The 57,671-nt window shown below is 46.3% G+C and carries 61 protein-coding genes (1 of these 61 only partly in view); 17 read left to right on the top strand and 44 right to left on the bottom strand.

All coding sequences use genetic code 11. From position 1 onward, the window contains the following. The 11 genes from DIJ65_RS03040 to DIJ65_RS03090 form a co-directional block, all read right to left on the bottom strand. A protein-coding gene (locus DIJ65_RS03040; protein WP_071151933.1) for an MIP/aquaporin family protein crosses the window boundary here: on the bottom strand, window positions 1–148 show its 5' portion. The gene continues 686 nt to the left of window position 1, outside the view; the window shows 148 of its 834 coding nt (coding positions 1–148); the start codon lies at window positions 146–148; the stop codon falls past the left edge of the window. 182 nt (window positions 149–330) lie between these two features. Beyond that, complete coding sequence (locus tag DIJ65_RS03045) at window positions 331–876, bottom strand: glycerol-3-phosphate responsive antiterminator (protein WP_117299357.1); 546 nt, start codon at window positions 874–876, stop codon at window positions 331–333. 75 nt (window positions 877–951) lie between these two features. Beyond that, on the bottom strand, window positions 952–1,239 hold the full coding sequence (locus DIJ65_RS03050) for a hypothetical protein (RefSeq protein WP_117299355.1): 288 nt from the start codon (window positions 1,237–1,239) through the stop codon (window positions 952–954). 198 nt (window positions 1,240–1,437) lie between these two features. Then, window positions 1,438–1,875, bottom strand: a complete 438-nt coding sequence (locus tag DIJ65_RS03055; RefSeq protein ID WP_117299353.1) for a DUF4357 domain-containing protein — start codon at window positions 1,873–1,875, stop codon at window positions 1,438–1,440. 174 nt (window positions 1,876–2,049) lie between these two features. After that, window positions 2,050–3,318 carry a hypothetical protein gene (locus DIJ65_RS03060; RefSeq protein ID WP_117299351.1) on the bottom strand — a complete coding sequence of 423 codons (1,269 nt, stop codon included), beginning with the start codon at window positions 3,316–3,318 and terminating at the stop codon, window positions 2,050–2,052. Next, complete coding sequence (locus DIJ65_RS03065) at window positions 3,308–5,116, bottom strand: AAA family ATPase (protein ID WP_117299350.1); 1,809 nt, start codon at window positions 5,114–5,116, stop codon at window positions 3,308–3,310. The genes DIJ65_RS03060 and DIJ65_RS03065 overlap by 11 nt, the downstream gene beginning before the upstream one ends. A gap of 81 nt (window positions 5,117–5,197) precedes the next feature. Beyond that, window positions 5,198–7,621: a DEAD/DEAH box helicase family protein gene (locus DIJ65_RS03070; protein ID WP_117299348.1), complete on the bottom strand. Its 2,424-nt coding sequence runs from the start codon at window positions 7,619–7,621 to the stop codon at window positions 5,198–5,200. Continuing rightward, window positions 7,614–7,940: a nucleoside triphosphate pyrophosphohydrolase gene (locus tag DIJ65_RS03075; protein ID WP_117299346.1), complete on the bottom strand. Its 327-nt coding sequence runs from the start codon at window positions 7,938–7,940 to the stop codon at window positions 7,614–7,616. Before DIJ65_RS03075 ends, DIJ65_RS03070 begins: the two co-directional genes overlap by 8 nt. A gap of 107 nt (window positions 7,941–8,047) precedes the next feature. Beyond that, window positions 8,048–8,689, bottom strand: coding sequence for a DUF4357 domain-containing protein (locus tag DIJ65_RS03080; RefSeq protein ID WP_142836457.1), 642 nt, complete (start codon window positions 8,687–8,689; stop codon window positions 8,048–8,050). Between the two features lie 337 nt (window positions 8,690–9,026). After that, window positions 9,027–11,924 carry a DEAD/DEAH box helicase gene (locus DIJ65_RS03085; RefSeq protein ID WP_117299343.1) on the bottom strand — a complete coding sequence of 966 codons (2,898 nt, stop codon included), beginning with the start codon at window positions 11,922–11,924 and terminating at the stop codon, window positions 9,027–9,029. 21 nt (window positions 11,925–11,945) lie between these two features. Continuing rightward, window positions 11,946–12,353, bottom strand: a complete 408-nt coding sequence (locus DIJ65_RS03090; RefSeq protein WP_117299341.1) for a (deoxy)nucleoside triphosphate pyrophosphohydrolase — start codon at window positions 12,351–12,353, stop codon at window positions 11,946–11,948. A gap of 255 nt (window positions 12,354–12,608) precedes the next feature. Here DIJ65_RS03090 and DIJ65_RS03095 point away from each other — a divergent pair, with 255 nt between their 5' ends. The 5 genes from DIJ65_RS03095 (at window position 12,609) to DIJ65_RS03115 (ending at window position 16,307) form a co-directional block, all read left to right on the top strand. Then, window positions 12,609–13,652 carry a DNA/RNA non-specific endonuclease gene (locus tag DIJ65_RS03095; protein WP_117299340.1) on the top strand — a complete coding sequence of 348 codons (1,044 nt, stop codon included), beginning with the start codon at window positions 12,609–12,611 and terminating at the stop codon, window positions 13,650–13,652. 113 nt (window positions 13,653–13,765) lie between these two features. Further along, entirely contained in the window at window positions 13,766–13,954 is a 189-nt protein-coding gene (locus DIJ65_RS03100; protein ID WP_117299338.1) for a hypothetical protein, read from the top strand. A 6-nt stretch (window positions 13,955–13,960) separates the two neighbouring features. After that, window positions 13,961–14,221: a hypothetical protein gene (locus tag DIJ65_RS03105; RefSeq protein ID WP_117299336.1), complete on the top strand. Its 261-nt coding sequence runs from the start codon at window positions 13,961–13,963 to the stop codon at window positions 14,219–14,221. A gap of 119 nt (window positions 14,222–14,340) precedes the next feature. Next, window positions 14,341–15,162: an alpha/beta fold hydrolase gene (locus DIJ65_RS03110; RefSeq protein WP_117299334.1), complete on the top strand. Its 822-nt coding sequence runs from the start codon at window positions 14,341–14,343 to the stop codon at window positions 15,160–15,162. Between the two features lie 272 nt (window positions 15,163–15,434). Further along, a complete protein-coding gene (locus tag DIJ65_RS03115; RefSeq protein WP_185959477.1) occupies window positions 15,435–16,307 on the top strand; it encodes a GGDEF domain-containing protein in 873 nt (290 codons plus the stop codon). Between the two features lie 82 nt (window positions 16,308–16,389). Here the strand turns inward: DIJ65_RS03115 and DIJ65_RS03120 are convergent, their stop codons facing one another. The 8 genes from DIJ65_RS03120 to DIJ65_RS03150 form a co-directional block, all read right to left on the bottom strand. Then, the gene (locus DIJ65_RS03120; protein WP_117299331.1) at window positions 16,390–17,316 is read right to left on the bottom strand and encodes a glycine betaine ABC transporter substrate-binding protein; all 927 of its coding nucleotides are present in this window, start codon (window positions 17,314–17,316) and stop codon (window positions 16,390–16,392) included. Window positions 17,317–17,623: 307 nt separating this feature from the next. Then, a complete protein-coding gene (locus DIJ65_RS03125) occupies window positions 17,624–18,475 on the bottom strand; it encodes an ABC transporter permease (protein ID WP_117299329.1) in 852 nt (283 codons plus the stop codon). Next, on the bottom strand, window positions 18,468–19,667 hold the full coding sequence (locus tag DIJ65_RS03130; RefSeq protein WP_117299328.1) for a quaternary amine ABC transporter ATP-binding protein: 1,200 nt from the start codon (window positions 19,665–19,667) through the stop codon (window positions 18,468–18,470). Before DIJ65_RS03130 ends, DIJ65_RS03125 begins: the two co-directional genes overlap by 8 nt. A gap of 551 nt (window positions 19,668–20,218) precedes the next feature. After that, window positions 20,219–21,016, bottom strand: a complete 798-nt coding sequence (locus DIJ65_RS03135) for a carbon-nitrogen family hydrolase (protein WP_117299326.1) — start codon at window positions 21,014–21,016, stop codon at window positions 20,219–20,221. Between the two features lie 260 nt (window positions 21,017–21,276). Next, complete coding sequence (locus DIJ65_RS16220) at window positions 21,277–21,417, bottom strand: hypothetical protein (protein ID WP_154718710.1); 141 nt, start codon at window positions 21,415–21,417, stop codon at window positions 21,277–21,279. Between the two features lie 108 nt (window positions 21,418–21,525). Then, a complete protein-coding gene (locus DIJ65_RS03140; RefSeq protein ID WP_117299324.1) occupies window positions 21,526–22,056 on the bottom strand; it encodes a chromate transporter in 531 nt (176 codons plus the stop codon). Further along, window positions 22,053–22,580: a chromate transporter gene (locus DIJ65_RS03145; protein ID WP_117299627.1), complete on the bottom strand. Its 528-nt coding sequence runs from the start codon at window positions 22,578–22,580 to the stop codon at window positions 22,053–22,055. Before DIJ65_RS03145 ends, DIJ65_RS03140 begins: the two co-directional genes overlap by 4 nt. A 32-nt stretch (window positions 22,581–22,612) precedes the next feature. Beyond that, window positions 22,613–24,217, bottom strand: coding sequence for a gamma-glutamyltransferase family protein (locus DIJ65_RS03150; protein WP_117299626.1), 1,605 nt, complete (start codon window positions 24,215–24,217; stop codon window positions 22,613–22,615). 161 nt (window positions 24,218–24,378) lie between these two features. On the opposite strand from DIJ65_RS03150, the gene DIJ65_RS03155 reads away from it, so the two are divergent. Beyond that, window positions 24,379–25,311 carry a LysR family transcriptional regulator gene (locus tag DIJ65_RS03155; RefSeq protein WP_117299322.1) on the top strand — a complete coding sequence of 311 codons (933 nt, stop codon included), beginning with the start codon at window positions 24,379–24,381 and terminating at the stop codon, window positions 25,309–25,311. Between the two features lie 132 nt (window positions 25,312–25,443). Here the strand turns inward: DIJ65_RS03155 and DIJ65_RS03160 are convergent, their stop codons facing one another. Then, the gene (locus tag DIJ65_RS03160) at window positions 25,444–26,184 is read right to left on the bottom strand and encodes an SDR family NAD(P)-dependent oxidoreductase (protein ID WP_117299320.1); all 741 of its coding nucleotides are present in this window, start codon (window positions 26,182–26,184) and stop codon (window positions 25,444–25,446) included. A gap of 203 nt (window positions 26,185–26,387) precedes the next feature. Here DIJ65_RS03160 and DIJ65_RS03165 point away from each other — a divergent pair, with 203 nt between their 5' ends. Further along, window positions 26,388–27,170 carry an ion channel gene (locus tag DIJ65_RS03165; RefSeq protein ID WP_185959478.1) on the top strand — a complete coding sequence of 261 codons (783 nt, stop codon included), beginning with the start codon at window positions 26,388–26,390 and terminating at the stop codon, window positions 27,168–27,170. 90 nt (window positions 27,171–27,260) lie between these two features. Here the strand turns inward: DIJ65_RS03165 and DIJ65_RS03170 are convergent, their stop codons facing one another. Continuing rightward, complete coding sequence (locus DIJ65_RS03170) at window positions 27,261–28,130, bottom strand: GAF domain-containing protein (protein ID WP_185959479.1); 870 nt, start codon at window positions 28,128–28,130, stop codon at window positions 27,261–27,263. 364 nt (window positions 28,131–28,494) lie between these two features. On the opposite strand from DIJ65_RS03170, the gene DIJ65_RS03175 reads away from it, so the two are divergent. The 7 genes from DIJ65_RS03175 (at window position 28,495) to DIJ65_RS03205 (ending at window position 35,336) form a co-directional block, all read left to right on the top strand. Beyond that, on the top strand, window positions 28,495–28,911 hold the full coding sequence (locus DIJ65_RS03175) for a hypothetical protein (protein WP_117299314.1): 417 nt from the start codon (window positions 28,495–28,497) through the stop codon (window positions 28,909–28,911). Window positions 28,912–28,999: 88 nt separating this feature from the next. Then, a complete protein-coding gene (locus tag DIJ65_RS03180) occupies window positions 29,000–31,138 on the top strand; it encodes a sensor domain-containing protein (RefSeq protein WP_117299313.1) in 2,139 nt (712 codons plus the stop codon). A 120-nt stretch (window positions 31,139–31,258) separates the two neighbouring features. Next, on the top strand, window positions 31,259–31,558 hold the full coding sequence (locus DIJ65_RS03185) for a hypothetical protein (RefSeq protein WP_117299311.1): 300 nt from the start codon (window positions 31,259–31,261) through the stop codon (window positions 31,556–31,558). 296 nt (window positions 31,559–31,854) lie between these two features. Beyond that, window positions 31,855–32,229, top strand: coding sequence for a Na-translocating system protein MpsC family protein (locus DIJ65_RS03190; RefSeq protein WP_117299309.1), 375 nt, complete (start codon window positions 31,855–31,857; stop codon window positions 32,227–32,229). 166 nt (window positions 32,230–32,395) lie between these two features. Beyond that, window positions 32,396–33,418, top strand: coding sequence for a sodium-dependent bicarbonate transport family permease (locus DIJ65_RS03195; protein ID WP_117299307.1), 1,023 nt, complete (start codon window positions 32,396–32,398; stop codon window positions 33,416–33,418). A gap of 279 nt (window positions 33,419–33,697) precedes the next feature. Then, a complete protein-coding gene (locus DIJ65_RS03200) occupies window positions 33,698–34,567 on the top strand; it encodes a DMT family transporter (protein WP_117299305.1) in 870 nt (289 codons plus the stop codon). Between the two features lie 148 nt (window positions 34,568–34,715). Next, on the top strand, window positions 34,716–35,336 hold the full coding sequence (locus tag DIJ65_RS03205) for an FMN-binding negative transcriptional regulator (RefSeq protein WP_117299624.1): 621 nt from the start codon (window positions 34,716–34,718) through the stop codon (window positions 35,334–35,336). 182 nt (window positions 35,337–35,518) lie between these two features. Here DIJ65_RS03205 and DIJ65_RS03210 read toward each other — a convergent pair whose 3' ends face one another. After that, window positions 35,519–35,959, bottom strand: coding sequence for an OsmC family protein (locus tag DIJ65_RS03210; protein ID WP_117299303.1), 441 nt, complete (start codon window positions 35,957–35,959; stop codon window positions 35,519–35,521). 193 nt (window positions 35,960–36,152) lie between these two features. Further along, window positions 36,153–36,470, bottom strand: a complete 318-nt coding sequence (locus DIJ65_RS16680; protein WP_391527593.1) for a glutaredoxin domain-containing protein — start codon at window positions 36,468–36,470, stop codon at window positions 36,153–36,155. Between DIJ65_RS16680 and DIJ65_RS03220 the strand changes: the two genes are divergently transcribed. Continuing rightward, complete coding sequence (locus DIJ65_RS03220) at window positions 36,409–37,089, top strand: Crp/Fnr family transcriptional regulator (RefSeq protein ID WP_117299299.1); 681 nt, start codon at window positions 36,409–36,411, stop codon at window positions 37,087–37,089. The genes DIJ65_RS16680 and DIJ65_RS03220 overlap by 62 nt on opposite strands. Before the next feature lie 137 nt (window positions 37,090–37,226). On the opposite strand, the gene DIJ65_RS03225 is transcribed toward DIJ65_RS03220, so the two are convergent. The 8 genes from DIJ65_RS03225 to DIJ65_RS16225 all read right to left on the bottom strand — a co-directional run bounded on the left by DIJ65_RS03225 (window position 37,227) and on the right by DIJ65_RS16225 (window position 43,447). After that, window positions 37,227–37,658: a hypothetical protein gene (locus tag DIJ65_RS03225; protein WP_117299297.1), complete on the bottom strand. Its 432-nt coding sequence runs from the start codon at window positions 37,656–37,658 to the stop codon at window positions 37,227–37,229. 249 nt (window positions 37,659–37,907) lie between these two features. Then, a complete protein-coding gene (locus DIJ65_RS03230) occupies window positions 37,908–38,522 on the bottom strand; it encodes an HAD family hydrolase (protein WP_117299295.1) in 615 nt (204 codons plus the stop codon). A 129-nt stretch (window positions 38,523–38,651) separates the two neighbouring features. Continuing rightward, window positions 38,652–39,566, bottom strand: a complete 915-nt coding sequence (locus DIJ65_RS03235) for a metallophosphoesterase (protein WP_230321257.1) — start codon at window positions 39,564–39,566, stop codon at window positions 38,652–38,654. A 30-nt stretch (window positions 39,567–39,596) separates the two neighbouring features. Continuing rightward, entirely contained in the window at window positions 39,597–40,337 is a 741-nt protein-coding gene (locus tag DIJ65_RS03240; RefSeq protein ID WP_117299291.1) for a phosphatase PAP2 family protein, read from the bottom strand. A 121-nt stretch (window positions 40,338–40,458) separates the two neighbouring features. Beyond that, window positions 40,459–41,109, bottom strand: coding sequence for a class D sortase (locus DIJ65_RS03245; protein ID WP_071152021.1), 651 nt, complete (start codon window positions 41,107–41,109; stop codon window positions 40,459–40,461). After that, a complete protein-coding gene (locus tag DIJ65_RS03250) occupies window positions 41,109–42,131 on the bottom strand; it encodes a processed acidic surface protein (RefSeq protein ID WP_071152020.1) in 1,023 nt (340 codons plus the stop codon). The genes DIJ65_RS03245 and DIJ65_RS03250 overlap by 1 nt, the downstream gene beginning before the upstream one ends. 118 nt (window positions 42,132–42,249) lie before the next feature. Next, window positions 42,250–42,798: a general stress protein gene (locus DIJ65_RS03255; protein ID WP_071152019.1), complete on the bottom strand. Its 549-nt coding sequence runs from the start codon at window positions 42,796–42,798 to the stop codon at window positions 42,250–42,252. A gap of 409 nt (window positions 42,799–43,207) precedes the next feature. After that, window positions 43,208–43,447 (bottom strand): hypothetical protein, encoded by a 240-nt coding sequence (locus DIJ65_RS16225; protein WP_071152018.1) that lies wholly within the window; start codon window positions 43,445–43,447, stop codon window positions 43,208–43,210. Between the two features lie 307 nt (window positions 43,448–43,754). Here DIJ65_RS16225 and DIJ65_RS03265 point away from each other — a divergent pair, with 307 nt between their 5' ends. After that, entirely contained in the window at window positions 43,755–44,258 is a 504-nt protein-coding gene (locus DIJ65_RS03265) for a YusW family protein (RefSeq protein WP_230321256.1), read from the top strand. A gap of 222 nt (window positions 44,259–44,480) precedes the next feature. Next, window positions 44,481–44,927 carry a hypothetical protein gene (locus DIJ65_RS03270; protein ID WP_142836460.1) on the top strand — a complete coding sequence of 149 codons (447 nt, stop codon included), beginning with the start codon at window positions 44,481–44,483 and terminating at the stop codon, window positions 44,925–44,927. A 139-nt stretch (window positions 44,928–45,066) separates the two neighbouring features. Here the strand turns inward: DIJ65_RS03270 and DIJ65_RS16230 are convergent, their stop codons facing one another. The 13 genes from DIJ65_RS16230 to gnd all read right to left on the bottom strand — a co-directional run bounded on the left by DIJ65_RS16230 (window position 45,067) and on the right by gnd (window position 57,185). Beyond that, window positions 45,067–45,204: a hypothetical protein gene (locus DIJ65_RS16230; protein WP_185959480.1), complete on the bottom strand. Its 138-nt coding sequence runs from the start codon at window positions 45,202–45,204 to the stop codon at window positions 45,067–45,069. Window positions 45,205–45,549: 345 nt separating this feature from the next. Continuing rightward, window positions 45,550–46,440, bottom strand: a complete 891-nt coding sequence (locus DIJ65_RS03275; protein ID WP_117299287.1) for a gluzincin family metallopeptidase — start codon at window positions 46,438–46,440, stop codon at window positions 45,550–45,552. A 221-nt stretch (window positions 46,441–46,661) separates the two neighbouring features. After that, a complete protein-coding gene (locus DIJ65_RS03280) occupies window positions 46,662–47,090 on the bottom strand; it encodes an RND transporter (protein WP_117299285.1) in 429 nt (142 codons plus the stop codon). A 535-nt stretch (window positions 47,091–47,625) separates the two neighbouring features. Continuing rightward, on the bottom strand, window positions 47,626–48,309 hold the full coding sequence (rpiA, locus tag DIJ65_RS03285) for a ribose-5-phosphate isomerase RpiA (protein WP_117299281.1): 684 nt from the start codon (window positions 48,307–48,309) through the stop codon (window positions 47,626–47,628). 13 nt (window positions 48,310–48,322) lie between these two features. Continuing rightward, the gene (locus DIJ65_RS03290) at window positions 48,323–48,589 is read right to left on the bottom strand and encodes an HPr family phosphocarrier protein (RefSeq protein ID WP_071152416.1); all 267 of its coding nucleotides are present in this window, start codon (window positions 48,587–48,589) and stop codon (window positions 48,323–48,325) included. A gap of 19 nt (window positions 48,590–48,608) precedes the next feature. After that, window positions 48,609–49,604: a C-terminal binding protein gene (locus DIJ65_RS03295; RefSeq protein WP_117299279.1), complete on the bottom strand. Its 996-nt coding sequence runs from the start codon at window positions 49,602–49,604 to the stop codon at window positions 48,609–48,611. A 375-nt stretch (window positions 49,605–49,979) separates the two neighbouring features. After that, entirely contained in the window at window positions 49,980–51,128 is a 1,149-nt protein-coding gene (dgoD, locus tag DIJ65_RS03300) for a galactonate dehydratase (RefSeq protein WP_117299277.1), read from the bottom strand. A 409-nt stretch (window positions 51,129–51,537) separates the two neighbouring features. After that, complete coding sequence (locus tag DIJ65_RS03305; protein WP_117299275.1) at window positions 51,538–52,182, bottom strand: bifunctional 4-hydroxy-2-oxoglutarate aldolase/2-dehydro-3-deoxy-phosphogluconate aldolase; 645 nt, start codon at window positions 52,180–52,182, stop codon at window positions 51,538–51,540. An 18-nt stretch (window positions 52,183–52,200) separates the two neighbouring features. Further along, complete coding sequence (locus DIJ65_RS03310) at window positions 52,201–53,166, bottom strand: sugar kinase (RefSeq protein WP_117299273.1); 966 nt, start codon at window positions 53,164–53,166, stop codon at window positions 52,201–52,203. Between the two features lie 38 nt (window positions 53,167–53,204). Further along, window positions 53,205–54,479: a TRAP transporter large permease gene (locus DIJ65_RS03315; protein WP_117299271.1), complete on the bottom strand. Its 1,275-nt coding sequence runs from the start codon at window positions 54,477–54,479 to the stop codon at window positions 53,205–53,207. Between the two features lie 32 nt (window positions 54,480–54,511). Further along, window positions 54,512–55,021: a TRAP transporter small permease gene (locus DIJ65_RS03320; RefSeq protein WP_117299268.1), complete on the bottom strand. Its 510-nt coding sequence runs from the start codon at window positions 55,019–55,021 to the stop codon at window positions 54,512–54,514. A 135-nt stretch (window positions 55,022–55,156) separates the two neighbouring features. After that, window positions 55,157–56,209: a TRAP transporter substrate-binding protein gene (locus DIJ65_RS03325; protein ID WP_117299266.1), complete on the bottom strand. Its 1,053-nt coding sequence runs from the start codon at window positions 56,207–56,209 to the stop codon at window positions 55,157–55,159. Between the two features lie 79 nt (window positions 56,210–56,288). Beyond that, window positions 56,289–57,185, bottom strand: coding sequence for a phosphogluconate dehydrogenase (NAD(+)-dependent, decarboxylating) (gnd, locus tag DIJ65_RS03330; RefSeq protein ID WP_071151985.1), 897 nt, complete (start codon window positions 57,183–57,185; stop codon window positions 56,289–56,291). Window positions 57,186–57,671: the final 486 nt, after the last annotated feature.

Here is a 57,671-nt window from a genome sequence, read left to right on the forward strand (position 1 = left end):
TTGTCACAGCGAGCCCCCAGGCAATGGTAATCACAATCCAGCCGCTGTTCTCCGCTTTCGAATCTTTCAATACGACACCGGCCACAACGCCGGCTCCAAAAATGATCAAAATCATCGTTCCGATCACTTCCGCTAAAAATTCAGTCAAAATAATCTCCTCCAGGATAGTCAGTCCAGAACCCGAAAAACACAAAAAAACCGCACGAAACGGACAAATTCCTCATCAGAATTTGTCCGTTACAGTGCGGGTCTCCTCTTCTCTTACACAGTTCTTAACTTGTCATTCTAATTTATCAGCTTTTGAAAGCGCGGTCAACACATCGTTCTCCGCTACAACTCCCACAGCTCGGTATCTGATGTGGATACGGCTTTGGCCCCGCCGCTGTATGCCAGCTCAACGTCTTCCGCACTGCGGATCAGCCCACCGGCAATGATCGGAATACCGGTCTTCTGATGGACTTCCTCAATCAGTGATGGAATGATGCCGGGCAATAATTCGATATAATCCGGTTTGACCTGACTGATCAGCTTGATATTATTCTTCAATGCATGGCTGTCCAGCAGAAACAGCCGCTGAATCGTCAGCAGGTTGTTCTTCTTCGCCAGCGTAATCACATTGCCGCGTGTCGAAATAATCCCGTCCGGCTTGATCTCCCTTACCAGAAATTCCATTCCGTAAGCATCTGTCTTCAGCCCCTGGATCAGATCGGCATGCAGAATAACTTTTTTCCCCGCCTTTTTCGCGGTGCGCACCAAAACCTGCAGCTGCGACAGCCGCACTTCCAGAAAAATAATACATGGATGATGGCTTTCCAGCAAACGCTCAAAGTCCTTCATGTTCCGCAAAACGGGCAAGACTCCCTGCAACTCCGGCATTCCGTTTTCCTCCTCAGATGTTCTACGCTCAAAACTCAACAGCCTCTAAGTTTGATGATGCTACTATTTGTTGGATTAAGCAAGGGAGAAGTGTTTGGTGTTTGTGGGGAAAGGGTTTTTGGCTGGAGCAGGTAATAGGGGATATTTAAAAATTTCTTTGAAACATAATGAGTGAAAAAAGAGAAGTTCCTCTATATGATACTTCGCAAAACTCGCGGCATCGGAACCCGCCAAATACGACAGCGTCAATGAATGGTGCCAGACGCGGGTGCTGATCCGTTTGTTCCGTGCGAGGTAATTCCGTTCTTTCGGCAGGCTGTTCCGCATATCCACTAAGCTCGACAATGCTAAAAAGTTTTTCATAAAAACCTCCTATTATATAAATATTGTTAGTAGCCGATATTCCGCAAAATAGCTTTGCTTGCCGCGGGCTTGCGCCGAGTGGATCTCGTCACTTCGCTGGTCCCGCAGGCGTCTTCGCTATTTTGCTCCATATCTTTAGAGATTTCTCTCACCGCCGAAACGGTTTATCTATACTGATTCTCTATATCGACTTATATATCAGGGTTTTTTCCAGTCATGCGGCCCTCTTACCCAGCCGCCGATGACCGTTCCCATCGCTATCATCGGCGAGTCAAATTGATAATCTTCCATTAAGAACAGCTGATTATGCAGCGGAATCAGCAACCCTTCCAGGATCAGCTTTTCGCGCAATTTCACGTAATTCTTTGGGCATTTTGCTGTAGTAGATGCCGCAAACTTCGATCCTTTCTGCACAACAAACTTCTCGCCCGTATAATAACCGCTGGCATCCGCTCCCCGCTTCGACGTGATTGTCAGGATTTCCGGCAGCCCTTCCTCTACTGCCATCAGCAGGATTCCGGCATCGAAAGGATCGACCGGTGTTTCCTGCCGCGTCGCTTCATCCAGCTCGAAAAACTTGTAGAGCTCGCCGTAATCCGGATGGGTGATTCTTTTTACAAACAGGGTTTTCGTCATTTTGATTATCTCCTCCTTTGGTAAGGTTCCAGGTAATGGTCTTTATACTTCCTATATAGATAGTTTTTGGAAAAAGGGATACATTTTTATAAATTTTTGTTGGAATTAATGAAGAACAGAAAAAAACGAGCTGCCATAATGGCAGCCCGCAATCTATCTTTAAATCTATATGAGTTAAACAGTTACTTCCCTATTATATAGAGAAGCGACTTTCACATTTTCATGTTCTACTCCATCTACTTCAATTTCCCCTAAGCAAAGTAGCCCTTTTATAGATACGTCACTGTCAATTAAATATTGCCCGTCTTTGTCTTTGACAAGGTGCATATAACTAACCAGTTCGCTTAATCCCTTGGAGGCGTAGTTGATGGATTGCGTATTTTTAATCTCTCCAATGGTCAGTCCTGCCAGACGCTGTGATTGGCGATGAACTTTTTCAATCAGAATATCAGGTCTTCCTCGCCAATAATTTAATGACTTTTCCTGGTTAAAGAAAGTTTGTGCCAACTGATTGTATTTATAAAAAGACTGACTTTCATGAACCAAGTATGGATTTCCACTTTCCGCTAATTCGTCGCTATGAACAGAAAACCTCACCAGGTTGGAACCTGCACTGTCATGGTACAAATGAAAATCGTAGTCACCCTCTGCCCAACTTGCGACTTTTGAATTGGTTCCGTCCATTAAGTAATATACTGCATTGTTTTGCTTCTTCAAAATTTGGACAATCCAATATAACTCGAATAACACATCTTCATTTGCTGGCAAGATAAAGAATTCATGGAGGACATCTTTTAAGTGATCAGAAGTGAAATCACCTTGTTCGAGCTTACGTATGAAATATAAAAGAATAGCTGCTTCTCTGTAAATTTTCTTGCGATGGGACTTTGTTTTATTTATGATTCTATCTGAAACTCTACGCTTATCAATTTTAGCTATGTAAATGTTGTGGTAAAGGGCATCTTCCACATTACTTCGATTTTTCAGTATCTCCTCGTACCATGGACGTGTCGTGAAAAGATTCAAGAACTGATCGTCATAACAATACACATACAGTTTTGATAATAATTCCTTTAACACCAAATTTTCATCCGTATTAAACGTACGTTCAGTTTCTCTCGTGATGAATCGATAATGGTCTTTCGGGTTGGTTTGGAGCCGCCGATGGAGTGTCTCTTCCCACAATATTTCTCCTCTGACCTCATAATAACTTTCAAGTGTGCTGGAGTCAGTTGATGATTTTATCGAAGCTAATTCTTTTTCAAGAGATTTCATAAACGTAATTGTGCGATCGTTTTTGATAAATCGCAGCTTGAGCAAATCCTGTAAACGATCGATTGTAAAGTCAGCATGATGAACAACTGAGTCTATTTGAACAACTCCGTCTTTTAAATATCCATACAGATAATTGCTTACTTCGCTGATCATCCATTCAAATTTCATCTGCAACACCTATTTGAAAATAGTCTTCGATGAAATCCACCAATAATTCCTGCGCGATTGATTCACCTAATTGATCCTTGATATGCATAACGAATTCTTTGATTTTATAATCACTTAAACCTTCGAATTGTGGAAGCACATATAAGATGACAGCAGACGTAAAGTCACCATCCTCAATTGTATAGTTTGCAATATCCCGAACAATTGCAGGACCAATTTTGCGATATTCATTTATGATTCTCCAAAGAGACGTTAGCGTATCCGTGTACAAATAGTCCTGCACTGACCATACCTTCAAATATTCATCAACCAGCGATTCTGTTATGGATTTTGGCACGCTGACAGGAATAAAGGCAAAGCGGCGCATAAAAGCATAACTCATTTCAAACAAGGAAGATTTATCAATCGTGTTCATGGTTCCGATGATTCTCCAGCTTTTTGGAATCACATATTCATGGGACTGAATATCCCCCGCAGTTTTACTCTCAGGTCTTAATATAATTTGTGAACCATCTTTCGTTTCATATGGAAGGGTTACTTCATCCCCGGCCAACACAGAAAAGAGAGGTCCGAACGCTTTATCGATATCCGCCCTGTTAATTTCATCAATGATTAACCATTCATTTAAATTGTTGCCTTTTTTATCTTTAAAACACTGGAGGAATAAACCAAGATCAAAGTATAATTCACCATCTTTTTGTGGCTTATATCCACCAATGGTATCGTAAGTAGTCCAATTAGCAGTCGCAGTCACCAACTTGCTTGCCACTTCGTTTTGCCTGCAAATTTCGTTAGCTAATTTTGATTTCCCGGTTCCTGGCGGTCCAGTAAAAATGATATGCTTGCCACTTTTTATTGCAGTTTGAATTTGGGACTGCAAAATCGCTTCATTTTCGAAGACGAGATTCCCTAAATCAGCAATGTTTGTTTCTACAGATTTACCAGAATTAGAATCTGGCGACTTAATCTCCGACACAGGTTTATCTGTTGTAGTTGGCTTCCAAATCGCTCTTAATTCTTCATTGTAAAAATTCAATGGATTATATTTTTCTTCAGCTTCCAATGATTGTCGGATCTCATATATTTTTTTATCAATATCCGGTTCATCTACGCTTCTGATCCGGTCTTTGAAATTTTTTTCGATAAGTACTTTGTGGCCGGCGCTGGCCATGCATTCATAATAATCCGGTGCAAGCAAGTGAGAAACAATGTGCTGCATCTGAACATTTTTACCGACCTTGTTTTTGGTATCAATGATGATTTCTTTCATTTCCCATGGATTGTTCAGTACATTTACTCGCTCTTCTCGGGACATAAGCTTAAGGGTGATGGCAAATTGAATAACATATGAGATTTCCTCAAATTTTGCCGTATTAAAGAATGTACCTGTTGCAGCAAGGCCCAGTTCCAAATGCTTGAGCGCTGGATGATTTTCATCGTAAGGTATTTGCCCCCAACTTGCTATATCTTTTAACTTGAGCAGTTTAGTGCGATAACTTACGGTTCTTGCGTACGGAAATAGATAATAGATATACATGGCTTCCAGCGCCAATTGATATACTTCCTGTTCTGCACCCTGCAATTGCAGTTCGAACTTTTTGTCGAAAGTCATTTTCCCAGTGAACATTGGGCTGTCATTAAATCTGGATTTCAAAGTCTGCAAATTTTTTAATGTCCATACCTCTTGTTTCGGATTAAACAAGGAACCATCTTGCAGTAAACAATATTCCTTCCATTTATCTGCTGCTATGTATACGTCTTCGCGATCTCCGAAACTGTTGTAAGATACCTTTGCCACCAAATTCCTCCTAATAATTTCAACTTCACTGTTCCTTAAACAGTGGATACTTTTTAATATTTATGAAGAGCGGGTTATAAATTAGTTTAAAAGCGCTGTCGTACTCTTTCTCTCAAAATAACCATGCAATCTATATTCTGCAATTTCTTGGCTCCAGGAATATAAAATCTGATTTTCAGCTTTGCTGAGATTCAGATTCAACTTGAAAACACTTTCTTCAAAACTAACCAAGCCATCTTTCGCACTCCCGCTCCACTTGGTCATCGGCATCCGTGCGATTAAATCACTGATTGCTTTTTCATTATATTCCCTCAGCTTTTTACCTTGCTCGTCGCTGAAATCCGTATTTAACCGGTAGTCTTTCTCTGTCAGGTACTGATGGAAAAATGGTGCTGCTTCTTCAGGCGTAATCGGATCCAGCCAATTATTTTCACCTTTCGAAAGCATATAACTCAGAACGACCATCTTATAACTCTTCGTCATTCCGGTTCTTTCCACTTCAATCAGCCAGTCTTTATGCTTCAGCCATACCTCTTGTTCCGTTTCATCCAATTCATCTGCATAGGCAAGCAGGCCCAACCAGCTCTTAAATTCCTGTTTCACAATTTCCGAATCGGTATTGGCATGGAGATGGAATTCCAGATACGTTGGCTTTCTGCCAAGTTCTCTTTTCAATTCTTTATAAGCCATAACCACAGCTTCTTTTCGAGGAGCCCGCTTCTTATTCAACTCTTTTAACAAGTCGATCACTTGAATATCCAGATTGAATTCGCACGCAGCGGGAACGAGAGGCTCAATCGGATTGCTGGCCCCGGCTTTCCCGGTCTTATCAAATACTGCCAGTTTCAAATCGGCGTTTCGGTAGTTTCCGATGAAATCGATGATTACGCAATGTGATTTGTCATTCGCAATTCGAAGGCCGCGACCGATTTGCTGTGTATAAACCGTCAGCGATTCGGTCGGTCGAATAAATAGGAGCGTATCGACTTTCGGAATGTCGACACCTTCATTGAATAAGTCTACTGTAAAAATGACTTCCAGCTCACCTGTATTCAACCTGGATCTCGCCGCTTTTCGCTGATCTGAAGGCGAAGCTCCATGCAGCGCAATTGCCTGAACTCCATTTTTTCTATAAAATTCACTCATGTAAATTGCTTGTCTGACCGAAGAGCAAAAGACAATCGTCCTCGTCTGTTTATATTTCTTCCAGGCTGCTAAAATCTTGCCGGCAAAATCCTCCTGCAATTGAACCTGCATAAGTTCTTCTTCGTCATAGCGCATACCTAGCCAGCGGATCGCTGAGTAATCTGTATCATCATAAACACCGTAATACTGAAAAGGAGATAGCCAGTTCCGTTCGATGGCATCTAGAAAGTGAATCGAAATCGCCACGTTGCCATCACATAACGCATAGACATCTTTATTGTCCATTCGGTCAGGTGTCGCTGTTATTCCAAGCAAGAATTTCGGTTCGAAATGATTCAATAATCGTTCATATGTAGGAGCAGCCGCATGATGGAATTCGTCCACCACAATCAGATCGAAGGCATCCGGTGCGAAACGATCCAAATGATACTGGCTGCCAAGTGTATATATAGAAGCAAATATAAAATCTGCGTGCGTTCCTTTTTCAGAAGCATTGTAAAAAGCATTTGTTCTGTCTAGATGAACATGCTCGAATGATTGCTTCGCCTGGAACAGAATTTCTTCCCGGTGTGCAACAAATAACACCCTCTTAAACTTCTCTGCGAAGAAAGCGGCGAGATATGTTTTGCCGAGCCCTGTCGCCAAAACCACCATCGCCCGGCTATAGTCTTCCGCCATTGCATCGTCCAACGCTTCAAGTGCTTCCCGCTGAGCAGGTCTTGGTGTAATCTCCGTAGTGTAAGGAGCTGGCGGCTCTTCAATTTCCTGTGGTTGGGCCGGACCCACCGTCATTTCCACTTCTTCAGCTTCTGACCAAACGGGGCTAATTGGCCGCTGTATATTCGCTTTCTTATGTAAGTGTGTATATTCCTCAAGCGTTTCACGGTTCAGCGGAATTGTCTGTTCCGCATAAAAGTGTTGATGGAACTTCTTCACCGCTTCTTCAAAAACCTCATTGTCGACAGAAGTCGGGGCAATCAGGTTCCATTCCACCCCACGCGTTAACGCAGACGCAGAAAGATTTGAAGAGCCCACAATCAGATGAGAATTCTCAGTGCCGCGGAACAAATAGGATTTTGGATGAAATGAAATTCCATCGCTCTTCCAAAGCCTGACTTCTGCTTCCGGCAATTGTTCCAGCAGCATTTCCAAAGCTCCCGGCTGAGTGACAAATAAATAATCACCCACCAGCAGTTTGATTGGCACTTTCCGGGTTGCAGCATCTTGTAGAAACGGAAGGATTAAGTTGATGCCGGACTTCATGGCAAAAGCAGTAATCCAGTGTATTTCGATAGCTTCTTTTGAAAGCTTTTCCAAATAGCCAACCAGCTCTGAAGTGACCAATTCCAGCTTAGTCATCTTCAACCTCAATCAGGAAAATTCTCTTCTCAAAGCCACCGCGTTTTTCCGCTTTCGCCCGGCGCACTTCTTCCAGTTGCTCTATCGTCGCCCCATGGATCTTTACTGCTGCATGTATCAGTTCGAGCATATCAGCCAGTTCTTCCACTGCTTCTTCGTTTGTTGCGGCTTGTTGGTACTCTTCAAGTTCTTCGTTCATTTTCTTTTTTACTTCTATCATATATTCTTCTTTTGAAAGAATGCGAGTCGAGAACTGTTTGTTGGTTTTCTCAATTACTTGGGGGATGTTGTCTCTGACGAGTTTATTATATATCGGCATTATCTTATTCCTTTCATAGAACTATATTCGTCATAATTCTTCCATTCTTTATCCTTCGGTGCCCAATCGACTCTATCATACATTTCATAGCTAATTTCATTTCACATTTACTTTAGATTTTCTCTTTTTTTATTTAGCCCTTCCCAGAACACCCAACCATTCTCTGCCCTTCCGGAGCATAAAACAGCTGGTGTTGATGGACTGTTAAACTCCATATCGTCTATTATCTTTGCGGAATATTCATCTAATTCAATTGCTTTGCCAGATTCCACAAATTGATCATACCTTCTTTTAGAACGTAGATAAAAGACCCCACCATCTTTCCAGTCTTTCGTGTGGTCTAAAGGAGCTTTAATAATTGAATTAGCTTGCAAAATATACTTACCATCTTGTAATCGAATCGATGCTTGATGTTGAGAGCGTGCATGGAAAATTTCATCATTATGATTATCAACTTCTACACTTGTACTCGGTTTAAACGAAATTCCCATAGCTTCTAATAAGAACTGAATCTGTAAAGTATAAGAATTTAAAGTAGACAGATTAAACATATTCACATTAGGAGCTAACTTACGCAAGTCATGATTTTCTAAGCTATATTGTGTCTTCGAAAACGCTTGGATAAAATAATACTCTAAATAATCGATGCTTAATTTATCAAAAATATTGTTATCAGTAACAAATAAAATCCCATACTGCCAAAAGTCTTTTTCACGCAAGTGCGATTTGATTCTTGTAATTCCATTCACAGATTGCCCTATATATACACTGGACTCTTCGGTCTCAGAAAATAAGAAATATACCGCATGATTATTTGCATATTCTAATGCCTCTACCTTACTTAATTGACTTTTTGTAAACTAAAAACCTCTTATTTGGCTTGTCGGATTTTGAAAAATTCGTAAAGACGTTGCATGGTTCGAGTCTGGAAAATGAAGCATTAAAGTTTGATTATTAATCATTATTTTCATCCGTTCTTAATAAATTTTATTACTGATTTTTAATACCAGGTTTGTTCGAATAATCCTTTATAAATATCTAGGAAATCTTGAATTGATTTTTAAAAATTTGAAAAGCAGAATACTTTTAGTTCTCCTCACTACCTATATAATAAAACAACTTACTCTCCACACTATTCTCTAGCATCAAATTCATATGAACTACTGGAATCGTCTTATCGTTCTTATCCTGCATCGTCGATTGCTCCACAGCTCTTTGATCCGGTGTAGCTTTCCCTAAGTAATAAAAGTCTCCGCCTTCGTCGTTATCTTTCTTTATGAAAAGATGCAGATCGATATTGTTTTGCTCTGCATTTATGATCGTTTGGACTTCTGGTGACAGCAACGTACGGTTGCTGCGGGTCGACCATTTGAATATTTCCTGGTTGATGAATTCTTCGTTGTAGGCGACGCTCGATTCCACTTCGTCGTGCTTGTGGTAGGTGACGAAAATTGGGCATGTGCCGTGCTTTGTTTTATACCCATACATCGTCGAGCTTTCATCGTTATGCCAGTTTAGTAAGCGGCAGGCGTCTTTGCGTGTGTATTTTTTATACAATGTCAGTGGCCTTTCACATATATATTGGTTGCTCAATTGGAGAGCGCTTGTAATTAGGTCCAATACCATCGCTTTAAAAATAGGGTTCGATTCCAGACGCGTTCGAAGCTGTTCATGCAATCTGAAATTCCCTTCTTCGCCGGTTACTACCAAGGGCCTCTCACCATATTTCTTCTGTGAGCCAATATTATAAAAGCTCAAATCCAATATTCGTTGGACGGATGCCAGTGTTTCATTGTCTACATAGCAGTCATTCTCTATTAAGCAATTTTTATACTCGTCTATTGAAACAACCGGCTGTTTTGTCACTAGATCGAGCAGCAAAATTTCATGCTTCCGTTTGCCGTTGAGGATCTCCAGCGACAACATTGTGATCACTTGTTCTTCATAGACAGAGAGAACAGGATCTATTTCTTTCAGCTTTAACAAGAAGCGATAGTAATTGTGATATTTCTGCATGATGACTAGCGGATCGATGGAATTATGGTGAATAAAATCCTGCAACTGCGGGACATGGCCAATTCGATTTTTCAATTCGATGTAGGCATCTCGCAATAATCTCATGTCCGTTAAGTTGCTGCGTTTGATCGCGCTGAAAACGCGATTTTTCGCAATCGCCTCAAAGTTCACCGTCGAAATCCCTTTGATGTAGCTGGTGTCTTTCATACGGCGGCGGATATTATCTTTGTTTTGCGAACGGTCTCCGGACAAAGCCACCGGAATTAAGTAATTGTTTTTGTAATTGCCAATAAAGTCGATGATGGTGACGAATTCTTTCGAGTCGTGCTTGCGCAAGCCGCGGCCCAGTTGCTGGATGAAGATAATGCTCGATTGCGTCTGGCGCAGCATGACCACTTGGTTGACGCTTGGAATATCAATTCCTTCATTAAAAATATCAACCGTTAAAATATAGTCTAGTTGTTCGTTTTCCAACATTTCCACTTGGCGCAGCCTTTCTTCTTGCGAGTCATCGCCTGTTAACGCCGTAGTCCGCATGCCTCTTTGGTTTAATTCCAACGACAGTTGTAAAGCTTCATCTTTCCGACTGCAAAACATCAAGCCGCGAACTTTCTCGCCCGAATGGCCGTAATAATGAATTTTTTCAAGGATATGATCGACGCGTTCGCTGTTGACTAGTTTGGCAAAAGCCGTGGCTTCATCGATCACGCCTTCTTCGTATTCGACGTCCGTCACGCCGTAATAATGAAACGGACACAGCATGTCTTCTTCCATCGCTTCCTGCAAGCGAATTTCGTACGCGATATTGTAATCGAATAGCTCGTAAATATTAAAATCATCGGTCCGTTCCGGTGTTGCTGTCATGCCCATTAAAAATTGCGGCTTGAAGTGCTCAATCACTTTTAGGTAGGACTTCGCGCCGGCTTTATGCACTTCGTCGATTAAGATATAGTCAAATGCTGCGGGATCCAGCTGCTGCAGCGTCGTTTCTTTTGAAATGGTTTGAATGGTCGCAAAGAGATACCGTGCATCCGTTTGCCGACTGGACCCCGATAAGATGCCGAAGTCCTTTTCCATGCCGCCTAAGATCTGCATAAAATCCGATTTGGCTTTTTGCAAAATTTGTTCTCTATGTACGATAAATAGCATGCGCTTGGGTGCCACGCTTCTGACGTCAAAAGCCGACAAATACGTTTTGCCTGTGCCCGTGGCCGAGACCACTAACCCTTTGGCATGCCCCGCTTCACGCACCGCTTCAATTTCTCGTAGCGCTACTTGCTGCATTTTATTTGGCTTGACCTCGATCGCTTGTTGGATCGGATTCTGCCCATAAGCTTCCGGAAGCTCCGCGACTTTGCCCACTTCTCTTCTGAAATCCGTTGGCACATATGTCTTTTCGTATTCTGTGATCCATTCGGGGGTGAGGACTTGCGATTCTGCCCACACTTCTTCGAATTGATCCTTAAAGTGATGCACCAAATCGCCGTTTTCATGCGAACTTAATTTGACGTTCCACTCGTAATTCACTTTTAACGCTTGCGCTGTCAGGTTCGAACTGCCAACGATCAAGGTTTCGTGCGTTTTGTGTGAAAAAATATAGCCCTTTGAATGGAAGCCCTTCATTCCCGATAGGCGCACTTCCACATTGGTCAGCTTCAATAACTCTTTGAACACCTTGGGTTGATTGAAATTTAAAAACGTTGAAGTCAGGATGCGCCCCTTGATGCCTTTCTGATGCAGATCCAGAAAATGAGATTTCAACGTCGCCAAGCCGCTCTCCGTGATAAACGCCACCGAAAAAAGGAACGACTTGCAATGATCCAGCTCTTCAACGAGCGAATTCAGCACATGTTCATTCGTTTTCGCGTTATTGATCAAGAGCGTCGGTTTATAGCGATCACTACTCGCCTTACTTTGATCGATAAACCCTTTATATAGCGAGTCTTCTAAGTTCTGCAAAAAATTCATGGTTCTCCCGCCCATCATCTTCTAATAAGGTAGCTGCTCCGTATTCCGCGCTAGCTTTTGGATCGCTGTTATATCCGCTGGCGCCCATTCCAATTGTTCTAACTCCGAAGGCTTCAGCCACTCGATGGCGATATGTTCCGTTAATACCGGCTCACCCTTTACCAACCGGCAGTAAAACGTCGTGAGGTGCACAATGCCAAAATCGTATTCATAGACGGTATGCTCCACTTGGTCACCGATTTCGATTTCACAATGCATCTCTTCCTGAATTTCTCGCTGCAACGCGTGCTGCGGTGTTTCTTCGGATTCGATTTTGCCTCCTGGAAATTCCCAAAGACCCGGTAAAGCTTTCTCATAGCCTCGCTGTGCGCAAAGGATTTTGCCGTTGTCTGTGATGACTGCTCCTACTACATGGATATTTTTCTTCATGAGGACCTCCCATATTTAATTTACGTTGAAAGTTTAGTTCCTTCTATTATAGCTGCTATAGCATGAAATTAATTAACGAATCTAAATATTACCAAACAAATTTTTACTATTACCTAGTATTTACTTTCACTTACGTGGTATATTTTGGTGTGGAAACTAGCGATATATATCTAAAGCGTAAGTTGCAAAAAGGAAAGTTCAGACTTCACATCTAGGATGTTGCAGAGTTTGAAACTGGTAAAGGAGAATCCTAAAATGAAAAAGAAAATGAACTATTTAATCGTCCTTTTATTGGTCATCTTTATGGTTGGTTGTACCGACGCAGAAGAGGCATCAACTACAGTTGCAGAAGAAGTAACATCAGCTGAAGCAACTGAAAGCAGCGAAAAAGAAAAAAATCGTCTGGCGGCAGAGAAAGAAGCCGAGGAAAAAGCGAAAGCTGAAGAACTGGCGAAAGAAAAAGAAGCCGCTGAAAAAGCCGAGGCCGAAGAGCTGGCGAAAGAGAAAGAAGCGCAGGAGCTGGCTGCTAAAGAGAAGGCTGAAGAGGAAAAAGCAACCCAAACGAATAATGACCTGTTTGCAGACCACGAACTGATTGAAGTTGACGGTGGTGATTTGTCTGGACATCGCGAACCCAACGTCGGGGTTCAAATTGGTTTTGGGGAACGTGAATACTGGGCATTTACAAATGAACACGGGCAACTGGTGCGTGTCGTTGCTGACGAAATCATTCTTCAGGACGACGATACCGAAGACGTTCTGTCGTCCGGGCGATACTACTGGGACGAGGCAAAGGTTCCCGGTACCGAAAGTGACGTTTTAGATGAAGGGCATGTCATCGCTGACTCTCTCGGCGGGGTAGCGAATGCTTATAATATTACCCCGCAGGAAAGCACGCTCAACCGGCACGGCGACCAGGCTTATATGGAAGATGCAATCCGCGATGCAGGTGGAGCGACTAATTTTGAAGCAATCATCACCTATCCGGATACAGAAACACAGATCCCTTCAAGTTATCAGTATACGTACACGGTCATGGGCAACGAAGTTGTTGATACATTCGACAATGTGAACCCGGATGAAGTAAACGCCGAACTTGGGTTAACAACAGAAAGTGAGCCTGCTGATACACCAAGTGCAGACGCAGGCGGTGATGTCTCCAGTGTCGATACAAACGGCAACGGACAGGTAACAATTGCAGAGGCGAAAGCGGCAGGTTTCAGTATGCCAATCACGAGTGATCATTGGTTATATCAGTATATGGATGACCGCGATGGTGATGGGATGGTTGGCGAATAAGAGGTACGGATTTTGGGAACGGTGATGCTTCGGCATTGCCGTTTTTATTTGGATAACAGTTTTTCGGATCCCTATGTATATTACGAATATCCGATTACATAGGAGGAATTTATATGAAGATGTGCAAAGTGTGCAGAAAGAAACCGCGGATCGAGCGGCGCGTGGACAGTGACGGCAACGTCTTTTGTTCGGATGAGTGTTTCGGGGAATTCGAAGGCGGACCGGATGATTTCAGCCATCCATATATCGATGATTACGACATGCTGCGGATCGCTTATATGGACTGGATGGAGAATTACTAGGGCGATTTGCATAAGAGCGTCTATTTCGGTTACCCGAAGAAGGCTGATTTGCTGGAATGGCTGGATGAAACGCTGGAACCGTATTGGGGGTATTACGGGCTGGCCGGAAGCGACGGGGTGTTTTCTGCGGAAATTTTCTTCTATATAAAAGAGTTGCTCGCGATGCAGGAAACGATCCGCAACTGGCAGGTGGATGACCGGAAGCTCCGGAAATGGCTGAGGGGGCTGGAGGCGAAGAAATTGGCGGCGCAGGTTGGAGAGGATTGACCAGGTGGTGCTTTGAGGTTTCCACCCCTTCTTTCATTATTTATTGGTTCCAAAAAGGGATTATCGGGGAATACGTCTTACAGGGACTAAAAATATCTTCGGAAAAGGAGCGATTCAGTATGGTAAACGGCAGGTATATGGAAGTGGATCCCGGTGTGGAATTATTCGTCCAGGATGTCGGCAGCGGCGATCCGCTCGTCCTTGTTCCCGGCTGGGTATTTTCTTCCAAGGCCTTTGCAGCTCAGGTTGAGCATTTTTCGAAAACGCACCGGGTGATTGCAGTGGATCCGCGAAGCCAGGGAAGGTCCACCCTTTCGCTGCAGGGCAACGATTACATTACCCACGGCAGCGATTTGACCAAAGTCATCAATGCGCTGGAGTTGAAGGACGTCACTCTGCTTGGCTGGTCTTTCGGCTGTTTGACGGTGTGGGAGTATGTTCGCCAGAACGGGCTGGAGAATGTAAAGGCGGCCGTGATTGTCGACTTATCGCCAAAGCCGCTGTCGACTGATCCTGAAAACGACTGGGTCGAAGGGCCACTTGAAGACATAGCGGACGTCCATACGAAAAACTTGCGCAATCCCGAGGGCCAGCGCGCATTCATCACCGATTATGCTACGGAAATCATGGTGCAAAGAGATTTGGAAGAGGACGAATTGCAGTGGATTATCGAAGAGGCGCTCGAAACGCCGTATTATGTCGCCGCCAACCTGTTTGCCGCCGGCATGTTTTCCGATTACCGGGAAGAGGCGAAGCTGTTGATCGAAAACGTTCCGACGCTGACAATTGCCGCTGAACACTGGGGAGACACTGCCCGCTCCTTCATGCAGCGGATCTCTCCCGAGGCACGGGTCGAAGTGCTCGGCGGCCACCTGATGTTTTGGGAACACAGCGGGAAGTTCAATCACATACTGGAGCGTTTTTTGAAGAGCGATGCGTAGGCATCGCTCTTTTTTCTGCTCTTATGCAGATCCTCAACAGCCAAGAGATCAACCTTCAATATTTTATGATCCAATTCGCCGGTCTTTTCGTATTATATAGAAGAGACCGTTCAGGCTGTGGCCTGTTTCCAGGCGGGTTTATTCATTCCCCCCAGGGGGTAATTATTATTTGGGTCTTAGTACTTATTATCCCCCTCTCTTTGCCGCGCATAGTCCTAACAAGAAATGGGCTGGCAAATGAATTCAGCATCCCAGAGAAAGCGGGTTTGAAAATGTTAAAGAATTATAGTTTATACATGTTGGGCGTTTCCCTCAGTTTGGGCCTGCTGGCCGGAATGGCATTTCCCTATCTCCTGGAAACACTTGTGGAAGTTCCCGAAGAAAGCATGGCAGCGCTGCGCCCGTTGGCCATCGCTGCCACCTTGTTTCTGGTCGCCGCGATTTTTGCTGTCCACTATTTTTCCACCCGCTATGTGATCAGCCGGTTCCGGGAAGTGTTAGCCCGGGTACGGTCAGAAGATTACCAGGCACGCGTGCAGATTTCGAGCAGCGACATGCTCGGCAAGTTGACGGCTGACGTCAACGCAACACTCGCCCATCTGGAAGAGAAAAATGACGAAGTGCTTCACGACGAACTGACCGGCTTGCCGAACCGGCAGTTTTTAAAGCAATATTACCGGAAGAACTTGGACCGCCTAATTCAGCACCAAACCGCTTTCCTGTTTTTTGACCTTGATAAATTCAAGGAAATCAATGACCAGCACGGCCACCTCTACGGTGATAAAGTGCTGGTCGAAGTTGCCGGAAGAATCCGGACGGCGCTCGCTGAAGATCAAGTGCTGGTGAGGCTGAGCGGCGACGAATTTCTTTTTGTCGCCAATCTCTCGGAAGGTTGTACGGGCCAAGAGCTCGCAGAACAATTGCTGGCACTGTTCTTTGAACCTTTTGATATCGACGGCAACCTGCAACAGGTACAGACCAGCATCGGCGTCAGTACCGCACCGGCTGATGGCGAGAATTTAGCCGAACTGATCCGCCGGGCGGATTTCGCCATGTACAAGGCGAAGAAGCAGGAAGGGCTTTCTTATTACCTGTTTCAAAAGCACCCCGAAGTTTTGACAGCGGAAATGGCTGAACCTTGTTGAGGCCGGCATGTTACTTGCCCAACAAAAAACCGAACCCCCAAGAGAAAATCTCTCGGGAGTCCGGTTTATTTTTATTCGATTATTATTCAGCTGGTGTCAGGTCTTCAATTGAATCGATGTCCATGTAAGAAGGGACAACAAATCCGACTTTAGCGCCTGTCAGGTTTTCGCCAAGATCCACTACATCTTCGCCGTATTTTTCGAACTGTGATGCGTGTGTTGCCGGCAACCATGCAGCTACCATTGCGTCAGCCTGGCCTTCAGCCACTGCTGACCACATTACAGCGTTATCAAGAGGAGTCATTGTTACATCAAAGCCTTGAGCTTCGAGCACTTGGCCAAGTACGTTTGTAGAAGCGACTTCTGTATCCCATTCCACGTATGCCAATTCGATTTCCATGCCGTCAACAGCTTCAGTGCCGTCAGTCCATTCAGCCACTTTGTCGCTGTTTGCTTCGATCCATGTTGCTGCTGCTTCTTCTACGTCCGCTCCGTCGGAAACTTCCAGCATAACGCTCTCGATGTCAGCTGTTTCCCATTGGAACTGGTCAATAACTTTGAAAGCTTCAGGATTCTCTTCTTCCAATCCTTTGCGAGCCATTGTTTTGATCGATTCTTCTCCGCCGAAGACGCCATTTGGATCTTCAAGGTATTTCAGGTCGTATTTCTGGAATTTCCAGTGCGGGCTCCAGCCTGTTACGATGATTGGTTCTTCTTTGTCGATTGCTGCGCCAAGCTCAGTTGCCATCGCGCCACTTGAAGAAGTAACTACTTCCCATCCTTCAAGGCTTTCGTATTCTTCAGTAGCCGTTTCAGATGCTGCTACAACGCCTGCACCAGGTTCGATGCCTGTGATTTCATAGCCCAGTTCTTCGCCGTAATTCACTTCGCCGGACTCGCCAGCTGTTCCTTCTTCTGTACCTGCTTCTTCATCTCCGCAAGCCGCGATGAACATCATCGGTGCTGCTGCAAAAACTAAACCTAAATGTTTCCATTGTACTTTTTTCATAAAAAGATCAATCTCCTTTTTCTTTAAAATTGTATGGCATTTCCCTACTAAGGAAAGATTCCAGTTGGATCAATCGTACTAAAAAACTTGTTTTCAAACCGTTTCCATCGCTCTGGACTTAGCAAAATTATGCGACTGCGCCGCTTGAAATCTCTAGAGAGATGGAGCAAAATAGCGCAGACTCCTGGGGGTCCAAGCGAAGTGGCGAGATCCACTCGGGCGTAAGCCCGCAGTTAGCTCGGCGCGAGCCCCCCGGAAAGCAAGCTGTTTTGCGGAATATCGAATATCCTCACTTTGGATCAGTTAATCATGCTTTTTTCGTCGAGAAGCTTTGTGTGAAGCGGTCGATGATGATTGCCAGGATGACAATCCCAAGACCGGCCACAAAGCCGGTACCGACGTCGGCGCGCTGCAGGGCCGAGAGTACTTCGCGGCCAAGTCCCGGCGCACCGATCATTGATGCGATGACGACCATGGACAGGGCAAGCATCACTGTCTGGTTGATGCCGGCCATGATGGTGGCCTTGGCCATCGGCAATTCAACTTTGAACAGTTTCTGTGCGCCCGTGCTGCCGAATGCCTCGGCTGCCTCGACCAACTCATCCGACACCTGACGGATGCCCAGGTTTGTGAACCGGACCGTCGGCGGTGTCGCGAAAATCAGTGAAGCGAATATGCCGGGCACCATGCCGATTGAGAAGAACGCAACGGCAGGGATCAAGTAGACGAATGCGGGCATTGTCTGCATGAAATCGAGAACCGGCGTAATGATGCTTTCCGCCGTTTTGCTTTTCGACATCAGGATGCCGATTGGCACACCGATGACGACGGACAGCAGACTCGCAACGAGAACAAGGGAGAAGGACAGCATAAGCTCTTCCCAAAGCCCCTGGTTCCAGACGAGCAATAAGCCCACGATTGAGAACGCGGCCAGCCCGAAGCGTTTTCCGCTGAGGAAGAACGCCAGGACGGCGACGATGATGATGACGATGACCGGCGGCACTGCTGCCAGCAGATCGGCAAACTCTTCAAGCCCGTCGCCGAATTCGTTCTTTATCGGGTCGAACAGGAATGCAAAGCTGTCGGAAATCCAGGCAGTGAATATTGAGACCCAGTCGGCCAACGGAAGTTCTTTGATGTTTTCCATAAAGTTAAGCATGCGTCAAATTCACCTCCACTGATCCTGCAAGCGCTGCAATGACTGCACCGCGTACGATGATGCCGAGCAGCTTGCCATCTTCCACGACCGGAATCGGAACCGGTGAATTATAGCTGATTTCAAAAATGGCGTTCATCAATGTGTCTTTCGCTACGGTCGGTGCATCCGTTTTCAGGATACCTGCCAGGCTTTTAACATCGCTGCGAAGTGCAATAACTGCATCATCCGCCGTGACATAGCCTTTCAGGTTCCGTGTGCTGTCCGTTACGTAAATGCTGGAGATGCCTTCTTTCTGCATCCGTTCCAGCGCAACCCGGGGACCGTGCTTGTCGATATTGACCGTTTCCGGCCGTTTCATGATGTTGAACGCCGTCAATACTTTCGAACGGTCAACATCTTCAACGAATTTCTCGACGTAATCATTCGCCGGATTCATCAGAATCTCTTCCGGTGAACCGATTTGCACGATGGAACCGTCTTTCATCAGGGCGATCTTGTCGCCGATCCGAAGCGCTTCGTCCAAGTCGTGTGTGATAAAGATGATGGTTTTCTTCATGGATTCCTGAAGAATCAATAATTCATCCTGCATTTCCTTGCGGATCAACGGATCCAGCGCTGAAAATGCTTCATCCATCAAGAGGACTTCCGGGTCGTTGGCAAGTGCTCTTGCCAGGCCGACACGCTGCTGCATACCACCTGACAGCTGAGACGGGTATTGTTCCATATAATTGCCCAAGCCGACCATCTCAAGGGAAGTACGCGCTTTTTTGCTGCGCTCTTCTTTGGCCATGCCCTGGACTTCAAGTCCATATTCAGCATTTTCCAGAATTGAACGGAACGGGAAAAGTGCGAATTTCTGGAATACCATGCTCATTTTCGTACGGCGCACCCGCAGCAGATCTTTTTTGTTCATCGCTGCAAGATCTTCGCCATCGACGAAGACATGGCCTTCCGTTGGATCGATCAAGCGGTTGAGCAATCGCACCAACGTCGACTTCCCGCTGCCGGACAATCCCATAATGACGAAAATTTCGCCCGCTTCCACTTCAAAGGATGCGCGATTGACTCCGACAGTACTGCCTGTCTGTTTTAATACTTCATCTTTCGTCTTGCCTTGTTCCAGTAACTTCAACGCCTGTTTAACATTTTTGCCAAATACTTTCGACAAGCCTTCTACTTTAATAACTGGCATGTTTTAAAACACCTCTCTATACCATTTTTTTGCTTCTCATGGCTATAAGAGTTTTTCATTTCTCTATTGCCTGAATCTATTTCCGGGCTGTTTATGCCATGCAGAAAAATTCTGTCTATCCGCCGGCAATCAAACAAAAAACCAAGTAAATAAACTCTTTCCGTACCATTCAACCTAAGTCGCATGTTCATAACTATACGCTTAATTACCTACGATTTCAAACCGTCTATCCAAATTTTCGCCTTTCGAAAGGCTTTTTCCCTGTCTTATATTCGGTTGAAAATAACGTTTTTTTAATATAATTAAGTGGTTAGTCCCTTTCATATCGGTATTTCACAAAATTGATAGAAAAATCTGATTTCAAAACCCATTGGCCCACTAATTATTTTTAAAAAAACTTTTTTTCACACCCTATTCCGGCTGTTTTTAGCGGAAAATCATACTATTAATTGAGGCAATGTATTATTTCTCCACACAAAAAAACAGCCCAAACCAAGCGAAAAAAATTCGCTTGGTCGGAACTGTTTCAGATGAGGGAATTGCCAATTTTTTCAGAGTTCCTTCTTATATAAATGCGGCATCCGGCTGGAAAATATGGGAACATCCTGCCTTACCGATTTCACTTTTTCCAAATCCAGGGTTATCGACAGCGTTTCTTCGTCTTCGGCCGTAGCTTCCAGCAGCACATCGCCCCACGGATCGATGGCCATCGACGCCCCTGCGAATTCGACGCCGTCATAGACACCGACCCGGTTGGCAGAAACCACATACATCTGGTTCTCGATGGCCCGGGCCGTCTGCAGCACTTTCCAATGCTGGCTTCTGGCGGCCGGCCATTCAGCGACGATATGGAGCACCTGTGCACCGTCCACTGCCAGACTGCGGGTTATTTCCGGGAATCGCAGGTCATAACAGATGATCAGGCCCATTTTGATGCCTTCGAGTTCGAAAACTTCCGGCGCCTTTTCACCTCCGGCCAGGTAATGGGGTTCGTTCAGCATCGGCACCAGGTGGACTTTATCGTATTCGTACACCAGCTCGCCGGTGCGCGCATACACAAAAGAGGAGTTATAGAACTTGCCGTCCTTTTGGTTGGCCACCGACCCTCCGATGATGTTGACATTGAAATTCAAGGCCAGTTCCTTCAGGAAGCTTTTTGTCTTGGCGCCGTTCGTATCGGAAACTTTGTCCAACGCCTTCAGCGTATAGGCGGTTGTCCACATTTCCGGCAGCACGATAATATCAGGCGCGTTGTCCCGCATTTCCGCTTCGAGCCATTGCCTTACTTTCAACCGATTGACATCCGGCTTGCCGGCTATGATATCCATTTGGTAGATGGAGTATTTCAATTGAACCTCTCCCAACAAAAAATATTTTAGTCCGTTTTTGGTTTGCAGACGAGTGGCGTTCACCTGTTCCATTCGGTATCGGTTCTGGTCAACTGCCAATATTATGAAAATTTAAATCACATGGCACGAAGTATATTGTCTAAAGAATACACAATAGGGACAACAAATGTCCATCTATCCGGTCATATTCTTTTATCGGATTTATTGCTGGCCCGCAAAAAAGCTGCCGGGCACAAAACCCGGCAACCTGGAACTATTCATTATTCCCCCATCGACTTTTTGAGCCGGTGATTCGTGCGGTACGTCTGCCAGACGGTGTAGAGAATCGACAGCACAGCCAGAATCAGGAATACCAGCGAAATCGGACGTGTGAAGAACAGGGTCCAGTCCGGGTCCGCCATCGCGGCTCTCCGCAAATTGACTTCAGCGATTGGCCCGATGATTGCCGGGGCAAGAGAGAAATCGTATTTTGAATGTTTTGTTGGTCATATCATTTCTCCCCTTTGTTTTTATATTCCTGTCAGCGCTCCGTAAACGAGTGCCAGTGCAATCACCACGGCCGGGTGCACTTTCAGTCGCTCCAGCAGCAAATAACTTATTGCCATTATAGCAACCGTCTGAATGTTGCCAAGTGAAGATTGTGATTCCAGCACAAATTGCAGGGTCATGAATCCGATGAGCACGGCGATAACCGGCTTCACCACTTTTGATATATTTTTCACTTCGGCAGAATCTTTGTATTTGAACAGGATGGCCATCAATCCGAGCATCAGGATCAGCGACGGGGCGATGGTGCCGAAGAGGCCGACCAGCGAACCGAGAATGCCGCCTTCCATATAGCCGATGTAGCCGGCCATTTTCGTCGCGATCGGACCGGGCAGCGCATTGCCGAGAGCAAGCACTTCACCGAATTCCTGCGTCGACATCCAGCCATAGCGGTCGACCACTTCTTTTTCCACCAGTGGAATGGAAGCAGGACCGCCGCCATACCCCAAAATACCGGGGATGAAAAATGCAAGAAAGATTTGCCAGTAGATCATTTGCTCACCACCCTTTTAATAAAGGGAACCAGGACCGCCGCAATCAGAAGCGCAATCAGAATTGCCGGGTGAAGCCCGAGCACCTCCAGTAAGAGGACGGAAAGCACAATCAGGAAAATTGCGACGCCCCAGCCCAGCGCTTTTTGCGATTGCTGGACGAAGTTCCAGGTGAGGACGCCAAGCATCACTGCCACGACGGGTACGACCGTCTGGGACATATTTTGTACCCATGGCACATCTTTGTAACTTTGGAGAACACCGAGCAACAGGATCATCAGGAGGACCGTCGGGATTACCGAAGCCGCGAGCGCGACCAGCAACCCCCACATGCCGCCGATTTTATAGCCTATATAACCCGCCAGTTTTGTGGCGATCGGACCCGGCATTGTGTTCGACAATGCGATGGTGTCACCGAACTCATCGTCGTTCATCCAGCCGTAGCGTCCCACCACTTCCCTCTGCAGCAGGGGAATCACTGCCGGACCGCCTCCGAACCCCAGCATTCCTGCCCGGAAAAACGCCATAAAGACGTCGCCGAATCGAACTTTTTCGTCTGCTACCAAGCTGCAACCGCTCCGTCCGTCCGTGATTCGGTTCCGCCCGCAAGCACTCCCGTCTCCGGATCTCTCCAGATGATCTGGCCGCGGCCAAATGTGCCGCCATCCGTCATCACTTCGACGTCATGGCCTTTCCGCTGCAGCGCCTGGACCAGGTAATTCGGAAATTCCGGTTCCACGTGGATCTTCTTGCCGCCGACCCACTGCCATCTCGGCATATCAAGCGCCGCCTGCGGGTTGAGCAGAAAATCCAGCGTATTCGTGACAACCTGGAAATGGCCCTGCGGCTGCATATAGCCGCCCATCACACCGAACGGCCCTACGGCGTTGCCGTCTTTTGTCAGGAAGCCCGGGATGATGGTATGGAACGTTTTCTTGCCCGGCTTCAGCACATTCGGATGGTTTTCATCCAGCGAGAAATCCGCTCCGCGGTTCTGCAGGCCGATGCCCGTTCCCGGAATGACGATGCCGGAGCCGAAGCCCATGTAATTGCTTTGGATAAAGGAAACCATATTGCCTTCCTCGTCGGCTGTCGCCAAATAGACGGTGCCGCCGGCCGGAAGTTCATACGGCGCGGGCTCGATCGCGGTATCACCGAGCAGAGCCGCCCGTTTTTCCGCATATTCCGCGGACAACAGGTGTTCCACTGATACCGGCATATCCTGTTGTTCCGTAATATAGGCCTGGCCATCCGTATAGGCCAGTTTCATCGCTTCGATTTGCTGGTGGTAAGTTTTAGCCGATTGCCATTCCGGCGCGTCCAGCTGGCCGAAAATATTGAGCGCCATCTGTGCCACCATGCCCTGGCCGTTCGGCGGGATTTCCCATACTTCGTGGCCGTTGTAACTTGTGGAAATCGGATCCACCCATTCCGGCTGGTAGCTGGCCAGGTCTTCTTTCCGCAAGAATCCGCCGTGCTCCTGCATGAAGGCATCGATCTTGTCAGCAATGGCCCCTTCGTAGAAATCCCGCGCATCGGTTTCGCCGATTTTGCGGAGCGTTTCAGCGTGGCCCGGCGATCTCCAGACTTCCCCGACTGCCGGCGCTCCTCCACCTGGCGCAAATGTCTCAAACCAGCCTTCGAATTCTTTCGCTGTGAATGTCTTCTTGAAACTAGCGTAAGCTTTTTGCCAGTACTTGCCGAGAATCGGCGTCAGCGGGTAGCCTTCCTCCGCGTAGCTGATGGCCGGCTGCAGGGCGTCGCTCAGCGACAGCTTTCCGAATTTCCGGGAAAGCTCTGCCCAGGCAGCGGGCACTCCGGGCACTGTTACAGGCACGAGCCCGTGCACGGGCATCTTGTCGTATCCGAGGCCTTTTACGGCATCAATGGTCAGCGCCTGTGGTGACGGGCCCGACGCATTCAGGCCGTGCAGCTCGCCGTTCACCCAGACCAGGGCGAATGCGTCACCGCCGATGCCGTTTGACGTCGGTTCAAGAACCGTCAATGCAGCCGCTGTCGCGATGGCCGCATCGATGGCGTTGCCGCCTTTCTTCAATATTTCAAGGCCGGCCTGCGCCGCCAGGGGCTGTGAAGTAGCCACCATTCCTTTTTTTGCGAATACTGTATGTCTCTTGGATGAAAACGGATGGTTTAAATAATCCAAAATTGCTCCCCCTGTCTGTTTGTGCTGCTGCTGGTTCAGATCCATTGTCGCATCAACACTTTCATAAATTGACTTATTGAAATCTTACAAAAATTTAAACCATTAGTAAAATTAAAGATATTTAATGTTATGATGAATAAAACTTATTATGGAGGTGCATCATGGATCATCGACTTGAAATTTTCGTCACCACGGCGGAACAGAACAGCTTTACCCGCGCGGCTGCCCTGCTGCATATGACCCCTTCCGCCATCAGCCTCAGCATCAAGGCATTGGAACGCAAACTGGACACCCGGCTGTTCAACCGGACCAATAAATACGTACAATTGACGCCGGCAGGGTCGGTCGTCTACACCCATGCCAAAGAGATCCTGATCAAGTACAACGACATGAGCCAATCGCTGATCGATCTGGAGCCAGCCAGGAATACCCCGATTTCCATCGGCGCCGCCTATACTTTCGGTGAATACTTTCTTCCGGGCATTCTTTACGCTTTCTATAAGAAGCACCCGAACATCCTGCCGAATATCACCATCCAGAACTCGGCCGTCATTGCGGAACAGATCCACAAACAGGAACTTGATATCGGCTTTATCGTCGAAGCGGACGTTGCGGAGTACGACGTCAACGTCAATTTGTTCTCTGAGGAAATGATGCTCATCGTGGCGCGACCCGACCATCCGCTGAACAAAAACTCGTCCGTCGACAAAAACATGCTGGAATCGGAGACCTGGATCATCCGGGAAGAAGGCTCCGGCACGCGGGATGTGACGAATAAGTTCTTCGCCCAGCTCGGCATTGCGCCGAAGCGCATCATGAGCTTCGGCAGTTCCCAGACCATCAAGGAGTCGGTGGCACTCGGCCTCGGCATCTCGTACCTGTCGGAATCCGTCATCAAAAGCGACGTGAAGGCCGGCACTTTGAAAGGCGTCAGCCTCAGCGACTACCCGAATGAAACGAGCTTCCATTACATCACCCACCAGTCGAAATTCCATTCCCAGGCGGTGCAGACGTTCAAGGATTTTCTCGATTCCTATGTACTGGGCGAAAAAGTTTCCGTCCATCCGAAAAAGAGGATCAAAGACGGCGAGTGAGCGCCCTTCGCTGTGGCATCACCATCAGATCCGCAGGCCCAAAAAAGCTGCTCTCCTTTTAATGAGGAGAACAGCTTTTTTCCTGCCGTTATATCTTGTACCGGATCCGCGCAATGCCGAATGCCGGTTTGGTTACTGGGCGGTATAGCCGCCGTCGACCAGAATCGTTGTGCCGGTCATGAACTCATTTTCGCTCAGGAAAATGATGGCGTGGGCAATTTCCTCCGGCTGGCCGAGCCGGCCGATCGGATGCTTGGCGACAAGCTGGTCGTAGAAATCAGGGCCAAGGGCTTCGCGGCTGACCATGCCGGACTCCACATAACCCGGTGCCACAGCGTTGACGCGGATATTTTTGCTGGCGTATTGAAGGGCCAATGATTTCGTCATGAGGTTGACGGCACCTTTTGAAGCGTTATAGGCGAACGCACTGCCTTCTCCCACACTGCCGAGAATAGATGCGGTGTTGATGATGACACCGCCGCCGTGGTTCATCATGTGGCGTACGGCATGCTTCGAGCCAAAGAACACGCTATCCTGATTGACCGCGATGGTCTTGTGATAATCCTCATAGCTCAAGTCATGCGTCTCAGTTAACGCGCCGATGCCGGCGTTATTGACCAGAATATCGATGGTGCCGAACGTATCCACGGTAAACTTGATCATGTTCTCGACCGCTTCCTCGCTGGAAACGTCCACTGGGAAGAACTCCACTTCGCCGTGGCTCTTCAGGTTTTCTGCTTCCTTCTTGCCGCCTTCTTCGTTGAAATCAGCGATTACCACTTTTGCCCCTTTTGCCAAATACGCTTTTGCGGCGGCCAGCCCGATTCCTGAAGCCCCGCCTGTCACCACTGCCACTTTCCCTGCTAAGTCCATGCACATGTCCCCCTTTATAATAATGGTTCCATTTTCTATATTATCTGAATAATGAATAATTTTACAGCCATAACCCTTACTCTTCATACAGAAAGTTTATTTTTGCTCCATCTGCAGAAGAGGAGCTGCCGGTCCGCGAAAAAACGGGGGTCCGGTCGGCCGGTTTCATAGTGTATACTGGTATGAAAAAGGGGGATTCTGCATTGATTATACTTCGCCGGCTCTATCTGCAGGCGACCAGCCTTTCCTGGCTCATACTTACGGTAAGCACCCTGTTTCTAATTGCATTCAGCACATTGATGCTGCCGGCCATTGAACCCGATACTTTCACGAGTTATCCCGATGCGTTGTGGTTCACCATGACGACCATGCTGACGGTCGGTTACGGCGACCTCTATCCGTTGACCACTGACGGCAGAATTTTTACCATCTTATTTTTATACATAATCGGCATCGGTTTGTTTGCGACATTCATCGGCAAGGCAATCGAAAGCCTGACCTTGCGTAAGAGACGGGAAGAAAGGGGTGAGCTGATGTTCAAAGGAAAAGATCATATCGTAATCATTGACTGGTCACATAAAGCTGAAAATGCGATTGCAGAGATATTGAAGCAAAATGGGAAGACTGAAATTGTGGTGATCGACAAACTGGAAAAAGCCAAAGAGATCCATCCGCGGATCCATTATGTCAGAGGCAAGGCCACGCACGGCGATGTGCTGCGGCAGGCAAATATCCAGCAGGCGAAAGCGGTGCTGATTTTTGCCGATGACCGGATCGAGGACCAGATGCTGACGGATGGCAAATCGCTGCTGATCGCCACCGCGGTCGAACGCATAGCACCAGAGGTTTACACGACTGTTGAAGTGGAACGGGAAGAACACCTGCCGAACTTCTCCCACATCAAAGTAGACAAATTCATCATGTCCAACGGCACGATTGCAAGAATGGCTGTAAATTCAATTTTTTCCGAAGTGCTGGAAGCATGACAAAAAACCCCGAACGAAAGACACTTTGCAAAAAGCGTCCCGTTCGGGGTTTTTATGTATTCTCCCATATCCTTCCTGCTCCAGGGAGTGTCAGCGTCGGGGAATGAATCCATCCTTATGTGTCAATACAAATCCCAGCTGTTCAATGGCAATCTTGAGCGTCGCTTCCATCCTTTCCCCTTTCAGGGAATGAGCGAAATGCGGAACGTTGAGTGCGACGGCAGGAGAAATGCCGGTAATAATCGGCGTAACCCCCATGATTTTCAAGGTTTTCACCAGATCCAGCAAGGGCTGTTCAATCCGTGGATCGATTTGGGTAATGCCTGAAAAATCGACAATCAGAAAATCGACTCCCTGCACTACTTTGTCCACCACATCTTCAATCATCTTCTTGGCCCGGGTAAGAGTGATGTGACCGATGATCGGCAGAATGGAAATCTCGTCGGACAGCGGCACCAGCGGGGAAGTAAGCTTCTGAATTTCTTTTTTCGCCGTCTCCAGCTCCAGTATATAAGTCAGCAGGGACGACAGCATCGTAAACATTTCCTGGTCTTCCTCGGTAAATGTGTACGGTTTCTTATCCAGTCCGCAAATGGTGCCATATATCTCGCCGTTTTCATAGTAAATCGGAATGCCCATGAATGAGCCATTATCGTAGTCAGATGCGATGTCCAGCGCAGTCGCATGTTCGTCGGTTGAAATATCGTCTATTTGGAGAGTATCATCGCCATGCCGAAGCACCAGGCCGCAAAAAGTCTGATCCAGAGGCGCTACGCTGCCTTCTGTCACCAGCTTTTCATCTCTGTTGAAAGCTTTCTTGATTGTATTGTGTTCCCCATCATTTTCAGCAATGAATAAGGTGTTGATCTTCATTCGTCCACTGAGCATCTTCAGGACCTGATTGGCTGCTTCATTAAAGTTCTTGAACTTTTGGAACGTCCCCGTATCCGGGTTTTCCATCGCTATTCCTCCTCTATAGGGAGTGCACATATTTTGCTGTTGCTGCACTTTTTATGTATATGACCATCTTTTTTCTGCCACCAATTATTATACCCTTTCTTTTCTGATTCTAAACACCCGCCCCTTTTTACATACATCCATTGCTTTTCCACGCCCCTGTGAAGCATCGGCTGCTGAGTTGCCTCTTAAACGGGTTGGATGTCCTGTGTTGAAAAAAATGGGCAGTTATATCCATTTTTCACACCAAAATTAAAGGATATAATTACCTAGCAACTAATAAAAATATCCATAAATATACATATATTTAATTCACCCTTTTTTGGCAGCGGCTTTCACTCAATCTTTTGCAACGGAGGAACAAATTATGTTCATTTTTAAACGGAAGCCCCTTTTGACAGAGCAATACCTGGAAGAACTGAAAGCACACGTAGGGCGCACAGTGGAGGCCATGCTGTCAGATAAAGAGGAAACCATTCTTTTTATGAAGAAATACGACCTCATCCTGGTATTCTGTTGGGAAAATCATTCGATCAACGGCTCTCTTTACCAGTATTCCACCTTCAATGTTTGCGAAATAGGGTTCAGCAATATCCGCAATCTGCCTCTTTACGAGGTGAAAAGACATTTCAGAAAAGATGATGATTCAACAGTTTATATCGAGGATGATACCATCAAGAAATTCTCGAAGGCAAATCAGCGCGTCTTCTATACGTTAAGCGAGTTACTGAATATATTTGAAATTGAAGTCCATTCTTCCCAGGTTTATAAATGCACCTGGTAATCCGTGCGATTCCGGGTTTTCCCCGGGCGCACTTCGGGGATGACAGACTACGAATCAGATGATACCCAACTTTAAGGAGGCAAAACGAATGGAAGCAGCACAAAATAAGGACCAAGCGATTTCTTCCGGTTCAGAGAAGGACATTCTTCAGGTGAAGAACAGCTCTCCTGTAAATATGTTTGAAGTAATGGTTCAGAATGCACCTGTCAGCATGTATATTTTAGAAGATTGGTCGTATTCCTATGTCAATGAGCATTTTTGCGAGCTTGTCGGCTACACGAAAGAGGAATTGCTTCACGGTAAAATCACAATAGACCAATTAGTTCATCCGGATGACTTATCCATCGTCCGGGAAAGTGTCAAAAAAAGAATTGAAAATGAGGACACCAAGGCCCGCTATCGCGTGAGGGCCTTCAAAAAGGATGGCGGTATGATGCACGTGGAAATTCACGCATCGAAAGCCATTGCCGATGGGAAGGCAGTCACGTTCGGGACCGTTTTTGATGTAACCGAAGAAGTCCATTCGACTCTGCACCTCAAGGAAAATAAAAATCGGTTAAAATCTCTTTTTGATAACAATCCGGATGCGGTCTTCACTTTTGATACGGAAGGAAACTTTACAGATGCGAACCAGGGGTGCGCATCTCTGTCAGGTCACTCGATTGAAGAACTGCTCGAGATTTCCTTTATCCCCCTTATTGTTCCGGAAGATTTGCCGATCGCTCTTCACTATTTCGAGGAGGCGCTGCAGGGGAATACCAATCAATATGAGATTTCCATCACACGAAAAGATGGCAAACGAAGAGACTTGGAAGTTACTTGCTTCCCCATGAACTATGAAGGGGAAATAGTCGGCGCATTCGGCATCACCAAAGATATCACAGAGCGAAATGTGCACAGCCAATTGCTGGAAAACCTTGTATTCTACGATTCGCTGACAAAACTGCCCAATCGGAAGCTGTTTGAAGACCGGTTGAGCCAGGTGTTTAAAAGCACCCTTACATGCAAAAATCAGCCGGCCGTCCTTTTCCTGGATCTGGATCGCTTCAAGTTCATCAATGATTCCCTGGGCCATCACCTCGGAGACGAATTCTTGAAAATAGTTGCCACAAGATTGTCTGAAAATATCCGCCATACGGACACGGTGGGACGATTTGCAGGAGATGAATTTGCAGTTTTGTTGCCCAATACGAATAGAAAAGAAGCAATCGCCCTGGCGGAAAGGCTGAACGAGACTTTGGCAAAACCCTATGAAGTGGCCGGCCATTCCTTATCGGTTTCGGCCAGTATCGGCATCGCTTTCAGCGCTGGAGCCGGTGAAACTGTAGATGGATTGATCAAAAAGGCAGATACAGCCATGTATTATACGAAACAATTCGGAAAAAACAATTACACCATTTACTCAGAAGAACTGGATCAAAACAACGCTTACAAATTGACCCTGGAACAGGATTTAAAGTCGGCCGTCAAAAATCAGGAGCTTACCCTCCATTATCAGCCGATCATCGATTTGAAAACAGGAAATATAAGCGCCATGGAAGCGCTGATCCGGTGGAATCATCCTCAATTGGGTCTGATTCCCCCCGACCAGTTCATTCCGATTTCAGAAGAAAGCGGACAGATTGTTTCAATCGGAAAGTGGGTACTCCAAACAGCATGTGCCCAAAACAAGAAGTGGCAGCAGGAAGGCTCCCCTCCGTTTCGAATCTGTGTGAATATCTCAACCATTCAACTTCAGCATCCCAACTTTGTCCAGACTTTGAAAACTGTGCTGGAAGACACCGGATTGGAAGCAAAGTGGCTGGAACTCGAAGTCACAGAGAGTATTTTAATGGAAGATACGATAAACTTGAAAGAAAGCCTGGTGAATCTGAAAGCCTTGGGCATTTCGATGTCAATCGATGATTTCGGGACAGGTTATACCTCCCTCAGTTACTTAAGAAACTTTTCGTTCGACCGGGTAAAAATCGATCGCACCTTTATACAGGATATCGCTTCCGGGTTAAACGGAAAGGCGATTACTGCAACCATCATCTCGCTGGCCAATAAGTTGAATATGGGGGTAGTGGCTGAGGGAATCGAAGATGCCGCGCAATTAGCATACTTGAAAGAAGAAAACTGCGATGATGGACAGGGCTATTATTTTTGTCGGCCGTTGCCATCCGAACTGCATGTCTTCACTCCATCTCCGCTAACTGTAATGGGTGGGACAGAAGAAGATTTTTGAGTTAAACCGGGAGTTACAGCGCCTTCGCAAAAGTTATCATTCAGTTCATAAGACAGAAAAGGGTCTCCAAGGCTCCATATGGATATCCCGTAGAGAGTTCTTACAGAAAGGAGATTTACTTTGTCGTCACCCATTAAATCTCGTGACACCGCTCTTGAATATATCAGAAATACAGCCGGAGTGAAAAATCTGCCGGAAATAAAGGAAGTTGTCATCGAGACGCAGTTATATTCGGTTTATCTTTTCCAAGCCGGAGCTTCGGCAAAAACCCCTTTTCAGGCAGTCCTGGTTGAGCACCTTCCGGCTGCAGAGCCTAAGGTGACATTGTTGCCCGTAAAAATCGCTGCCTCAGCGACAAAAATCGAAAAAAGTAAAAAAGTGATGGATTCTGTGCATGACCACTTTGCACAAGCTGAGTGACCCCCTTGCCTCTGGCAGGAACACGCAGAGCACCGGTCTTTTCCCTCCTTCCAAGTCCAGTTGACAGAAGATAAGAGATTCGATAAGATGAATTCAATAGAATACCCGTAACGTCAGCAATAGTAACCAGATGCCACTTAAAGCTTGAGCAGGCAGTTAATAAGAAAATCTTATTGGCTGAATGAAAAAGTTCGGTAAAGCGTTGGTTAAGATTATGATAAAACGGTATATTTCCGCCCCTGCACTGTCAGCGGGAATGGAAGTATGCCGTTTTTCTTTATAAGGAGAGAGATTAGATGGATTATGCCAAATGGACAAAAGGATCATTGGAAGCCGAGATCAGCAAGACCTTGACCCAGTGGGAAAAAGATTATCTGGGGAGAGGCTCCGTTTCCGTAAAAACGGATATTCTGAGGGACATGCTGGTGGTTTCACTCAGCGGAATTTTAACCCCTGCAGAATATAAATTATGCAATACAAAAGAAGGCTTGTTATCCGTTAAGCGCATCCGTTCAGATCTGGTGGAATCCGGCCGCGAACATTTAGGAGCGGTGATCGGTGAATTGACAGGTGAAAAAGTGACAGGCTTTCACACGGATATCAGTACCCATACGGGAGAACGGATCATGGTATTCCGTTTGTCCGCCAATCTGCAGGAAAAATTATCATAAGAATCCAGGGAGACCACCAGAACAGTGCAAACTGAGCTGCAGGTAAACCGGTATTATTCAGGCCAGTTGATGACTTTCATCGCCGGCTCCTGGATATGCCGGTTTTTTTTATGCAGAAAAGAAGAGAGTTTTCACAAAAAAAGATGCCAAAGGAGAAGTGTGCCGCATGTATGAGATTATCGTCCAAAATTTACTGTCCCCTGTCGTGCTGTTTTTTGTATTGGGGGTCATTGCAGCTTTAGTAAAATCTGATTTGAAATTCCCTGCCGGCCTAAGTGAAGCGCTGAGCATTTATCTGCTGGTGGCAATCGGTATCAAAGGGGGCATGGAGCTGTCCCATTATGAGCTGGCTACCGTCATCAAACCCATTGCAGGAGCTTTGTTTTTGGGAATCATTATTCCAATCCTTATTTTAATCGCTCTCCGGTTCACGAAAATGGACATCCATAACTCGATCGGGCTGGCTGCAACCTATGGTTCCGTAAGCATTGTCACATACGGGGCCGCCATCTCTTTTCTGGAAAAAAAGGGCGTAGGCTATGAAGGCTTTATGAATGTGCTCGTTGTCCTGATGGAAAGTCCAGCCATTTTCGTTTCGCTGCTTCTGCTGCGGATCTCGCAAAAGTCCGAGGCCGATCGGCTCGCCCTGGGAATTGCGGACAGAAGGGAACAAGCCCAGAACCTCGGATTCGCAAACGGGTTATTCGATAAAGAAGTATTGCGGGACAGCCTGTTTGGCAAAAGCGTCCTGCTGTTGATGGGAAGTTTGATCATCGGCTGGATTGTGGGGCAAAATGGCGAATCACTCGTCAAACCCTTATTTATCGACCTGTATGGAAGCATCTTAATCCTCTTCTTATTGAATATGGGGTTGATCGCCGGGGAACGCCTTCCTGAAGTCAGCAAACAGGGATGGAGAATCTTATTGTTCGGCATTTGTGTTCCGATAATAGCGGGAAGCCTCGGCGTCCTGGTCGGAAACTGGGTCGGTCTGTCACTCGGCGGCGTGGTCCTGATGGGCGTCCTGGCAGGGAGTGCTTCCTACATTGCGGCGCCAGCGGCTTTGCGTTCATCCGTGCCCGAGGCGAACCCGTCGCTCTACCTGGGCTTGTCCCTTGGCGTGACGTTTCCGTTTAACTTAATCATTGGAATTCCACTCTATTATGCTTTGGCTCAATTCTTCCAGTAGGGGTTGCCTGAAAGCACAGCGCCTCCAAGGGCGCGCAAATTCCTTTCCTGCACCCAAAAGGTGCAGGATTTTTTTGTTTTCCCGAATAAGCCAAATAGGATAGCCCCATAAATTCTTCTCTTTCTTCCCTCAGCGCAACTGATAGCCGCCAACTTTCCGGTCACTGAATCTCATGAAAAAACCTTTTTCTATTGATTTGAACCGTTAAGGAGTTTAAATCCGAGGATTATCAGGAATTACAAAAAGTATTATTCACATACTTACTTACGGGGGTGCAGCATGAAATATACAGGAGTGATATTAGTGATGCTGGCAGCGGTCTGCTGGGGCATCAGCGGCGTCATTGCCGATATCCTGATGACGAAGGGCTGGAACCCCATTGTGATTTCGTTTTACCGTGGAGCTGTCGGATTGCTGTTTTTTATCGGATGGTTCCTCCTTCACTTTAAGAAAAACTGGCTCGTCTCTTCCCGTTTGTATATCTGGTCACTGGTCGCCGGGGTCGGCGTCGCCGGAAATTTCACCTTTTACTTTTTAAGCATTCAAGCCTCCAGCGTTGCGGTCGCGGCCACGCTGATGTATACCGCACCGGTCTTTGTCCTGATCACTTCCTTCCTTTTGCGGGTGGAGCGCTCCACCTGGTTTAAATGGGGCAGCATCGCCGGGGTCCTTGCGGGAATTGTTCTTCTGACCGGCGCCTATAACCTTGACTCGATTGCAGTCAGTTTTCTCGGGACTGCCACCGGACTGGCTTCGGCCATTTCCTATGCGCTGTTCATATTCGCCTTTAAAAAAGCTTCCGAGATCGGAAAGCCCCAAATCACTTTGACGATTGCGTTCTTTACATTTTGCCTCGTATTGTTTTTGTTCATGGACCATCAAGAGGCAGCCGCTGCCCTGACTTCTTCGGATATCGGCTGGTTTATCCTGATTGGAGTGGTGGGAGCCGGGATTTCGTTTATCCTGTATGTGATTGGCATTCGATTGACTGCCGCGTCAACCGCTTCGATGGTCGCCATGATCGAGCCGGTTACAGCCTCGTTGCTGGGGGTTTTCCTGCTCGGAATCGAGCTGACCATCGTCCAAATTGTTGGCATGGTGATTATCTTAGCGACCATCACGATGCTCAGTGTGAAACAGGCCTCGTGATGGCCTGAATGCCAGGCTTCGGAAATCACTTTTGCTCCATTGAAAACTTATTGAAGCAGCAATGAAATTGATGTATATTCGGCTCAAGGCAAGCAATCCCGGTTCCGGCCAAACCCGGAAAATCCGATTTTATGAAAGGCGGACGGCCATGTACATTCCAAAATATTATAAGATCACCGATTTTGAAGAAATCCGGGAATTTGTTCAGCACAATTCATTCGGTACACTGGTCACCACCCAAAAAGGACGGCCCATTGCGACGCATGTGCCCCTGCAGTTGGTAAAAGAAGGCGAAGATCACTATGTAACAGGTCATCTGGCATACGGAAATCCCCAGTGGCGAACTTTCGAAACGTCCGAAGAAGTATTGGTGATGTTCCAGGGACCGCAAGCCTACATTTCTTCTTCCTGGTACGAACAGGAAAACGTCCCGACATGGAACTACCAGGCTGTCCATCTATACGGCGCCGCCACCATTCTGAGTGAAGAAGAATTGAAGCAGGACCTGGCCGGTTTGCTGAAAAAACACGAACAGCACCGGGACCATCCGGTGCTGTGGGAGACACTCTCCCCTGCCCTGCTGGAAAAAGAACTCAAAGGGATTGTGGGCTTTAAGATCAAAGTGGCCGAAGTCCAGGCTGCCTATAAAATGAGCCAGAACCGCACCGACACGGATTATCGAACCATCGTCGAACAATTGCAGAAGGAAGAAAATCCGAATTCAAAGCAAATGGCCGAAGCGATGGAAAAGAAGAGGAAGGAACTTTAATCATTTTCGGTAAAAGGGCTCTGCCCTATTAAAAACCTTCTATATAATAAGCAAGCTTCTTCAGGCTGTCGGGACCCCTTCTCGACAGCCTTTTTCCAATTCTTCGTTTTGATGCCTTGATCAGGTTGGAAAATCGGATTAAAAAAGAAGCTGAGAAAAATCTCAGCTTCTTTTTTCCTTTATTATGCTTTTTCCCATGTGGCGTCGATTGGTATCCCCGCTGCTTTGAATGTGGTGAACACCGGACAGCGAAGGTCCGTCTTTTCTTTAAGCTCCTGAATCCGTTCGGATGTTTCTTCTGTTTGCACTTTTGCGTGCACATAGATTTTATTGAAATAAGGCTGGACATCCGCCTGTCCCATGAGACCGCGTGGATCCAATTCTCCTTTTACATCAACCTCGATCCCCTGCAGATCAAAACCAATATCTTTGGCCACAAGATTTGCAATTACATTTTCACAGCCGGCCAAGGAAGCCAGGAGAGTTGAAAGCGGATCCGGTCCTTTATCGGTTCCTCCCATGTTTGCTGGTTCATCGATTGTAATTTCATGGTTCCCCATCGAAATTTCTGATTTCATCTTGCTTGCTGATCCTGTCGCTTGAAATGTCATGCTGTTTGCCATATTGAATTTCCTCCTCCAATTGAATCTCACTCCACTTTAACACCCGCTATCAACCGACAATGTTAGGTGGCTTACAATATCGTTCCTTCTTAAAAGTCTGTTCAGGTGTTTGGGGATACAGAGGAGAATGTAAGTCAGCTTACAGTTTTCCGGAGGGGCACAGGTAAAATTGGGATGAGGGGCAGCTTCGTGGTTATATTTCCAACGCCATGATTTTGGTATAAGTGTAATAGGTCTCTCCCATTTTCAAAAGTGGAAACCCTTGTCTTTTTTTCTCCACAGTTACATTCTGTAGTAAAAGGCGATGCTCGAATATATTACAGATTTGAAAGGGAATGCTTAACTCGTTAAGTTTGCTTTTCACTTCTTCACATTTTGTGCAGCCCGGGACGACAAACAAGCTGCAATCCACAACTTGTCCATTTATAAGAAAAGAGAGGGGATTGACCATGGATAAACTGACACTCCTTTCGCACATTAATCTTTTCGATGAATTGCCAATGGAAGACATGAAATTAATCGACGACAACAGTACAATGACACCGGTGAAGAAAGGGACCCAGATACTGATTCCCGAACAGCCGCTGGATGTATTGTTCTTTCTGAAACAAGGACAGGTTCGCCTCTACCGGATGACGCCCCAGGGAAAACAGTTCACCACTGACATTCTTGTGGACGGCAATGTCTTTGGTGAAACGGAATCCTTCATGCTGACGGATAAGCAAACCTATGCAGAGGCAATGACCGATTGCTATGTGTGCACCATGGACAAGGGGAAATTCGAATCGTTTATTCGAACAACACCGGATGTCTCCCTCAAACTCATTCAAATCCTATCGAACCGGTTGAAAGAAACGTATGATATCAGTGAAAAAATCGCACTCGGCGATGTCCGCTACCGCACGCTTTTTCTCCTGCTCAAAATGAGTGAAAAAAGCGGTACCCGGGAAAAAGAATGGCAATCGATCAATATGAAAATCACCCATGAAGACATTGCGACGATGGTCGGCTCTTCCAGAGAAACGATTTCTCTTCTGATGAGCAAGCTGAAAAAAGAAGGCTTGCTCAAGAAAACATTTCTTGGCTACTCCATCAAAGCAGATGAAATAAAGAAAATCCTTATGGAATAAGGATTTTTTATATTTTCTCAAAAAAGACAAGGGAATAAAGTAAGGTTCCTTACTTTATTCGGTCAATGAGATTCTTTTTAAGACCTTTCCCGGACTTCCAGGTGTGGAACGCCCGGAAAGGCCTTTCTCTTCTATATCTAGTCGCGGACGAGGCGGCTGAAGACTGCCGCCAGTATGAGGGAGAAGGCCAAATGGGTTACAAGGCTCATCAATTGTGCCCCTGCAAACATTTGTCCGAACATTGGCCCCATCCTCATCATCAACGGCATAACCAGCAAAGGCCCTATCACCCAGATCAACACACCGTGCACAACACCAAGCAGATAGTAGCGGGACGACAGAAGCGTCATTGCGCCGTAGCCAAGACCAAAAGTCCAGCTGATCATCATGTGAATGGTCCATCCGACCAGCAGACTCTCACTGCCGACCAATGAAGCCAACACCGGAATCATGCCGGTCACCTGCATGTAGATGCCAAACAGGACCCCCGCGACTGTACTCCCGATCAATGATGCTTTCACCAGCCTTGAATAAATTGAGACGTTGGACGTTTGTCCAGATACCACCATTGTTCTCACTCCTTTTTTTCTTAGTATAAATCGGCACCCAAGAAAAAAAAGTAATCTATCTAACAATTCAGAAAATAATTTAATAAATTTTATCGTGGGGGAATTTTGCTGCAATAGCCAACTCTTTCATGCATCCATTTCAGACAACACAAAAAGGGACTGTGCCCGCCGCCACGAAAAATGGCAGTTGGCACAGTTTCTTTTGTTTATTGCCATAGGCTGAGACCCTTGAGGTCGTATCTCTTGAAGTTATAGAAACCTTTTTAAAAGATCTTCGAATCCGTCAATTGCTTCCTCATATTCACGCACTTGCCCGAAGCCGTATTTGGCATATACAAAAGGGATACCCGCCAATCGGGCGGCTTGTAAATCCCCTGTTGTGTCTCCCACATAAACCGGCGAGGATAAATGATTCCGCTCCATGATCAGCTTTATGTTTTCTCCTTTGGACAAGCCGGTTCTCCCGGGATTTTCATAATCCTCGAAATACTTTTCGAGCTTGTGGTACTTGTAGAAAGCTTCTATATAACCGTCCTGGCAGTTGCTGACAATATACAGCTTATATTTTTGCGACAGTTCTTTGAGCACCCTCTCCACACTTTCGTAAAGCCTTCCGCCCCGTTGTTCCAGAAACTTATTTTCCACGAGAGAACATTCCTCGACAAGGCGCTGCCGCTGCGTATTTTTTAAGTCCGGAAAGAGTTTGCGGCTTATCTCCTCCATCTGGAGGCCCATGGTTTCTTCCAGACCTTTTCTGCTTAACTTGCGCATTCGATGTTTCTCCAGCACATTGTTCCAAGCAGCGAGCACGGTATCTACGGGATCCCAAAGGGTTCCATCCAGATCAAATATGATGCTGTCCAATGCCTGATCCCTCCCGTCAGTACTTTATGCAGGCGTTAATCCAAAAATCGTCATTGAAGCATACCAAATAAATGCGATGCCGATCGACAGAATCGATCAAGGAGACAGCAGTGGAGATTCCATCAAAGCTTAAGACCCTTTTAAAGTGAATATGGTAATTTCAGGCGGGATGTTTATGCGCAGCGGCACAATGCTGAATCCAACTCCCGGATTTATATACAGTGAATTTCCCTCTGCTCCGTAATCCTCGATCCATCCATAAATATGTTCAATTTCACCTTCAGACATTAAAGCAGTATACGACCATTGCGGTGTCCCGGGAATTCTCATTTGTCCCCCGTGGGTATGGCCGGCAACCGATACAGGGGCTGACTCCGCCGGCAATGCTTCGAAAGTTTTGGGGTTATGCATCATGACAAAGCGGGCTGCCGAATCCGGAACGCCATCAAAAGCTTCAGCCGGTTCTGCATTTTCGGGCCAATTCGCTCCCAGTCCCACAAGATGGAGTGATTCAGCTGAAGCAGTTCCTTCTTCCACACCGTTCTCTGTCAAGTTCAGCGCGACGGCTTCGTTTTGAAGCACTGTGATGCCCACTTCCTCCAACGCAGATTTCATCTCTTGCGCCAGCTCTTCATTCGGCTCTGCTGTTTCTGATGACATTCCGTAATCATGATTTCCAAGCAAAGCGAACACCGGGATATCTGAATCTGTTAAAGGCTTGATCAATTCTTGTACCCGTTGCCGCTCCAATTCCTCGTTGTTTACCGAATGGTAAACATAGTCCCCCAACAAGAGCACGGCACTCGGATTCATTTCCACCAGATCTTCTGCCATTTGCTCGACAGTGGAATCATTGTCCATCCACATCCCTATTTGGAAATCCCCGATGACGGCAATTTCTTTACCTTCCCAGGCTGCCGGCAAATTCGGAATCGCCGTTTCCTCTTCCACTACCTTTACAAAATACGGTTCCACCAGACCCCATACCAGTAAAAAAGCTATAAAACCCCCAAAAACGAGCAATAGTCTTTTGAATACCTTCACTGATTCCATCTCCTTCCATTCAAAAATCCATCAACTTTTTACTTTCTGCTTGCCTTTCTTATAAATCCGGATCAAAAACTTCCGCAAAGCATGGACAGGCCGTACCGGGCTGTTGCTTTGCCATTGAACCCATTCAAGAGCCAGCAAACAGAGAAGCAGCCAAACGGTTCCTGCAATAAAACCAGCCAGGACATCACTTGGGAAATGGGCGCCTAAATAGATACGGCTCGTTCCGATTAAAATAATCAGTAAACCTAAAACAGTGAGCGATAAATATTTTACTGCTCGTTTTTGGCTGCTTCTTGCGATCAAGTAAGCGAGGAAACCGTAAAACACCAGCGAACCCATTGAATGGCCGCTCGGAAAACTGAAGCCGATTGCATCGATGTCTTCGTTAATGGAAGGACGGCCTCTTTCGTAGAATTGTTTCAGCAGCCACGTCAGCAGCCCACTGCCCGCTACTGCAATGACAAAGAACAGAATTCCCCATTTATCTTTGGCTTTAAACCAAAGCAGGAGAATGATCAGAACCGATAATGTCGTCAAAAACCAGACAGAACCGAGCTCGGTGATTCCAATATAAATGATATCAAGTGTAGAAGTTTCTATCGCTTCAAAAAAATTGATAATGCTATTGTCAAAGCTTTTCATTTCATTTTCCAAAACCTCTTCCGCCAGTTCTGCAAACAGCCATACGAAAAGACTGGCTATTCCTAAACCAGTCAGTACAAGCAAAACAGGCAAGCCGACTTTCTTACTTTCTTCTTCCATTAGCCTTGCCCTCCCCATTCAATAACATGGACTTTCTTTTATAAAAAACTAATAATCCCACACCATCACTTACTCGAGTTTTGATGTGGGATGCAGTTCCTGTATCAAGTTAAATCACACATCAAGCTGTCTCTTCTTCTGTCAAATCCGTGGCAATCAATTCTGCGACAAGCACATATCGTTCCGGTGCGTTTCCCACAAAATCAAAAGGATAACAAGTAGTCACAGTCAAAGTCGCCCGGGGTTTCGGTACTATGACCGTCCGGTCGTCAGCATCAACAATCCTGACCTTTTGAATGCGATAAGTAAATTCGCCAGCCGAAGTGGTAACAATCAGCAAATCATCTTCACCGACTTCGCCCAACTGACGAAATACTGTATCGCGATGTCCGGAAAGCACACTGTTATTGTCTTCTCCGGGCAATACGCTATTAGCAAAATGACCAATTCCTTTTGCTAATTGATCTGGATCAGTTCCTTCAAAAATCGGGATAGAGACTTCCAGCTTCGGTATAGTTAAAGTCCCGAACTCCTCGTCAATTTTGGGAGGCGACTCGTAGCTTGGGACTTCTAAAGGTTGTCCCATAGCTCTTTTATCGATCGGAGCAGCCTCTGTCTCTTTTATTTCTGTATGCTCCACTGCTGAATATCCTTTTATCCATTGATACGAATAACTGATCGCCATGTATAATCCTGTTGCGATCAATAGAATCGAAAGAAACGAAACGAGGAAAGATTTCTCTTTCCCCCTCCCGTTTTTTTCAGGTTTCATTACCTTTCACCTTGTGGTCTTCTGCGGAACAGGATAAAGGCTCCGGCAGCCGCAGCTCCAATTCCAGCCAATATCATTGCCAGTGAGTTTGTAGCAGTTTCAGGCATTTCTGCACCTGTTTCGGTATCTGCATTCTCTGCTTCTCCACTCGTGTAATAGTCGAGAGCTTCTTCCAATTCATAAAAAAAATTGTAATCTTCAGGAGTTTCTCCGTATTCAGCCAATAGCTCGCGATATTCTTCCGGAGTTAATCCATAAGAATCGAGGAGGTCCTCAAGTCTTTCATCATCCAGAACAGGTCCGACAGTATTTTCGAGCTCATCAAACGATTCAAAACCAGTCAATGGCACGCCATAATTATCTTCGACATAGGTAGAAAATTCATCTGTCGTCCAGCCTAGAGGCGTCAAATAACCTTCTTCCAGTTGGTCCATGTCAAATGCATATTCAGGTGCTTGTGCTGTTTCTTCTTCAGTTGCTGTTTCTTCTTCAGCACCTTCGTCTGTTTCTTCTTCTGTTGCCGGTTCTTCTTCAGTACCTTCGTCTGTTCCTTCTTCTGTTGCCGGTTCTTCTTCAGTACCTTCTTCTGTTGCTGGTTCTTCTGTTTCTTCACCAGTGTCTACCGGCTCAATACCTTCCAGTTCCAACGCATTTTCCAAATCTCCAATGAAGTAAATATCCTCAACATTGTCATAAGTATCCAAGAATAAAATTAGTTCTTCTGCGGTCAAATTGTATCGATCCATGATGTCCAAAACATTCGGATCAGACAAGTCTGCGTTACCCAATGTTGATAAATCCACCGGGGAGCCTACATCGGCTTCGAGTTCGGCTACAGTGTCATAATCATCTAAATTCGTACCATAATTTTCTGTCAGGTAACTGTTCCAGTCTGTTTCAGACCAATCAATGACTGTCGGAAAGTTTTCACTGGCTTCCTCCGGTTCAATTGCTTGTACAGTCGTTGCAGTACCAAAAGTTAAAGTTGCCACTACTGCATAGGGAATAATTTGTTTTTTCATGATGCAGTTCGCCTCCTGTGAAAGTAATAGAGAAGCAGACTTTTCTGAAGGTGCCTTGCACTCTACTATTTAGTGTAATAGCCGATGGTTGTGAGTTTCATATGCTTTGTGTTGTACATTATTTCGCATTAACCGTATAGACATCTGTAGTTACCGAGTGGGATTCAGAAAAAATCCGCTGGATTTCATCACGCTGGTTTTCGTCAATATCCACTAATAAGAGGATTTTGCCGTCTTTCAAATACTTCTCATATTCTTTTGCATTTTCTTCCGGAATTCCCGCACCTGTCAATGCACCGACGAGTCCTCCTCCAGTTGCTCCAATGGCTGCTCCACTTAACGTAGTTGCCAGCGGTCCAGCTGCTGCAATCACACCTATTCCAGGTATGGTGAGCAAGCCGATTTCAGCTATCAGTCCCGCAATGCCTCCTAGGACCCCGCCTGATCCTGCGCCGATTCCAAGTCCTTTTCCAGCATTTTTGCCGCGTTTTGAACTTTCATCAATCACATCCGAGTCCGTATGCTCATCGATTTCCTCAACTTTGTCTTTGTCTTTCGCCATAACCGAGATGTCGTTCGAATCAAATCCAATGCTTTTTAACCGCTCGATGGCGTGTAATGCCTCTTCTGAGCTTTGAAATACTCCTCCAACTACTGTTCTTTCCATAACTTAACTCCTCCTTCATAATATTCGTAATGGTCTTGTTATTTTTTTGTTAATGTCTCTACAAATATGCTACCCGATGAAATTCCGCTTAAACTTCAGATGGTTTTTCCAATAGTTCAAATCCCTTGAACAAAGGCTTTAAAAAAATTATTTTTAATATTCCCCTCTTTTTTTTACTGAATTTACGTTCTCTTATGAATTACATTAATGGTTCTATTTTTATAGTGGAGAAACGAAGAAATACTACAGATTTTTTTTAAACAGATGAATCAAAAAAGCAATTCATCAAACTTGTTTCTTTGAAGAAAACACTTTAGCTCATCCCAGATAAAAAAGAGGTGAGCTGTACATGATCAGCTCACCTCTTCCTATAATATCTCTGTTGCATTTCACTTTTTCCAATTGCTTCTTATTCTTCGTCTTCGTTTATATCAAGATCTTCATCTTCGACAGCATCGTCTAACCCTTCCTCTTCTATTTCTTCTTCCAGCTCATCAACAGGTTCTACAGTATCTTCTTCTATTGCATCTTCCAGTTCTTCTTCTTCTATTTCTTCTTCAAGCTCATCGCCCGTATTGCATGCTCCTAGCAAGCCCAAAGACAGCGAGAATGTTAAACCCAACTTTATAAGCATCTGTGAGTTTTTCATTGTACTCCCTCCAAACTAAATTTAAAGTCTTTATATATGATTACCCAAATGCACTAACCAGAAACAATATATAATATTTTTTTGATTATATTTTACGAAAAACGACATTAATCTGCCTATATATATATGACTGCAATGATAATATTCAGATATTAATGAAATTAAAAAATTGTTGGATTCATCGCTAATAATGAATTTATCTTTCTCCATCCTCCTCTCAGTATAAAAATAAAAGGCATCCAAAAAGCTTAGGACTTGGAATATCGGGAAAGGAATTTACAAACGGCAAATTGAAAGGATGAGCGCAATGATCAGCAAAAAAATTCCGATTGCAACTGGGTTCCTTTTTTCTTCCGCCCTTTTACTTGGAGCCTGCGGCAATGAAGATGAAGTCACACAGCCGATAACAGAAGAAGCTATCGATTACGAAGGCGTGGAAGATGCCAATCCCGGTGGCGGCCTCGAAGATGAAAATATTGGCGGCGAAGTTTTCGGTTTTACAGATTTTGAACTAGAAGTTGACTACGCTGACCAGGACGATGCATTAGAAGTTTCCTATGAAGAAGACCGTGATCTGGTGGAAGCTGAATACGAAAACCAGATTACAGATGAGGATTTTGCGGGCAATGATGCTTTCGACAAAATTGAACCGATGCTTGCTGAACTTGGGTTAACCCCTGATATGCCCGATGATGAGGTAATAAATAAAGTTATGGAAGCATTCAGCATCGAGCCGGATTATGAATCCATCGAACTTGAAGTAAGCTATCCGGACGGCACCGATAAAGAGTACGAGGCATCCGGAAACTGATTTTCCCGTAAGTCTTCCCCCTCTGAATACGGCGACGCGGACCAAAATAGAAGAAGCGCATTAAATTAGGCAGCCTCAGCTTATGCTGGAGGCTGTTTTTTACATACTGCAGATTAACGGGTGGATTTTCTTAATGCTTAACAAGAAATTAGAGCAAATGTTTATCATTACGTCAAAGGGGTAACAAAAAAGCAGAGACATAAATTGAAAGGGTGAAGATTTATGATTAAAAACAAATGGATTAGAATTGGAGCAATAGGAGTCCTGTCCACCAGCATGTTGGCCGCCTGCGGCGACGATGAGACGATAGAGGATCCGCAAGAAGTACTGGAAGAGGAAGAAGCAGCGGATGAGTTGGAAGAGGAAACGGATATAGACGAAGAGCAGGCTGACGAACTGGAAGAAGAAACGGATGAAGCCGAAGAGGAAGCGGATGAACTGGAAGAGGAAACGGATGAAGAAGCGGAAGAAGTACTTGATAACGTGGACTTAGGGAATGTCGATATGGCAGATTTGGAGACGACTTACCTTACCCCTCTTGATTGGACAGTACTTGAATTTGATGAATATGTCCAAGAAGAGTTCGGTCAGCCGATCGCTGATTTTGATGATTTCGCAGATCTGGAAGCCCGGGTCGGACCGGTTGAAGATATTGAAACTACCGAATAATCAACAGCAATAACCGTTTGTTATTCGACTAGTCACCGAACATTTCAAGAGTTGATAAAATACAAAAAGAACGTTCGACAAGGTGTCAAAACCTTTGTCGAACGTTCTTTCAATGTGGCAGACAATGTTTGCGATTTCGTTACTTTTTGTCTTTTATTTCTTCCAATAGTTCAATCACACGGTTATTCTGTTCTCCGAGTGAGTCCAGTTTCTTCTCAATGGTGCTCGAAGAGATCCAAATTATGCCTATAAGTATAAACCCTATAATAAAGACCATTGTTACGCCTCCTGCTTCTCTGGCTTTAAAGGGGGAGCGTAAAAGGTTACTGTCTCCCGAATTCAGCGATTTTTTTAAGATAAAAGAGTCCACATCCAGCAATAATAATTCCTATGATATTGATCGACGTCATTTTCAAAGGTTCCTCATAAACTGTAGTAAATACTACTAAAAATCCCACAAGGATAACGAATAACCCAATAATTGTATTTACGAATTTCATCGCCATCCACTCCTTTGGGTTTTTTTCAGCTTACTTCTGGGGATTCCATTCTCTGCTTCTTGACCTTGAACATATGTTGATCATACTTCATTTTCCTGGGAGGCACACTTAGCAATATTTTTTCAGTCCTTATAAGCACTTAAAAATTCACTTTCTAATTCACGAAGTGTTAGCCCAGTGACCTCCCCAAAACTTTCTTCAAAATCACGTGTGTCATCGACGGAATCAATGATTTGCGTGATCACTTCCTCCCCGTGTTCCACAGTCAGGTAATCTACCGCATAGTAACTTTGCAGATACGGGCTCTTCATCGGCGTGTTCAGCGCTTTCTCCCATTGCTCGGTGCTGGTTAATTGGTCAAAAGGTATGTTCTCAAAATGTGGCGAAAACACCCGTTCCGGATCAATGCCGGCATATTCAGCTACGCCTTCTACAAACCACATCGGATAATGATTCAGGTTCGAAACTCTGCGGGTAAAGGCATAATGAGTGTATTCATGCAGCAGCGTCTGCTGAAAATTGTACAGGGCAAGTTCATCTTCAGCCAAAATAAATCCTTTGCCGGAATTATGTATCACCAAAACTTTGAGGAAATCTGAATAGAAAGCATAGCCCGTTTCAAGCTCAGAAAACCCGTTCATCTCAACAACGTTCTCAAAAACCAGTAAATCAAACGGCACTTCGTCAGTTTCACCGAAGAGTTCTTCCGTTCTCTCAATGGCCAAATTCAAGGTTTCTTTAGTGATCGACAGCAGCTCAGAAAAATTTTCTTCATAGTAAATGGAGATGTGGCGGTAATCTTCCCGCATGGAAGATTCTTTTAATTGCCTCTCACTTTCACTTTCAGCATCTTGAGTGATTACGCCCCTCATTGTTTGAAAATAGGTAAGGTCTGCACCCAGTGAATCTGTTATTACTTTATGTACGATAAAACTTCCACCCAACAAGAGCATTAAAACGAAGGAAAGGATGAGTGCCGTGATGGAGAGAGCCGTTTTTCTCGATTTTTTCATTCTCCTCGCTCCTTTCAACGATTTTTTCCGCACTAATTTTTTCCATATTTCTACTTTATCAAATATTCGGAGCGATTCCTACACGGAAAAAAGAATTGTCGAAATACAATTAGGTGGATAGACCGGTTATCCTTGAAAGGCGCAGAACCATAGAAACTGATCACAAAAGTACATTTTTGCAAACAAAAAAGGAACCCCGTTTGAAGTCCCATCGATTAGAATTATCTCTTTACTGTTCTGCGGCGTTCATTTAGAAGAGAAATTGCATAAATCACAGTTAAAATTATCCCCACCAGTAAAGCTGCCAATAAACCCAGCATCCCCTGCAAGCGAATCCAACCCACGGTGAATATCAGAAAAAATAATTGATAATAAAACCCAAACAATATAATCGCAAGAGGGACATTAAAAGGAAAGATTCTTTTCCAACCTATTACCAAGAAAATCAAACCGATGGCCAATGCAATCAAAATACCAGTTTGAAATGACCCCCAACTAAATTCAATACGCGATTGTGCCTCTTCACCAAAAGCAGTATCTGCTGCGCTCATTAAGTCGACTAATGCAAAAATCGCTGTGCCAACCCCGAGCAATAACACGATCGCGAGAATTACCCAGTTTATTTTTTTTACATCGCTTTTGTTTTTCATTTTCAATCTCCTCGCCCTTATCGACTCATCATTCCGTTTCCCCAGAGTGACACAATTAGTAAAGTGCCATTAGAGTTGTAATTCAGTTGCGGTTGGTTTGCGACGCTATTGCTCCCGATGATTTCTTTGAATCTCCTCGTTTATTTCCTTCGCTAACTTATCCAAATCTCGATGATTCAAGAATATGCTTCTGCCTTCCACAGGAGTTCTTTCCATATGAATAAATGACTCAAAGTCTTCTGCTGACTCCACATCATAGGTTTCCATATTGTCACTCTCGATTAAATTAGTCCCTGTGACATTCTCCTCCGATTGGATTCGATAAACCAACACGATATTCTGCTCTATCAGAAAATAAATAAATGGAAAATTAACTCTGTTTTTAATGGGAACCCCTCATTCCTTTTCCATTATTTTACCATATTCATTTCCTAATGAGGGTTCGCAGGAAAATAGAAAAAGAACGCACGCAACTGTCCTGAGACAGTTTACGGGCGCTCTTTTATCGTCCAGATATATTTCCAAGTGGAATACCTTAGTTTTTGTTGATCACCCGAGCCCCATCAGGCCCGGCCAGAATCACTTTGTCCGTCATGTCGATAAACAGGCCGGTTTCCACGACGCCGAGCAGGAGCTTGAGTTCGTTATGCAGCGCTTGCGGGTTCTCGATTGAACCGAAGGCGCAGTCGAGGATGTAATTGCCGTTGTTCGACACGAACACTTCGCCGTCCCGCTCCCGCAAGACCGGCTCGGCACCAAGCGCCCGGATTTTGTCGGCTGTGCGCTGCCACGCAAACTGCAGCACTTCGACCGGCAATGGGAATTTGCCGAGCCGGTCGACCATTTTCGACCCTTCAGCGATGATGATGACCCGTTTGGCATGCGCGTTGACGAGTTTCTCGCGGACGAGCGATCCGCCGCCGCCTTTGGTGAGCTGGAAATCCGGATCGATTTCATCCGCTCCGTCAATCGCCAGGTCGAGCATTTCGACTTCGGAAAAATCCGTCAGCGGGATGCCGAATTCCTTCGCCCATTCCGCTGTCCGGAGTGACGACGGAATGCCTTTGATGTTGAGTCCCTGCTCGACGAGTTCCCCGAGGCGCTTCAGCAGCCAGTAGACAGTCGTGCCGGAACCGAGTCCGAGCACCATGCCGTCTTCAACGTATTGGGCCGCCTGTTCAGCTGCCGCTTTTTTGTACAGGTCCTGATTTTCTGCCACTGGAAACGCCTCCTTATGCCTGGCTTAAATAGGAAACGACGTCTGCCATCGCTTCTTCTGCATCTTCACCGACTGTGCGGACATTCAATTCGTCGCCGTTGCGCAATTGCAGCGTGATCAAACCGAGGAAACTTTTCAGGTTGATTTCGTACGGCGTGCCGTTGACTGATTTTTTCAGGTAAATCTCCGACTGGTATTTCTGTGTCGCTTTGCTGACTTCGACGATTGTCGTCTTGTCCGAAATATTGACGGTAATGTCTTTCGATACGGTTTTCTCCATTGAAATTCCTCCTCTAATTTTACAGCTTGTCTTTCAATTCCACTTTGTCTTTGACGCCTTTATTGACCAGATAGGTCGGGTAATAGCCGGACAGCACATCGGCGACGTTTTCCGCTGCCTTGCGCTTGAGTTCCGTTTCCGCTTCGATGGAATAAAATGCGGAATGCGGATTCAGAACAACATTATCCATCGCCAGTAGCGGATTGTCCGCAGCAATCGGTTCGGTTTCAAGCACGTCGAGGCCGGCACCGGCAATGCTTCCTGCCTGCAGCGCTTCGATCAATGCCTGTTCATCGATGATCGGCCCGCGAGCCGTGTTGATGATGAATGCGTCTTTCTTCATCATAGCGAATTCGCTGCGGCTTATCATTCCTTCTGTTTGCGCATTGAGCGGCACGTGGACAGAAAGGAAGTCCGAGCGCTGGCACAATTCTTCAAGTGTAACCAGTTCAACATTCTGTGCGGCCGCCACTTCCGGCGCCACGAACGGATCATAGGCGATGACATTCAAATCGAACGCCTTCGCTTTTCGCGCAACCGTCTGCGGGATGTTGCCGAAGCCGACAAGGCCGAGCGTCTGCCCCTGCAAGCGGTGGATCGGCACGGCCACTTTAAAGTCCCAATTGCCGTTTTTCACCGAACTGTTCAGCAGCGTCACTTTGCGCGCCAGCGACAGCAGCAATGCCATCGTATGGTTCGATACTTCGTCGAGGCAGTAATCGGTGACATTGCCGACGATGATGCCGTTTTCCGTTGCCGCATCGACGTCGATCGTGTTAAAGCCGACGCCGTAACGGGAAATGACTTTGCAGTTGTCGAGCTGTTCGATGACGTTGCGTGTGATTGGCGCATATTGGTTGATCAGGGCGTCGGCGTCTTTGCATGCGGCAATGACGTCGTCTTCCGTTTTGCATTGTTCAAAAGTCAGTTTGATGCCGAGCTTATCCAGAACGGCTTCTTCCGGTGCGAATGTGCTGTATTCGTAGTCGGTGACGACCACTTTGAATGGGCTCATGGGATTCTCTCCTTCAAGGTATAAATGTTTAACGAATTAACTTTAATAACCGATATTCCGCAAAACAGCTCGCTTGCCGCGGGCTTGCGTTGAGCTAACTCGGGCTTAGCGCCCGAGTGGATCTCAACACTTCGCTGGTCCCGCAGGCATCTCACTGTTTTGCTCCATATCTCTAGAGATTTCTCTCAGCGAAGGCGCGGCCCAGGACTGGACGAAGCAATAAGACGAGTGGTCTTCTCGGCTTATAGCGGGAGGCAAGGTCGCCAAGCGCAGATGGCGTACCTTTGCGACGAGCTGTGCGCAGGAGCATAATCTTTGCCCTGTCCAAAGCGCCGAAGCGTTGTGCACTAGATGACTCTTTGATTTAGATTGGTTTTACCACTCAGCAATCGAGCCGTCTTTATGGCGCCATACCGGGTTTCTCCAATTGTGGCCGATTTTCGCCTGTTCGCGGACGAAGTCTTCATTGATGGAAATGCCAAGACCTGCGTTTTGCAGCATGTCGACATAGCCGTCTTTGTATTCGAAGACCGATTTGTCATTCAGGTAATCGAGCAGATCGCTGCCCTGGTTGTAATGGATGCCGAGGCTCTGTTCCTGGATGAAAACGTTATGCGACGTGGCATCGACCTGCAGGCAGGATGCGAGTGCGATTGGGCCGAGCGGGCAATGCGGTGCAACGGCAACATCGTACGCTTCCGCCATCGCAAAGATTTTTTTGCATTCGGTGATTCCGCCGGCATGCGACAGATCCGGCTGGATGATGTCGACGTAGCCGTCCGACAGGATTTTCTTGAAATCCCATTTCGAGAACATGCGCTCACCCGTTGCAATCGGAATGTGGGTGATATGCGCGATTTCACGCAGGGCTTCATTGTTTTCCGGCAGAACCGGCTCTTCGATGAACATCGGGCGGAATTGCTCAAGTTCTTTGACGAGAATTTTCGCCATCGGTTTATGTACCCGGCCGTGGAAATCGATGCCGATGCCGATGTATTTGCCGACCGTTTCACGGACTGCCGCAATGCGTTCAATCGCCTGATCGACTTTTTCGTATGAATCGATGTACTGCAACTCTTCCGTACCGTTCATTTTCACAGCGCTGAAGCCGGCTGCAACTGCCTGTTTCGCAGCGACGCCGACATCATTCGGACGGTCTCCGCCGATCCACGAGTAGACGCGGACCGAATCGCGGACGGCTCCGCCCATCAGTTCGGAGATCGGTGCATTGTGGTATTTCCCTTTGATGTCCCAAAGCGCTTGGTCAATCCCGGCGATTGCGCTCATCAAAATCGGGCCTCCACGGTAAAAACCAGAACGGTACATGGTCTGCCACAAATCCTCGATGCGGCGCGGGTCTTTGCCGATCAGGTAATCACTCAGTTCGTGCACTGCGGCCTCCACTGTAGCTGCGCGCCCCTCGATAACGGGTTCTCCCCAGCCGACAATGCCCTGGTCGGTTTCCATTTTTAAAAACAGCCATCTCGGCGGAACGATAAATGTTTCCAGCTTCGTGATTTTCACAATAGAACCCTCGTTTCTTTTTGTATGATCAAACGGTCGGTTTTTCGCTTTTCGCTCGCGAAAAGCATCCATTTGTCTTGTGACCTTGGTTTTTGAAGAGATTTTGGTGAGAATAAAACCTGATAGGACTCGTAATCAGCTGCTTATGCTGGTTTTTCTAAGTAGATGTTCGATGAATTGGCGTATATCCGCGTTCAGGCGATTTTTTCCGCGTTCAGTGGGATAATTCCGCGTTCAGAAAATTAATTCCGCGTTCAGCGAGATATTTCCGCGCTCAAAAAATTATATCCGCGTTCGACGATTTCCCACCCGATTTCCTTCTTGCTCGAGAGAAACGAAGGAGCAAATCACGCTGACGTAACGTCAGCTTTAATCGGATTAACGCCAAAAAGCGCTTCTGTCAGCGCTTTTAGCTTCTTGCATTTTTAATTTTTTCGATGAATTGGCGGGAAACGTCGGTCAGGACTTCGTAGCGTTCTTCCGCGATTGCTTTGCTGTCGACGAGAGAACCGCCCACGCCTACTGCAACCGCCCCATTCTTGATGAAGGTTTCGACATTGTCGAGCGTTACGCCGCCGGTCGGCATTACCGGGACATGGCTCAGCGGCCCCTGCAGGTCTTTGATGTAATTGGTGCCCAGTGCGCCGCCCGGGAATACTTTCAACAGGTCGGCCCCCGCCGAATAGGCGTTGAGGATTTCCGTTGGCGTCATGACGCCCGGAATCGAAATACGCCCGTAACGGTTGGTCATCTGGATTGTTTCGATATCGAATGTTGGGCAGAAGATGAAATCCGACCCGGCATCGATGGCCATTTTGGCGGATGGTGCGTCGAGAACGGTTCCGGCGCCGACAAGGACGCGGTCGCCGAATTTCTCTTTCAGTTCACGGATCATGCCGAGTGCGCCCGGCGTGTCCAATGTGATTTCAAGGGCACCGGTGCCCCCTTCGACAAGCGCTTCCGCGATGTGGTGGATCTGTGATTGTTCGGGTTTACGGATGACTGCGATGAGTCCCGCTTCTTTCAGGCGAATAAGGTTTTCCCATTTTTTCATGGCCGTTTCCTCCTCGATTTAGCGTTTTACGTCGCGGTTTGCACCAGCCGGCTTCATGAAGCGTTCAACTGCTTCGAATGTCGGCAGCCCTTCGATGTCGCCGCTGACACCGACGACCATTGCCCCGATGGCATTGGCACGGCGAACAGCCTGTTCCAATGGTTCTTTACGCAATAAGCCGCTGATGACGCCTGCGGCAAAACCGTCTCCGGCACCGACTGGATCGACGATACGGTCCACCGGAAAGCCTTCGACATACGTTTTTTGATCTTTTGCATGCAAGTAAGCGCCTTTATCGCCAAGCTTGATGATGATGATTTTGTCGCTGTCGCCAGCGAGTGTCTGTGCTACCGCTTCGACGTCCGTTTCACCGGTCATCAGCTGGCCTTCATCGAGGCCCGGCAGAATGACTTCGGCGTGTTCGGCAATTTCATTGAACGTCTTTTTGGCCTGGTCGGCACTCCATAATTTGAGGCGCAGGTTCGGATCGAATACCACGATGGTGCCGTTGCGCTTTGCGATTTCAATCGCTTCCATCGCGGTTGCAAGGGCCGATTCGCTGAGCGCCGGTGTGATGCCGCTGATATGGAGGATACGTGCGGCGGCAATTGCGCCGCCATCCAGTTCTTTCGGCTGCATCAGGCTTGCGGCAGATCCTTTCCGGTAATAATAGACGTTCATGTCTTCCGGTGATAATTGTTCTTTGAACAGGAGGCCGGTCGGAGCTTCGTCTGACAGCAGGCAGGATGAGACGTCGACGCCTTCTCCGCGTATGCTTTTCAGCACAAAGCGGCCGAACGGGTCATTGCCGAGTTTGCTGAACCAGGTGACGGAATGGCCAAGTCTCGTGAGGCCGATTGCCACGTTCGATTCCGCTCCTCCGATTTTTTTCGGAAAATGGTGGATGTATTCCAGCGGCAGCATCTGCTCAGGCTGGAACAACACCATCGTTTCACCGAATGTAAATACTTCTGATTTCTCCATTTAAGACACAACCTTCTCTATCATGTTTCCGGATTTTATTACTCTGGAATAAAGAACATCGTGATAGCCGGAACGAATGTCAGGAACAATAACGTAACGAGCATTGAAATGACGAATGGCATCACCGCACGGGACAGCGATTCGATCGATACGCCGGAAATTCCTGATGCGACGAATAAGTTGACCCCGACTGGTGGTGTGAAGAAACCGATTGCCAGGTTGACGACCATCAGGATACCGAAATGGACCGGATCGTATCCGATCTGTACTGCGATCGGCAGCAGGATCGGCGTCAGGATGATGATGGCGGCCAGCGTATCCATGAACATGCCGACGACGAGCAACAGCAACATGATCAATAGGATGATGACGTATTGGTTCGTGGAAACCGACAGCATAGCGTCGGCAATTTGGACCGGCACCTGCTCGATTGTCAAAAGACGCCCGAACGCATTCGCCGTTCCGACGATGATCAGCACAGTCGCTGTCGTCAACGCGGAATCGATGATAACTTTCGGCAAATCACGGATTTTCAACGCGCGGTAAAGAACCATCGCGGCAAATAACCCGTAGACTACTGCGATAACCGCAGCTTCTGTTGGCGTAAAGTAACCACCATAGATACCTCCAAGAATAATGATCGGGATGAGCAATGCCCATTTCGCATCCCAGAAAGCGAGACCGATTTTTTTCAATGAAGTCTTTTCATCAAGGCCTTTATAGCCTTTGCTTCTCGAATAGAAGTAAGCCCAGGCGATCATCGAAAGTCCAACAAGGATACCCGGAACGATACCGGCGATGAAAAGGTCGCCGATTGAAACGCTTCCGGTTACACCGTAGATGACCATCGGGATACTCGGCGGAATGATAACGCCGATTGAGCCGGCTGCCGCTACGGTAGCTGTGGCGAATTTAATGTCGTAACCCTGGCGCACCATGGCCGGAATCATGATTCCGCCGATTGCCGCAACTGTCGCGGGACCGGAACCGGAAATGGCCGCAAAGAACATACATGTGATGATCGTTGCAATAGCGAAACCGCCGGTTCTGTTGCCGACAAGCGCGTTTGCTACATTAAAGAGGCGTTCGGAAATGCCGCCCTTGCCCATGATTTCTCCGGCAAGGATAAAGAATGGAACTGCCATCAGCGGAAAGGAATCGACCGACGTGATCAATTCTTTCGCGAGGAATTCAACCGGCAGACTGCCTGTATACATGATTGTGATAAGTGTTGATAAGCCGATTGCGATACCAATTGGCACCGTCAGAATCAGCAAAAGCGCAAAGCTGCCAAATAAGACTGCAATAGTCATTCTATAAACCTCCTAGATGTATCATTCCGGGCTTACCCTAGTTTCTCGAGTTCTTTGTCTACTTGCATTTCATGCTTCAGCGCTTTGATGTGTTTGATCAGGTTCTGCAGCAGGCGGATCAGCGTCAAGCCCATGCCGACCGGTGCGGCCAAATAGATAAGTCCCATCGGAATCTGGTTGGCCGGAGATTTCTGGCCGAAAGAAAGCAATTGCATCGCAATGTCCGTGCCGTATCGGATTACAAAGATGGCGAAGACAATAAAAAGAAGGTTGGCGATGATTGTCAAAATGATTTTGCCTTTGTTTTTCAATACCAATAACAGAACGTCCACTTTGATGTGGCGGTCTTTCTTGACGCCGTAGCTGATGCCGATGTAGACGAGCCAGATAAAGCTGTAGCGCGCCAATTCCTCAGACCAGGACAGGGAGCTGTCGAATTGTCTCATGACCACTTGCAGGAAAATGACTGCTACCATTACCGCGGAAAAAAGAACCAGGAATACTTCCTCGATATGCCGGTCTAACCAATGTAGGATTTTCATGTCGGTCTCCTTTATTAATAAGTATTTATACATTTAGGGGGAATGTGTTGATATGTAAAGAAGGGTTGATGAATACAGTAAATAGCAAGAAAACGGCTTTGAGGAAACATCCCCCCCAAAGCCGTTACTTATTTATTACTCTAACTCTGCTTCAGCTTCTGCGACAGCGTCGTAGACTTCCTGAACAGTTTCTTTACCGATTTTTTCTGCGTACTCGTCAAGGACCGGCTGAACGATTTCAACCATTTCCGCGCGTGCTTCAGGAGTTACGTCGTTGTAGTTCATTCCTTCAGCTTTCAATTCTTCAGCATATTCTGCAACAGCTTCGCGGTTAAGTTTCCGGTTAAGCGCGCCAGCTTCAACAGCGGCTTCTGTTACGATTGTTTGCTGCTCTTCAGTCAATCCGTCAAAGAATTCTTTGCTCATCAGGAATACGAATGGGCTGTAGATGTGGTGCGTTGTAGAAACGTAATCCTGCACTTCGTAGAAACCTTGCAGGTAGATAGTCGGGATCGGGTTTTCCTGTCCATCGACAGTACCTTGCTGCATTGCTGTAAACAATTCACCGAATGCCATTGGCGTCGGGTTAGCTCCCAGTGCTTTGAAAGCATCAAGGTGCAAATCATTTTCCATTGTACGAAGTTTCAAGCCTTCGAAATCACTCGCAGTTTCGATTGCGCGTTCGTTGTTTGTTACATCACGGAATCCGTTTTCCCAGTAAGCAAGACCAACCAGGCTCTGGTCTTCAAGCATACCAAGGAATTTATCGCCGACTTCGCCGTCCAAAACTTTATCCGCAACTTCTTCGTTAGGGAACAGGAACGGGAAATCAAATACGCTGAATTCTGGTACAAAGTTAGCGATTGGTGCTGTTGAAGGAATAGTTACTTCCTGTGAACCAAGTTGCAGTGCTTCAGTCATTGCGCGGTCATCGCCCAATTGGCTGCTGTGGTAAGTTTCAACTTTGATCGCGCCATCAGTTTTTTCTTCCACGATTTTTTTCCATTCCAATAATGCCAAGTACTGTGGGTGTGAATCGTTAAGGCCGATACCAGCGCGGATTGTTTTCGTTTCGCCTGATGCTTCTCCTTCGTTTTCAGATCCTTCAGCAGCTTCTTCGTTGCCTCCGCATGCTGCAAGAACCAATACCATCATTGCCAATACGAACAAAGAAAATAATTTTTTCATGTTAGTCTCCCCTTTTTCATGTTTTATTTTGTGGAAAATGTGTAAACGACTTTATATGGTGAAGCCTGTGTAACCGGGTTTACTTTTTGACAACGGCGTGGCCGCCGAATTCGTTGCGCAGTGCCGCTACGACTTTACCGGTGAAGGTATCGTCTTCGAGCGAACGGTAGCGCATGAGAAGGGACATCGTGATGACCGGAGCCGGCACCTGAAGATCAAGCGCGGTTTCAACCGTCCATTTCCCTTCACCCGACGAGTGCATAACCCCGCGGATTTCTTCCAGTTTCGGATCTTTCGAAAATGCATTCTCGACCAATTCCATGAGCCATGAACGGATGACGGAACCATTGTTCCAGACTTTCGCCACGCCTTCCAGGTCATAATCGTAATCGCTCTTCTCGAGGATATCGAAGCCTTCAGCCATTGCCTGCATCATGCCGTACTCGATGCCGTTGTGAATCATCTTAAGAAAGTGGCCGCTGCCGAGTTCGCCGGTGTAGAAATAACCGTTTTCGACAGACACATCCTTGAAGACGGGTTCGATGATCTTGAATGCTTCCGGGTCGCCGCCGATCATCGTACAGATTCCTTCACGCGCACCGGAAATTCCGCCGCTTGTGCCGCAATCCATAAAGTGGATGCCGTTTTCTTTCAGGCTTGCGCCCAGCCGCACCGATTCTTTGTAATTGGAGTTTCCTCCGTCGATGACGATATCGCCTTCGTCAAGAAGCGGTTTCAATGTCGCAATGACATTTTCCGTAATCTCGCCGTGCGGCACCAGCATCATCAGAACCCGGGGTTGCTCCAGTTGTTGGACGACTTCTTCCAATGTATATGCGCCAATCGCGCCGTCCGCTGCGATTTTGTCCACTAGTTCGCGGTTCGCATCGTGTGCAACGACTTGGTGGCCATTGTCCATCATGTTAAGTGCCAGGTTGTAGCCCATCTTGCCGACGCCAATCATAGCTAACTTCATAAATGTAACCCCTTTCTTTTTACTTCAGAAAACAATTTGGCGCTTTTCAAAATTTAAAGTATGTTATAGCCAAATCCAATAATTTTTTTATTATTTTTTTGCTGTTTTGGTGAATCTATCTGCCGGGGCACTTGCAGTTAAAATATCCTGCGGAAATAAATTCCGTATAGCTATTTTGAATAAAAGCTTTTAGATTGCTTTGTGTGTCTTTTTTGTGACTGAAAGAGCAGAATGTAACCCCTTCCATAAACTTCATTATAAACGGTGCGGAAATAATTTCAACTATTATTTTCAATTATCGAAAAAAGTTTTATCTGCAAAATTAAAAAAGGCGGAATTTAGTTCCACAATGGTGCATATATAGGAAGAGATTGGATGATTTCTTCGTATTGCGCGGCTTGCAAGATAAACAATTCAGAGGTACAGCTTGTTGGCGAGCGGCCAAAAATGCAATGGCGATCATAAAATGGCGGATGGCGATCATAA

The organism is Planococcus salinarum (assembly GCF_007004625.1).
In the GTDB taxonomy this organism is placed as follows: Bacteria; Bacillota; Bacilli; order Bacillales_A; family Planococcaceae; genus Planococcus; species Planococcus salinarum.

Coding starts and splice junctions, on each gene's coding strand:
- DIJ65_RS03045 (WP_117299357.1), bottom strand. CDS start 876: ATGCCGGAGTTGCAGGGAGTCTTGCCCGTTTTGCGGAACATGAAGGAC.
- DIJ65_RS03050 (WP_117299355.1), bottom strand. CDS start 1,239: ATGAAAAACTTTTTAGCATTGTCGAGCTTAGTGGATATGCGGAACAGC.
- DIJ65_RS03055 (WP_117299353.1), bottom strand. CDS start 1,875: ATGACGAAAACCCTGTTTGTAAAAAGAATCACCCATCCGGATTACGGC.
- DIJ65_RS03060 (WP_117299351.1), bottom strand. CDS start 3,318: ATGAAATTTGAATGGATGATCAGCGAAGTAAGCAATTATCTGTATGGA.
- DIJ65_RS03070 (WP_117299348.1), bottom strand. CDS start 7,621: ATGACTAAGCTGGAATTGGTCACTTCAGAGCTGGTTGGCTATTTGGAA.
- DIJ65_RS03075 (WP_117299346.1), bottom strand. CDS start 7,940: ATGCCGATATATAATAAACTCGTCAGAGACAACATCCCCCAAGTAATT.
- DIJ65_RS03085 (WP_117299343.1), bottom strand. CDS start 11,924: ATGAATTTTTTGCAGAACTTAGAAGACTCGCTATATAAAGGGTTTATC.
- DIJ65_RS03090 (WP_117299341.1), bottom strand. CDS start 12,353: ATGAAGAAAAATATCCATGTAGTAGGAGCAGTCATCACAGACAACGGC.
- DIJ65_RS03095 (WP_117299340.1), top strand. CDS start 12,609: ATGAAAAAGAAAATGAACTATTTAATCGTCCTTTTATTGGTCATCTTT.
- DIJ65_RS03100 (WP_117299338.1), top strand. CDS start 13,766: ATGAAGATGTGCAAAGTGTGCAGAAAGAAACCGCGGATCGAGCGGCGC.
- DIJ65_RS03110 (WP_117299334.1), top strand. CDS start 14,341: ATGGTAAACGGCAGGTATATGGAAGTGGATCCCGGTGTGGAATTATTC.
- DIJ65_RS03115 (WP_185959477.1), top strand. CDS start 15,435: ATGTTAAAGAATTATAGTTTATACATGTTGGGCGTTTCCCTCAGTTTG.
- DIJ65_RS03120 (WP_117299331.1), bottom strand. CDS start 17,316: ATGAAAAAAGTACAATGGAAACATTTAGGTTTAGTTTTTGCAGCAGCA.
- DIJ65_RS03125 (WP_117299329.1), bottom strand. CDS start 18,475: ATGCTTAACTTTATGGAAAACATCAAAGAACTTCCGTTGGCCGACTGG.
- DIJ65_RS03130 (WP_117299328.1), bottom strand. CDS start 19,667: ATGCCAGTTATTAAAGTAGAAGGCTTGTCGAAAGTATTTGGCAAAAAT.
- DIJ65_RS16220 (WP_154718710.1), bottom strand. CDS start 21,417: ATGGCGGACCCGGACTGGACCCTGTTCTTCACACGTCCGATTTCGCTG.
- DIJ65_RS03140 (WP_117299324.1), bottom strand. CDS start 22,056: ATGATCTACTGGCAAATCTTTCTTGCATTTTTCATCCCCGGTATTTTG.
- DIJ65_RS03145 (WP_117299627.1), bottom strand. CDS start 22,580: ATGGCGTTTTTCCGGGCAGGAATGCTGGGGTTCGGAGGCGGTCCGGCA.
- DIJ65_RS03155 (WP_117299322.1), top strand. CDS start 24,379: ATGGATCATCGACTTGAAATTTTCGTCACCACGGCGGAACAGAACAGC.
- DIJ65_RS03160 (WP_117299320.1), bottom strand. CDS start 26,184: ATGGACTTAGCAGGGAAAGTGGCAGTGGTGACAGGCGGGGCTTCAGGA.
- DIJ65_RS03170 (WP_185959479.1), bottom strand. CDS start 28,130: ATGGAAAACCCGGATACGGGGACGTTCCAAAAGTTCAAGAACTTTAAT.
- DIJ65_RS03175 (WP_117299314.1), top strand. CDS start 28,495: ATGTTCATTTTTAAACGGAAGCCCCTTTTGACAGAGCAATACCTGGAA.
- DIJ65_RS03180 (WP_117299313.1), top strand. CDS start 29,000: ATGGAAGCAGCACAAAATAAGGACCAAGCGATTTCTTCCGGTTCAGAG.
- DIJ65_RS03190 (WP_117299309.1), top strand. CDS start 31,855: ATGGATTATGCCAAATGGACAAAAGGATCATTGGAAGCCGAGATCAGC.
- DIJ65_RS03195 (WP_117299307.1), top strand. CDS start 32,396: ATGTATGAGATTATCGTCCAAAATTTACTGTCCCCTGTCGTGCTGTTT.
- DIJ65_RS03200 (WP_117299305.1), top strand. CDS start 33,698: ATGAAATATACAGGAGTGATATTAGTGATGCTGGCAGCGGTCTGCTGG.
- DIJ65_RS03205 (WP_117299624.1), top strand. CDS start 34,716: ATGTACATTCCAAAATATTATAAGATCACCGATTTTGAAGAAATCCGG.
- DIJ65_RS03210 (WP_117299303.1), bottom strand. CDS start 35,959: ATGGCAAACAGCATGACATTTCAAGCGACAGGATCAGCAAGCAAGATG.
- DIJ65_RS03220 (WP_117299299.1), top strand. CDS start 36,409: ATGGATAAACTGACACTCCTTTCGCACATTAATCTTTTCGATGAATTG.
- DIJ65_RS16680 (WP_391527593.1), bottom strand. CDS start 36,470: ATGTCTTCCATTGGCAATTCATCGAAAAGATTAATGTGCGAAAGGAGT.
- DIJ65_RS03225 (WP_117299297.1), bottom strand. CDS start 37,658: ATGGTGGTATCTGGACAAACGTCCAACGTCTCAATTTATTCAAGGCTG.
- DIJ65_RS03240 (WP_117299291.1), bottom strand. CDS start 40,337: ATGGAAGAAGAAAGTAAGAAAGTCGGCTTGCCTGTTTTGCTTGTACTG.
- DIJ65_RS03245 (WP_071152021.1), bottom strand. CDS start 41,109: ATGAAACCTGAAAAAAACGGGAGGGGGAAAGAGAAATCTTTCCTCGTT.
- DIJ65_RS03250 (WP_071152020.1), bottom strand. CDS start 42,131: ATGAAAAAACAAATTATTCCCTATGCAGTAGTGGCAACTTTAACTTTT.
- DIJ65_RS03255 (WP_071152019.1), bottom strand. CDS start 42,798: ATGGAAAGAACAGTAGTTGGAGGAGTATTTCAAAGCTCAGAAGAGGCA.
- DIJ65_RS16225 (WP_071152018.1), bottom strand. CDS start 43,447: ATGAAAAACTCACAGATGCTTATAAAGTTGGGTTTAACATTCTCGCTG.
- DIJ65_RS03265 (WP_230321256.1), top strand. CDS start 43,755: ATGATCAGCAAAAAAATTCCGATTGCAACTGGGTTCCTTTTTTCTTCC.
- DIJ65_RS03270 (WP_142836460.1), top strand. CDS start 44,481: ATGATTAAAAACAAATGGATTAGAATTGGAGCAATAGGAGTCCTGTCC.
- DIJ65_RS16230 (WP_185959480.1), bottom strand. CDS start 45,204: ATGGTCTTTATTATAGGGTTTATACTTATAGGCATAATTTGGATCTCT.
- DIJ65_RS03275 (WP_117299287.1), bottom strand. CDS start 46,440: ATGAAAAAATCGAGAAAAACGGCTCTCTCCATCACGGCACTCATCCTT.
- DIJ65_RS03280 (WP_117299285.1), bottom strand. CDS start 47,090: ATGAAAAACAAAAGCGATGTAAAAAAAATAAACTGGGTAATTCTCGCG.
- DIJ65_RS03290 (WP_071152416.1), bottom strand. CDS start 48,589: ATGGAGAAAACCGTATCGAAAGACATTACCGTCAATATTTCGGACAAG.
- DIJ65_RS03295 (WP_117299279.1), bottom strand. CDS start 49,604: ATGAGCCCATTCAAAGTGGTCGTCACCGACTACGAATACAGCACATTC.
- DIJ65_RS03305 (WP_117299275.1), bottom strand. CDS start 52,182: ATGAAAAAATGGGAAAACCTTATTCGCCTGAAAGAAGCGGGACTCATC.
- DIJ65_RS03310 (WP_117299273.1), bottom strand. CDS start 53,166: ATGGAGAAATCAGAAGTATTTACATTCGGTGAAACGATGGTGTTGTTC.
- DIJ65_RS03315 (WP_117299271.1), bottom strand. CDS start 54,479: ATGACTATTGCAGTCTTATTTGGCAGCTTTGCGCTTTTGCTGATTCTG.
- DIJ65_RS03320 (WP_117299268.1), bottom strand. CDS start 55,021: ATGAAAATCCTACATTGGTTAGACCGGCATATCGAGGAAGTATTCCTG.
- DIJ65_RS03325 (WP_117299266.1), bottom strand. CDS start 56,209: ATGAAAAAATTATTTTCTTTGTTCGTATTGGCAATGATGGTATTGGTT.
- gnd (WP_071151985.1), bottom strand. CDS start 57,185: ATGAAGTTAGCTATGATTGGCGTCGGCAAGATGGGCTACAACCTGGCA.